A 44,223-nucleotide genomic window follows, 5' to 3' on the forward strand; every position below is an offset into this window, starting at 1 on the left:
GAAAAATCCTGCGCGTTAAGAATTGCTAATCCCCTGCAAAGTCACTGGAAACCACGCATAAGCCAGCCGGAGCAGACCGGGAAGCGGAGACCGACAGGGCTGTGAACTGTAACAAGGAATACGGAAAGGCAGAAACACAGGCAAGGCCATATTGACAAACACAGGTCTTTCCACTTACAATAAAGGAACCAACAGGGAAGAGAGTGGGGCTATGGGCGTAGATAAACGATATGAATTATTTTGTGAACTGTTAAAGACAGTGGATGAAGGCGTCGACGCGATTGATGAATACGATTCTCTGCTCCATGATTATCACGGAACCGTCCTCTACCAGGCAGAGTCTCAGATTATCAAGGCTGTCGGGGATCAGCCGGGAATTACGGCCTCGGAACTGTCCAGGGAGTTTCATAAGACCAACAGCGCCTGCTCCCAGCTGATCCGCAAGCTTAAGAAAAAGGAATGGATCAGGCAGGAGCGGAACGAAAAGAATAACCGGGAGTATAACCTTTATCTGACAGATGAGGGGAAGGTTATCTATAAAAAGCACGAAGATTTTGAAAATGCCTGCTATGAAAGGACGTATCATATGCTGGATGAGATCTCTGAAGAAGAGATGAGGACGTATATCAGAATCCAGAATCAACTGAACCGGGCATTTAAGCTGGACGTGGAGGAAAGCCGGCAGCTGTCGGGAAACGGCAGGGCCGATTAGACAGCCAGTACAGTATTGCGTGACGATGTAGTACTGAGGGCCGCTGCGAAAGAATATTTACTTTCGCAGCGGCCCTTTTGACTCTGTTACGTATGGATTAAGTGCGATGCTTTATCATAGTCCTTTTTTAGAACATAGATTCTGTATTCGGTGCTGGCAGTGATATTCTCGCCAAACTGCTGTATGGCGGGCCCGCGCGCTCCCATATTGCGCATGACTGTTCCCTTGGTATCGATGATATAATCAATTCCTTCTGCGGTTAAGATATCGCGGATCCGTGCCTGCTCGTTTGTGGAATAGGTAATAGCCAGTTCTTTTCGGTTAAATATGGTAATCATATCGGTATGTCCTCCATTCTCTGGTGACGGTTAGAAGGCTTCAAATGAATGGTTCATGCTCTGAATTACATGTATCATACCATGCCTTACCAGCAGATTCAAGCACTGAAAGATTTAGATTCAAACACAGATAGATTCCTGTTGACAAACAGCGGGAGATGTATTAATCTGATGATAGAATAAACGGTTAAGCAGATTAAATATTAATTGGCTTATACGAAGATGAATTAAAAAGGAATCGGAGTAATAAGTGAGTAAATAACAACAGATGACAGGAGGCTGCAATATGAAGTATGATTTTGACACACTGGTAGAAAGAAGAGGCACACACTGCTGCAAGTTCGATACCATACCGGAGGAAGCCGGGAAAAACGCCATTCCGGTATCCATCGCGGATATGGACCTGCCTTGTGCAGAACCCATTATCCGTGCTCTTCATGAGCGGATAGACCAGAGGATTTTCGGTTACACGGTTTATGAAAATGAAGACTGCAAAGAGGCTGTTACCGGCTGGTACCGGAAACGGTTCGGATGGGAGATTGACAAAAATGATATATTCTTCAGTCCGGGTGTCGTTCCTGCGCTGGCATTTTTGATTCAGTTCCTGACAAAAGAAGGGGATGGAGTCATTATTCAGAGGCCGGTTTACCACCCATTTACGGGAAAAGTGGAAGCCAACGGCAGGAAAGTGGTCAATAGTCCTCTGGTTAGAAATGGCAGCACCTATGAGATGGATTTCGATGATCTGGATAGAAAATTCTCCGATGAGAATACGAAGGGAATGATTCTGTGCAGTCCTCATAACCCGGTTGGACGTGTGTGGAGAGAGGATGAATTAAGGAAGATTGTCGATATTGCAAAGAAGTATGATAAATGGATTATTTCCGATGAAATTCACGCGGACTTAACGAGAATCGGAGTCACCCATACGCCGTTATTAAAGCTTGCGCCGGACTACAGTGACAGAATCATCGTCTGCACCGCCCCCAGCAAAACCTTTAATCTGGCCGGAATGCAGTTTTCCAACATTATTATTCCTAATAAGGAGTATCAGAAGCAGTGGACCGATGTGGTCTCTAACCGTTTATCCGTTGGTATGTGCAGTCCTTTCGGTCTGACTGCCATCATCGCGGCTTACACGGAAGGGGAGGAGTGGCTGGATCAGGCCAGAGCCTATATCGATGGAAATATCCGTTACATAGAATCGTTTGTAAAGGAGAATCTGCCCAAGGCAGCGGTAATGGACTGCCAGGGAACTTACCTGGTATGGCTCGATTTAAATGAATACTGCTCCGATCATGAGAAACTGGAGGAGCTGATGGTCAGGAAAGCCGGAATTGTATTCGACGAAGGCTACATTTTCGGACCTGAAGGCAATGGATTCGAGCGGATCAACGCAGCAACCCAGAGAAGTACAGTGGAAGCGTGCATGAATAGAATGAAAGCAGCACTCGATACGCTATAAGGCAGAGATACATGAATACTGCACAGATGTATAAATAAACAGCTATGCCTGGCGTACTGATAACGCCGGGCATAACTCAATTTTTCTGGAAATCCTAATTTCTGAGCAATTCTGCCAGCTGATCTACCGAAGGAATATCTCCTGCATTTTTTCCATAGTGCGCATAGAGAACCTGCATCTCTGAATCAATGATAAATGCCGCGGGCAGCTGCAGCTCGTCACCTTCGTATAATCCATGTTTCAGTCCCAGTTTTTCCGCACTGGCCAGTTTATACAACGCCTGTTTGCCGGCCAGTCCCAGCTTTGATTTCGCAGGCTGGATATCGAAGCGCCTGTACAGCGCCATTTGCGGATCGCAGATAATTTCAAATGGCAGGGCATTGGGCCCGCCGGAAGAGGCTGCGATATTTTCCGGGTCGGACTGAAGAATAACCTTGACCTGCCCGCCTGCAAAGCGTATCTTATCGTAACCTTCTTTGAGCAGGTGGATGTCCAGTTGACACAGGGTACATCCCCAGTATCTCAGGAAGAGGAGGACGGTCCGCGTCCCCTTTGTCTCCTGCTTCAGAGAGACATTAGTCCGGAAAGGCGTGTCATAGAAATTACAGCAGGCGCATAAAAGCGTACTCCGCGCTGTGTTGACAGTTCCCGCCGGATGTTGTAATATAGATTTAATATTGAGAGGGGGAAAACCCATGTATGACAGGATTAAGGCCGTACGTGAAGCGTACAGACTGACGCAGCGGGAGTTTGGGGAAAGGCTGGGAGTCAGCCGTGACGTCATCAGCAATTTAGAATACGAGCGTGTTCAGCCTAAAGATGTGTTTATCCGTCACATTTGTGAGATGTACAATGTCAATGAGCAGTGGCTGAAGACCGGTAATGGTGAGATGTTTCTCAGTGACCCGGAAGAAAAAAGCAGGTTGGATGAAGCGCTGACGATTTTTGGTTCCCTGCAGCCGGAATTTCAGGACTGTGCCCTGGAGCAGATCAGAAAACTGGCTGTGCTTCAGAAGAGGATGGAGAATCGCGGTGAATAAGAGAGGTATCATACCGGGCCGCCGCAGTGACACCGGTTTCCATGCCATGGCAGAAACATAAACGCGTTCTGAGCCCCATTTCTATAACTTCCATTTATAGTACTAATTCCAATCTCATATAGTATTTTGCAGAAAAATCCCGTAATATAGTTGAAAAATCCCTCTAAATGTTCTATGATGAAGAGAAATACATCAGCATGGTACAGTGACAGAACAGAATTATGAAGAGGGAGATAGAAGAATGAATTATAATATAGCAGTAATTCCCGGGGACGGTATTGGACCGGAAATCATCAGAGAAGCTAAAAAAGTCTTAGACAGGGTCGGAAATGTGTACGGCCATGCGTTTTCCTATACCGAGGTTCTGATGGGCGGCGTATCCATCGACGCATACGGTGTCCCTCTTACGGACGAAGCATTGGAGACAGCAAAAAAAAGTGATTCCGTTCTTCTCGGAGCAGTCGGAGGAGACGTGGGAAATTCGAGATGGTACGACGTGGCACCGAACTTGAGACCTGAGGCGGGCCTGCTGGCAATCCGCAAGGGTCTTAATTTATTCGCCAACATCCGACCGGCCTATCTCTACGAGGAGCTGGCTGAGGCGTGCCCCCTAAAGAAAGAAATTATCGGTGACGGTTTCGACATGGTTATTATGAGAGAACTGACCGGCGGCCTGTATTTCGGAGAGCGCAGTACGAAGGAAGTGGACGGCGTCATGACCGCCGTGGACACCCTTACATATAACGAGAATGAGATCAGAAGAATAGCCATTAAGGCATTTGATATTGCCATGAAGCGCAGGAAGAAAGTGATCAGCGTGGATAAGGCCAATGTGCTGGATTCCTCACGGCTGTGGAGAAAGGTCGTGGAAGAGGTTGCCAAAGATTATCCCGAGGTAACGCTGAGCCATATGCTGGTCGATAACTGTGCGATGCAGCTGGTAATGAATCCGGGCCAGTTTGACGTAGTCTTAACCGAGAACATGTTTGGAGATATCTTGTCCGATGAGGCGAGTATGATTACCGGTTCCATCGGAATGCTGTCATCTGCCAGCATGAATGAAGGCAAATTCGGCATGTATGAGCCAAGCCACGGTTCCGCACCGGATATTGCGGGAAGAAATTGCCAATCCGATCGCCACGATTCTGTCAGCGGCCATGATGCTTCGTTTTTCCTTCGATCTTGACCGGGAGGCGGATGCAGTGGAAGCGGCTGTTCAGAAGGTATTGTCCGAGGGCTTCAGAACGGGCGATATCATGTCGGAGGGCTGCAGTAAGGTTTCCACCAGCGAGATGGGAGATTTAATTGCAGAGCGGATTTAAGAACGTACAAAGAAAAGGAGTGACAGATTATGAAGAGTGATTCAGTAAAAAAAGGCATGCAGCAGGCGCCGCACCGTTCCCTGTTCCATGCCCTCGGAATGACGGAAGAAGAGATGGAGCGTCCGCTCGTCGGTATCGTCAGTTCCTATAATGAGATCGTACCGGGCCACATGAATCTGGATAAGATCGTGCAGGCAGTTAAGATGGGAGTCGCCATGGCAGGCGGAACTCCGGTTATGGTTCCGGCTATTGCCGTCTGTGACGGAATCGCCATGGGCCATATCGGCATGAAGTATTCCCTGGTTACGAGAGATTTGATCGCAGATTCCACAGAATGTCTGGCGAAGGCACATGCATTTGACGCTCTCGTCATGGTTCCCAACTGTGACAAGAATGTACCCGGACTTTTAATGGCAGCAGCACGCATTAATGTACCCACAGTGTTCGTCAGTGGCGGACCAATGTTGGCGGGCCATGTGCAGGGCCACAAGACCAGCCTTTCCAGCATGTTCGAGGCGGTAGGCGCCTATACGGCCGGCACCATGACGGAAGAAGAAGTCAGGGAGTATGAGTGTAAAGCTTGTCCGACCTGCGGCTCCTGTTCCGGTATGTATACGGCCAACAGTATGAACTGCTTAACCGAGGTCCTGGGCATGGGCTTACAGGGCAACGGGACGATTCCGGCGGTTTACTCCGACCGACTGAAGCTGGCAAAACACGCGGGCATGCAGGTCATGGAGATGTACCGCAGAAATATAAAACCGAGCGATATTATGACAGAGGCGGCCTTCCGGAACGCGCTCACCATGGATATGGCGCTTGGCTGCAGCACCAACAGCATGCTTCATCTGCCGGCGATCGCACACGAGGCCGGAGTGGAGTTAAACGTAGATATTGCCAATGAACTGAGCGCAAAGACTCCGAACCTGTGCCACTTAGCACCGGCGGGGCCTACTTACATAGAAGATTTGAATGAGGCAGGCGGTATTTACGCCGTTATGAAGGAGATCAGCAAGCTGGGACTCTTAAACCTGGACTGCATGACCGTAACCGGCAGGACAGTCGGCGAGAACATTAAAAACAGTGTCAACTTAAATCCGGAGGTGATCCGTCCGGTAGAAAATCCATACAGCAAGACCGGCGGTATCGCCATCTTAAAGGGCAATTTAGCCCCTGATTCCGCAGTGGTGAAGCGATCCGCAGTGGCTCCTGAGATGTTAAAGCACGAAGGGCCGGCGAGAGTCTTCGACTGTGAAGAAGACGCGGTGGCGGCGATCAAAGGCGGAAAGATCGTGGCGGGCGACGTGGTCGTGATCCGTTACGAGGGACCGAAAGGCGGTCCTGGCATGAGAGAGATGCTTAACCCGACCTCAGTCATCGCAGGTATGGGACTTGGCTCGGAAGTGGCTCTGATCACAGACGGCCGTTTCTCCGGCGCGTCGAGAGGTGCATCCATCGGCCATGTGTGTCCGGAAGCTGCGACAGGCGGTCCGATCGCACTTGTCGAGGAAGGGGATATAATTCTCATTGATATCAACAACAACCGTCTCGACGTGAAGGTCTCCGATGAGGAGATGGCGGCGAGAAAGGCGAAATGGCGGCCAAGAGTTCCGGAAGTAACGACAGGATACTTAGCGCGTTATGCGGCTATGGCAGCACCGGCAAGCAAGGGGGCTATCCTGGAGGTACCGGGGAAATAAGGGCATTCTCAAAGTTTTCGAGAGCGCTCAATAAGAGAAAGGGAGCAAGGCGTATGAATAAATTGACAGGAGCAGAGATCGTAATTGAGTGCCTGAAAGAACAGGGTGTAGACACGGTATTCGGATATCCGGGAGGAACGATTCTCAACATTTACGATGCACTTTATAAACACCAGGATGAAATTACCCATATCCTGACCTCTCACGAGCAGGGCGCGGCTCACGCAGCTGACGGCTATGCGAGAGCTACCGGCAAAGTGGGCGTCTGCATGGCAACATCAGGACCTGGCGCTACCAACCTGGTAACGGGAATTGCGACCGCGTGTATGGATTCCATCCCGGTTGTGGCGATCACCTGCAACGTGGCTGTCAGCCTTCTCGGCCGTGACAGTTTCCAGGAAATCGATATTGCGGGCATTACCATGCCGATTACGAAATATAATTTCATTGTCAAGGATATAACGAAACTGGCGGACACCATAAGGCGTGCCTTCACGATAGCGCAGACCGGAAGACCTGGCCCTGTGTTAATCGATATCACCAAGGACGTTACCGCCAATTCCTGTGATTACGAATACAAGGCTCCGGAGCCGATCGAGCGCCAGAATTCGACAATCACTGAGGAAGACATGGAAAAGGCGCTGTACTTAATCCGCAATGCGAAAAAGCCGTTTATTTTTGCCGGCGGCGGCGCGGTGATTGCGGACGCGGCGGATGAGCTTAAGTCCTTCGCCCATAAGATTCAGGCCCCGGTGGCAGATAGCCTCATGGGAAAAGGCGCGTTTGACGGAACCGATGAGCTCTATACCGGTATGGTAGGGATGCATGGGACAAAGACCTCCAATTTCGGAATCACGGAATGCGACTTGCTGATCGTAGTGGGGGCGCGTTTCAGCGACCGTGTGACGGGCAATGCGGCCAAATTTGCGCCGAATGCGAAGATTCTCCAGTTTGACGTGGACCCGGCTGAGATCGACAAGAACGTGAAGACGTATGCCAGCGTGATCGGAGATGTCAAAACGATTCTGAAGAAGTTAAACGCACGGCTCGATCCAGTCAACCATGACGAGTGGCTGGCTCATATCGACCGTATGAAGGATATGTATCCGCTCCGCTACGACAAGAACCTCTTAACCGGTCCTTATGTGGTGGAACAGATCTACGAACTGACCCAGGGCGACGCGGTTATCACGACCGAGGTAGGCCAGCACCAGATGTGGGCCGCCCAGTTCTACAAATACAAACATCCCAGAACCTTTGTAACATCAGGGGGCCTTGGAACCATGGGCTACGGCCTGGGTGCCGCGCTGGGCGCGAAGATGGGATGCAAAGACAAGGTTGTTATCAACATCGCCGGCGACGGCTGCTTCCGTATGAATATGAACGAGATCGCAACCGCGACACGCTATAATATCCCGGTTATTCAGGTGGTATTAAACAATCATGTGCTTGGAATGGTACGTCAGTGGCAGACCCTGTTCTATGGAAAGAGATATTCCCATACAGTATTAAATGATGCGGTTGATTTTGTTAAGGTAGCAGAAGGAATGGGGGCGAAGGCCTACCGGGTAACCAGCAAGGAGGAGTTCATGCCGGTTCTTAAGGAAGCCATCGGGCTTAACATTCCTGTTGTTATAGATTGTCAGATCCATTGTGATGATAAGGTATTCCCGATGGTTTCTCCGGGAGCGCCGATTCAGGATGCGTTCGACGAAAATGATCTGAAGATTTAGAACCCTATCAAAGAGGAGGAAAGAGATATGAGCAGAGTGTACAATTTTTCCGCAGGACCGGCTGTACTGCCGGAAGAAGTCTTAAAGGAAGCGGCCGACGAGATGATGGATTACAGGGGATGCGGCATGTCAGTTATGGAGATGAGCCACCGTTCCAAGATGTTCGAAACCATTATCAATGAGGCGGAAGCCGATTTAAGGGATTTAATGGGCATTCCGGACAACTACAGGGTGCTGTTCTTACAGGGCGGCGCTTCCCAGCAGTTTGCCATGGTTCCGATGAACTTAATGAAGAACCGTGTCGGCGATTACATCATCACAGGACAGTGGGCGAAGAAGGCATATCAGGAGGCACAGCTTTATGGAAAGGCGAACGCCGTTGCATCAAGTGCCGACAAGACCTTCAGTTATATCCCGGATGTTTCCGATCTGCCGATATCAGAGGATGCGGATTACGTTTATATCTGTGAAAACAACACGATCTATGGTACAAAGTACAAAACGCTGCCGAATACAAAAGGAAAAACACTGGTAGCTGATATCTCCTCCTGTTTCTTATCAGAACCTGTTGACGTGGAAAAATACGGTCTGCTCTTCGGCGGTGCCCAGAAGAACGTAGGCCCGGCTGGTGTGGTGATTGCCATTATCCGTGAGGATTTGATCACGGAAGACGTCCTTCCCGGAACACCAACCATGCTGCGCTACAAGACCCATGCGGACGCGGCGTCCTTATACAATACTCCGCCGGCATACGGCATCTACATCTGCGGCAAGGTCTTCAAATGGTTAAAGAACCGCGGCGGCCTGGCAGCGATGAAGGAGTACAATGAGAAGAAGGCGAATCTTCTGTATGATTTCCTGGATAACAGCAAGATGTTTAAGGGCACGGTAGAGAAGAAAGACCGCTCCTTAATGAACGTGCCGTTTGTAACCGGAGACGCCGATTTAGACGCTCTGTTTGTAAAGGAAGCAAAGGCGGCGGGCCTCGAGAATTTAAAGGGCCACAGATCCGTAGGCGGCATGCGTGCAAGCATCTACAATGCAATGCCGATGGAAGGCGTGGAAACGCTGGTTGCCTTTATGAAGGATTTTGAAGCCAGAAATGGTAAATAGGAAAGGGAGAGACGCGGATATGAAGAAGATATATTGCCTGAATGCCATTTCCAGCAAAGGAACGGCTTTGTTAAATGAAGAGTATGAGTTAACCGAGAATATGAAAGAGGCCTCCGGCGTGCTGGTAAGAAGCGCTTCCATGCATGAGATGGAGCTTCCTGATGATCTGCTTGCCGTAGCCCGCGCAGGCGCCGGAGTCAATAATATTCCGCTGGATGCGTGTGCGGACAAAGGAATCGTGGTATTTAATACTCCGGGAGCCAATGCCAACGGCGTAAAGGAACTGGTAATTGCCGGACTGATGCTGGCCTCCCGTGACGTGGCAGGCGGGATCAACTGGGTAAAGGATAATAAAGAAGACGAAAATATCGCCAAATCCGTGGAAAAGGCCAAGAAGGCATTTGCCGGATGCGAGATCAAGGGAAAGAAACTGGGTGTCATCGGACTGGGCGCGATCGGCGCGGAGGTGGCCAACGCGGCTGCGTCCCTCGGCATGGAGGTCTACGGATACGATCCGTTTATCTCGGTCAATGCGGCTTGGATGCTTTCCAGAAATGTCAGGCATATCACCTCCGTGGAGACAATTTACCGCGAATGCGATTATATCACCATCCATGTGCCGCTGTTAGACAGCACCAGAGGAATGATTAAGAGTGAATCCATAGCTCAGATGAAGAACGGCGTGGTGATCTTAAACTTCTCCCGCGATGTGCTGGTGAATGAGGATGACATGGCGGAAGCGTTAAAGGCCAGGAAGGTAAAATGCTACGTGACGGATTTCCCGAACACAAAGTCTGTCAATATGGAAGGCGCCATCGTAATTCCGCATCTTGGAGCGTCCACAGAGGAGTCCGAGGACAACTGTGCAAGAATGGCAGTTGAGGAGATCATGGATTACATAGACAACGGCAATATCCGCAACTCCGTTAATTTCCCGGCGTGTGACATGGGCGTATGCCAGATGGCTAGCCGTGTTGCGGTTATGCATTTGAATATCCCGAACATGATCGGCCAGATAACCGGAACTCTCGCGGCCGGAAATGTCAACATTTCCGATATGACCAACAAGAGCCGTGATAAATACGCGTACACCTTACTGGATCTGGAGTCCACACCGGATGCAATGATGATTCAGAAACTTAATGCAATTAAGGGCGTTTTGCGGGTGCGTGTAATTAAGTAATGAAACAATTAAATGCAGCAGTTCAGACGGGGCATGGAAGGATCCATGGCCCGTTTGGACGCTGGAGTACTTCCGAAAACGCACTCGTACCTGGCTTTGCGGCGGAATTTCCGGGAGTACTCATAGAAGAAAAGGAGAAAAAATGGCTGTAGTAAAACCATTTCCGTGTGTGAGACCGGATAAAAAGTATGCTGCCCGTGTGGCCGCACTCCCTTATGACGTGTATAACCGGAAGGAGGCGAAGGAAGTAACCGCCGCCAATCCGAAATCATTTTTAAATATTGACAGGCCGGAATCCCAGTTCCCGGACGACATGGACATGTATGACGACCGCGTCTACGATAAGGCAAAGGAGATGCTTGAGAGCTGGATCGCAGACGGGACTTTCGTGCAGGATCCCCTGGCGGCCTATTATATCTACGAGCTTACCATGGATGGAAGAAAGCAGACGGGAATCGTGGCGTGTTCCTCCATCGATGATTACGTGAATGGAGTGGTAAAAAAACACGAGAATACCCGTGAAGAGAAGGAACTGGACCGAATCCGGCACGTGGATACTACCGACGCGCAGACCGGCCCGATCTTCCTGGCGTACCGTTCCAATACGATGATCAATAAAGTCGTGAATTTAAAGACAGGCACAGAGCCTCTGTATGACTTTACCGCAGAGGACGGAATCCGTCACCGTGTGTGGGAGATCGACAATGCGGATTCCATCCAGACGGTGGAAGAGGCGTTTGCGGAAATTCCGGCCACGTATATCGCGGATGGCCATCACCGCGCGGCTTCCGCGGTTAAGGTTGGTTTGAAGCGGCGAGAAGAGAATCCGGACTATACGGGGAAAGAGCCGTTTAACTATTTCCTGTCAGTCTTATTCCCTGATGACCAGCTGATGATCATGCCCTACAACCGCGTGGTGAAGGATTTAAACGGCATGACGGAGGAAGAATTCTTAACCCGTGTGGAAGAAGCCGGCTTTTTAGTGGACTCTATGGGGACAGAAGGCTTTGCGCCTGTGGAAAAAGGAACCTTTGGAATGCATTTATGTGGAAAATGGTACCGTCTCACAGCGGCGGAGCGCTTGCTTGACAGCGACCCGGTGAAGGGGCTGGACGTTTCCGTTCTCCAGGATCATCTGCTGGGCCCGGTTCTTGGAATCGGTGATCCGAGAGTCGATCAGAGAATTGATTTTATCGGCGGAATCCGGGGGCTTTCGGAGCTGGAAAAACGGTGCAGAGAGGATATGACAGTGGCATTTTCCATGTATCCGACCTCGATCGAAGAGCTGTTCCATGTGGCCGATGCGGGCCTGTTGATGCGCCAAAGTCCACGTGGTTTGAACCGAAGCTGCGGAGCGGGTTGTTTATACATCTGCTGCGCAGGAGGTAGAGTAAGCAGAAAGAGCAGAAAGTGTGAAAACTTTCCTGCTCTTTTTTGATTAATTGCTAATCCCCTGCAAAGTCACTGGAAACAGCACTTGAGCCAGCCGGGACAGACCGGGAAGCAGAGGCCGGCTGGGCTGTGAACTGTAACAATGTTTACGCCTACACAAAAAATAAAACATTTTGATGATTGAAAAATACAACTGAATATGGTAAAATGGAAACATCGATCAATATCAAAAATACTGTAAATATACTTTCAATAAACTGATCAGAGATACATGAAGTCAAGCCGCGGGAGGGAAAGCTATGAATAATTTTGAATACTGTGTCCCCACAAAAGTGATTTTCGGCAGGGACACGCAGAAGCGTGCAGGAGAAATCATCAGAGAGTACGGTTTCCGAAAGGTTATGATCCACTATGGCGGCGGCAGCGTGAAGAGAAGCGGTCTTTTGGACCAGGTGACGGCATCTTTGGAAGAAGCAGGAATTGAATTCATACTCTTTGGCGGAGTGCAGCCGAATCCGACGCTGTCTAAGGCGCTGGAAGGCATGGAGATCTGCCGCCGTGAGAACGTGGACTTTATTCTGGCGGTAGGAGGCGGCAGTGTGATCGACTCCGCAAAGTGTATTGCGGATGGGACACCGAATCCGGAGATTGACCCATGGAAATACTTCATGAAGGAAGCCGTTCCTCCGAAGGCACTTCCGCATGGCAATATTCTGACGCTGTCCGCCTCGGGAAGCGAGACGAGCCAGTCCTGCGTGATCACCAATGAAGAGAATGGATTGAAACGAGGCTTTAACTGTCCGACCCATCGGCCGCTTTTTGCTGTCTGCAATCCGGAGCTGACCTTTACGGTGAACAGATTCCAGACCGGATGCGGGACTGTGGATATTCTGATGCATACGCTGGAACGGTATTTAGGCGGCACTACAAAGGACACGGCGCTGACAGACCGTATCGCAGAGGGGCTTATGAAGGCTGTCATAGAGGCAGGAGCTGCGGCGGACTTAAACCCTGAAGATTATGAGGCGAGAGCGACCCTGATGTGGGCGGGAAGCCTTTCCCATAATGATTTAACCGGATTGGGACGGGAGGTCATGATGACGGTTCATCAGCTGGAACATGAGCTGTCGGGGAAATATCCGGAGGTGGCTCACGGCGCCGGTCTTTCCGCGCTCTTCTGTTCCTGGGCCAGATACGTCTGCGGTGACGATCCCATGCGGTTCGCCCAGCTGGCTGTCCGTGTCTGGGATGTGGAGATGAATTTCGAGAACCCGCTAAAAACTGCGCTGGATGGCATTCAGCGGATGGAGGATTATTTTAAGAGCCTGAATATGCCGGTTCGGCTGACGGACCTGGAAGCCGACGTGAAGGAAGAGGACTTTGACGAGATGGCTGAAAAGTGTACGAACTTTGGCAGACGGGTGCTTCCGGGAATCAGAGAGCTGGGGAAGCATGAGATGATGGATATCTATCGAATGGCGCTTTAAGGGTGAAATAAGGCAGACGGTAAACGCAGCAAATCAGCGCTTTCCGCCTGCCTTATATACATCCCGGAATGCCTCCACCATACGGTCATATGCAGCCCTTTCAAAACACCAGCCAGGTTCTGCAATCCACTGCCGGTATTCTGCACTGTCACACGGCTCACAGGCGATATTATCGCCGTACTGTTTCCAGTCTTCATCTGTATAGGCCTCCAGGCAAAGAATTCCGGAACGTTTTTCCAGATTGAAGTCTTCGTTCTCATGAGTCAGACGGCCCAGCTTTTCCCAGAAAACGAGATTTTCTGTTTTCCGTATTCTGGCCATGATGACGATGCAGCTTAGATCGCAGTCGTCTTCACAGACCAGAATCGGTACATTGAGCGTTTCCGGCGAGTCGATCATTTCCCAGATGAAGCGGTTGTCTGCCTTCCATATCAGTTCGCCGGTCCAGGCCGGAAGGAGTCCGGTGAGAGAACCGAAGGGCTCTAAATCGGGACAGCCGCCTGCACGAACCCACTCGTCCAGATATGTGACGATCGCCTTGCCGTCGATAATCCAGTAATACTCTTTATAATCATAGGCGGTCCGAATAAGGTCCATGCGAATCGTATTAAGATGAGAACTGCGTACGGCAGTGAGTCTCTTTCCATACATCATTTCCATCAGGGACAGGCCCAGCGGCCCGGTCAGCCTCTTTAAGACGGAAGCACGGAAAAGAGCCGTACCTTGTTCGTACGACTCCAGTAATTCCACAGAGATTCCGGCCTTTTCGGCCAGCTCCTGTTCCGTTAAGTGATTTTCAATTCGCTGCTCTCTGATCAATGCTCCGGTTTTGACTGGATTCATGACTGGATCCCCTTTTTCTGTATGTGTGAATGCGGCCCCTTACTTTAAGCTAATCAGGAATATGCTGTTCCTCCGGCAAAGGGGCGTGGGGCACGAAGTTGTTCGGGATATCCGGGTCCTTCATGTCGTAAATGCGGTCGTACTCTTTGGTTTCCTGATTCTTAAGCGTCTCTGAGCGGTTCATGGACAGGAACTTCGTGAGTTCGTAGCAGTCCACCCAGATCTCGTTGTTTCCTTCTTTCTGAGACTCATCAAAAATAAGCTGAAGGCCGAAATGCAGGTGCGCCTCATCGATATTGTTGGTGTTCTCCGTCCGGCTGTAACCGGTCCTTCCCAGATAGCCGATGACATCGCCGGCTGTGATAATACTTCCCTGCTTGAGGGATTTATGGTAGGGATAATTTTTCCGTAAGTGCGCGTAATAGTAGTATCGTTTTCCGTCAAAGCTGCGGATACCAAGTCTCCAGCCGCCGTACTGGTTCCAGCCGATGGCCTCCACATATCCCGATTCCACTGCGATTATGGGAGTACCGACCTGACCCATCATATCGTGACCCAGATGCTGGCGTTTGTAGCCATAGGAACGGGAGACGCCGAAGTCGTCGTAATCCTGATAAGGAAATCCTTTGGCGATGGGAGAAAACGCTTTTAAACCATATTTTGTGACCCATACGCGGTCCGGGTCCGTGGTCCCGTCGGAGTTCACCGCCGGAGTGGCGAATAAGGGCGCATTTTCCGCGGCGATCTGAATGTCGTACTGACCGACGAGACCGTCTAAAACGGCGCCGTAGGCCTGACGGTAATAGGTGTAATACTTCATATTTGCGGTCAGCTCCTCCAGCGTTTTTCCGGATAAGAGCTGTTCTGCCAGCGTATCTAAGTCCTTGGTGGAGTATTTGGAAAAATCTCCGCCGTACCGTGTCCCTAAATAGGAGAGCAGATCCACCCAGTTGAGATGGGGGCTGGACTGGCAGGTGTTGACATCGTACCGGAACGCCTCCTGCATGGCCTTGGCTGTTACCTTAAAGTCTACCCATTTGATATACTTCTTCGCCTCGGAGGAGGTGGCTTTTCCGTCCTGGTTCGACGCCGGAAACGAGAATTTCCCGCCTGGGGTGATCAGAAAAAGGGATACTAAAAGGAGTGTCAGTACGATGACCTCTATGTAAATAATAATGTGGTGCAGAGTCTCTGGCGATTCTGCGATTCGTTCTTTCCATGTTTTCATAAGAAAATCTCCTCCATCTCATCCTATGCGGAGAGTGGAGAGAATATGAAATTTTATGAAAGAGGGATGATATCCCCGTCACGCGGCACAAAGATACCGCCATGGAACAGTGCTTCCGCTTCTGCCGTATACCGTTCTCTGCGATGTTCCAGATCCGTGTCCTCGGTGTGCCACAGCACGATATTTTCCGCGTTCATGTCTCTGGCGGTTTCGGCCGCGTCTCTGGCGGTGCTGTGGTGCTTTTCATACGGTTTAAAACGGTCCCTGTCTTCATACAGGCAGAAGGCCTCATGAAGCAGCCAGGCGCTGTTTTCCACATAGGGGGCGCAGAGCGGATTCAATGGCTCATCCCCGCAGCAGGTGAGCTTCCGCCCGTCTGAGAGTATGGCGGTAAAGCCGAACTGTTTTGCCTTGGTGGAGTGGATGTCGAAGAAGGTGACGTCCATGTCCAGTATCTGCCGCTGTTCTCCGTCAGAGACGGGAATCAGTACGATGCGGTCCCCGATGAGGCGGCACAGCTTTTCCTGTAGCGTCAGACGGCACAGGGTCTCGATGGCCGGCAATAAGTCCTTGTGGCTGTATAAATGCAGCTGCCCTTCATAGGAGCCGTTTAAAATCTTCGTGCCGATGAAACGTACCATCCAGACGATTCCCAGTATGTGGTCTGTGTGGCTGTGTGTGACGAAGATATGGTGGATGTGGGTCATGTCCACATTCATGTCCTGGAGAACTCTCAGAATGCCGTTGCCGCCGCCTGCGTCCGTCATGAAAAATTCCCCGTCCTTTTCTATGGCAAAGCACGTATTATAACACCGTGTCACGGCGGCGTGACCGGTTCCGAATACATATAACTGTTCCACTTTCTGCCTCCTGATTACTGACAGCCGGATCTGGGCTGTCCTGTGTATTGAATGCCGTATGCGGCAAGATTCCCTGCTCCGGGGCCTTTGCCCCTCTGTAAGTATGTTACTACAACTTAAAAAAACCTGCAAGTCCCACGGGGAAAGGATTTGCAGGCTTATCTGTTTGGAAGGGCCATATGTAGAATTTACGCGGTTTGTGCCGGGGAATGGGGCTTTCAAAAGGCCATATTTTGTGTTACTATTACTTTATTAGAGATGCGGCTGCACGGTATGGAAAGGGAAAGGAGGGACGGTCTGCAAGGACTCAGGCAGCGGCATGATGGGTGAGGAGAGAGGATTATGAGAGACTTAGCTTACTTGAAGCTGATGTCGCGGGAGTATCCGACGATCAAGGCGGCCTCCAGCGAGATCATTAACTTAACGGCGATTCAGGGGCTTCCAAAGGGAACCGAGTACTTTTTCAGTGACCTGCACGGAGAGTATGAGGCGTTTATCCATTTGCTCCGCAGCGCTTCCGGTATTATCCGGGAAAAGATCACGGAGACATTCGGACATATTATTCCGGAAAAAGAAGAGGTGGAACTGGCTAACATGATCTACTATCCCGAGCGGGTGGTGAGCCAGATGCAGCTGAAGGGCCTGGCTACGGACGACTGGCAGAGAGTTGCCATTTACCGTCTGGTCCAGATCTGCAAGGTGGTTTCTTCCAAATACACCCGTTCCAAGGTGAGAAAGAAAATGCCGCCGGAATTTGCCTATGTGATCGATGAACTTCTTCATGTGGATTATAATGACGACAATAAACGGGTATACTACAGCGAGATTATCCGTTCGATCATCGACATCCGGGTCGGAGATAAATTTATTATCGCGCTGTGTGAACTGATTCAGAATCTGACAATCGACAGCCTGCATATTATCGGCGACATTTTTGACAGAGGCCCCAGGGCGGATATTATTATGAAAGAGCTGATGCAGTTCCATGATGTGGATATCCAGTGGGGAAACCATGATATTTCCTGGATGGGAGCGGCAACCGGCAACCTGGCCTGCATCTGCAATGTACTGCGCATTGCGATCAGCTACAACAGCTTCGATGTGCTGGAAGACGGCTACGGAATCAATCTCCGTCCGCTGTCCATGTTCGCGGCCAGGGTTTACCACAATGATCCGTGCGAGCGCTTTGTTCCCCAGATTCTGGATGAGAATATCTACGATGCGGTGGATCCGGGGCTGGCGGCCAAGATGCACAAGGCCATCGCCATCATTCAGTTCAAGGTGCAGGGCCAGATTATCGGGCGCCATCCGGAGTATGAGATGGATGACAGGAGACTTCTGGAGGCCGTCGATTTCGATCGGGGCGTGGTGGTGCTGGAGGGAAGGGAATATCCGATGCTGGATCTGTCATTTCCAACGGTGGACCCTAAGGATCCGCTCCGATTAACGGCAGAGGAGGAAGACCTTCTTCATACGCTTCAGCTGTCATTTAAACACAATGAGCTTTTGCATAAGCATATCCGTTTCCTTTATTCTCATGGAAGTCTTTACAAATGCTATAATTCCAATCTGCTTTACCATGGCTGTATCCCGATGAAGGAGGATGGAAGCTTCGACGAGATCGTGGTGGACGGCATTTCCTATTCGGGACAGGCGCTGATGGACTATGTGGACCGGAAGGTGCAGAACGCGTATTTCATGGCGGAGGAATCGCCGGAAAAGGAAGATGCCATGGACTTCATGTGGTATCTGTGGTGCGGGGCTAAGTCACCGGTTTACGGTAAAGGCAAGATGACGACCTTCGAACACTATTTTATCGAGGACCCGGCCACTCATAAAGAACCGATGAATCCGTATTACCGGCTCAGCGTTAAGGAAGAGACGTGTGACCGGATTCTGGAGGAGTTTGGGCTTCCGAAATCGGGTTCCCATATTATCAACGGCCACGTGCCCGTTAAAATCAAGGAGGGAGAGTCTCCAGTAAAGGCGGGAGGGAAGCTTTTCATCATTGACGGAGGCCTGTCGAAGGCGTACCAGTCCAGGACCGGAATCGCCGGGTATACCCTGATTTATAATTCCAACCACCTGGCCCTGGCCGAGCATAAGCCCTTTGACCCGGAAAAAGAGAGCACGCCCCGGGTATCCATTGTGGAGAATATGCATAAGCGGGTCATGGTGGCGGACACGGACAAGGGTGTGGAGCTGGCGGGGCGCATTGCGGATTTGAAAGAACTGGTAGGCGCTTACAGAGAAGGCATATTAAAGGAAAAAGTAGAATAATTATGAAATTTTAATAATTAATTTACAGAAGATTCCTTTACGTAGCCTGGGGGAAATGGTATACTAGGAAAGGTCAGTTACTTTACTGAAGGAGGCTTCAATGAGCAGACAGGAGTTTTTACAGCGTTTGCGGGACACGCTGACCGGCGAAGTGCCTGGAAATGTGATTGAGGAAAATATAAGATACTACGACGATTATATCAGAACGGAGACGGCGGGCGGCCAGACGGAAGACGAAGTGACCGGCGCGATCGGAGATCCGAGGCTGATCGCTAAGACGATCATGGAGGCCACGGAGAATGCCAGAGAGGGCGGAAGCTACCAGTCTGCGTATGATACGTACCGGAACGAGGGCCAGACAGTATATGAGGAAGAGGCCGGACCGGGCCGCCATTTCCACTTTGTTGATTTGAACAAGTGGTATTGGAAGCTTCTGGCTGTGGTTGTGACAGTGCTGTTCTTCTTTATAGTCGCAAGTATTGTGACCGGTTTATTCAGTCTTCTGATACCTCTCATGGGACCGCTTCTTCTGATTCTTCTGGTGGTCTGGTTAATCCGGGGCCCCAGGCGGTAAAAAGAAAATTATTAAAAACAGATTATAAATATTACAAAAGTGTAACGGCAGTTATACCGGTGTTTTCGGTATGACTGCCGTTTTTGCCTGATTTTTGCTTGACATATGACGATGAGTAGAGTATACTAATTTTTGTAACATTTGTGTAACATATTACATAATGATAAACAAACGAAATAAAAACGTAAGAATCAGGAGTTGGAAAAACATGGGGAACAAAACTTGGAAAGTGCTGGGGGTCATCGGCCTCTATGCGGTTCTGGCCTGGAATTCACCGGTTACCGCAAAAGCGGCAGAGATCGAAGTGGAAACAAGTACAACACTGTATGCGAAGATAGATGCGCCGGACGTCGTGGTACGGAAGGCAAAGAACGCGGGCGGAGAGGCAGTTACAAAAGTCTTACGGGGGCAGACTTATGAAGTTGCCGCACCGGCAGAAGGCGGCTGGGTAAAGATCAGCACTGCGGAAGGCGAGGGGTACATACCGAGCAATCGGGCGACCCTGATCGAGAAGACAAAGGAAAAAGTGGATGAAAGCGTGAAGCTGCGTCAGGACGTGGTGAATTATGCGCTTCAGTTTGTTGGGAACCGTTACGTATATGGCGGGACGGACCCGAATACCGGAGCCGACTGTTCCGGATTCACAAGATATATCATGCAGCACGCGGCAGGCGTTTCCTTGAGCCACAGCTCCAGAGCACAGTCGGGAGAGGGACGCAGCGTCAGCTACAGCGACATTAAACCGGGCGATTTAATTTTCTACGGCGGCAAGGGCTATATCAATCATGTGGCTATGTATATCGGCAACGGACAGATTGTACATGCCTCCACGGAACGGACGGGAATCAAGATATCCAACGCGACGTACCGGACGCCTGTCAAGGTAGTCAGAGTGCTGAACTGATATGGAAAATAATGGAATGTTATCGGAATGAAATAATACTTGACTGAAAAGCAAGATAAATGTATAATAAACGTAATGATTTTAACAATTACGTAATAATTAGAACGAAAAAGTAAAAAACAGGAGCAATGTCCCAATGATAAAGAATACATGGAAAACATTAAGCCTTTTGGCTTTCTGTGGAGCAATTGTACTTGCAAATCCGGCAGATGCCAAAGCGGATGAAGTTTCCGGACCAGGACTCAGTTCAGGTAATTATATCGCAACAGTTGAAGCAGAGACCGTGAATATCAGCACGGATGAGAGCGGCCAGGAAGTATTGATGGCAGCTTCCAGGGGATCATCATTCCAGGTCGTGGAAGACATGGGTGACGGATTCGTGAAAGTGAAGGTTAAGGATACATACGGTTATCTTCCGGTCGACGGAAACGCAACAGTTACCCAGACCGACGAGGCGACGATCGCCGCACTGGAAGCAGCATACGACGCTCCTGCGGAGTTCAGACAGAGTGTTGTCAATTACGCACTGCAGTTTGTGGGCGGACGTTACGCCTATGGCGGCAGTGATCCTCATACCGGAGTGGATTGTTCCGGATTTACGAGATACATCATGCAGCATGCGGCAGGTATTTCTTTAAACCGTTCTTCAGGCGGACAGGCTTCCCAGGGAGTAGCTGTGAGTTCTGACCAGATGAAGCCCGGCGATCTGATTTTTTACGGGAACGGAAGATCGATCAATCACGTAGCCATGTATATCGGCAATGGACAGATCGTACACTCCTCCACCTATAAAACGGGAATCAAGATTTCTCAGTGGAATTACCGGACTCCCGTCAAGATTGTCAATGTCATTGGCGAATAATGGACAAGCGGATAACTGGATTTTCGATAAGGGATATAAGACTCCCGGCACTGGCTGCCGGGAGTCTTTTGCATCCGTCGGGATCAAAAATATGGTCAAAAAAAGGAAGAGCCCGGATAGGGGAGCTATCCGGACTCTTCTGAGGGGAGTATAAATAATTAATAAGGATGAGGAAATCTAATTCCTCACTTTAATTATAATATAGGCAGATGAAAAAAGCAAAGTTATTTTTCATAATTTTTCGTATAATATTTGAGGAATCGGCCATACTAACCGTGTAACAAAAAATCCGACAGGAGGTATCATAAGATGTCTAATAACAACTACAATGATAACTACAACGATTGCAGCAATTCTTCCAAGAACAGCAATCAGAACAACAGCAAGAACAGCAGCAAGAACAACAGCCAGAACAACAGCCAGAACAACAGCCAGAACAGCAGCCGCAACAACAGCCAGAACAACAGCCAGAACAGCAGCCGCAACAACAACCAGAATAACAGCCAGAATAAGTCTGACTATTAATCTGTCTGGTGGTACGAAAATAAGGACTTGCCAATAAGTTCATGATTTCGTCGAAAAGCACAGGGAAACGATGCGAAAGCATATCTCCCTGTGCTTTTTGATTGCAAGGACGCCTTTCCTGCAGCCATGATCAGAAAGATAAACTTTTCACGGGTCGTGAATATAATGGTAATAGAAAGGACAGGTGATTGTATGTTCAAGACAATACCGATTGGTGAAGTCGATTATTATATAGAAAATGAGTACGATATGATGCTGATTGATCTGCGAAACGCCGCATCGTATCAGAGAGCCCATTTAAATGGGGCTGTCAATATTCCGTATGAGGAAATGGAGCAGAGAGTTTCCGAACTTCCAAAGGATAAGCTGCTGGTATTTTACTGTGCGAGAGGCGGACAAAGTATGATGGTTTGCCGTTATCTGGCCCGTATGGGGTATTCTGTGCTGAATGTGGCTAACGGAATCGCCTATTACCGCGGAAAATATCTGGTTCGAGGGTAAATTTATTGACAGATACGCCCTGTAAGACTTAAAATATACCTATTAATGCAAGAAGGAGAATTTACTTATGAAATATATGATTGCGTCCGATATCCACGGTTCCGCGTTCTATTGCAGAAAGCTGCTGGAAGCGTTTGAGGCATCCGGAGCGAATCGCCTTGTTTTACTGGGAGATATTCTTTATCACGGACCGAGAAATGATCTGCCGAAGGAATATGCTCCCAAAGAGGTGCTGGCCATGTTAAATGGCTGTAAAGACAGAATCTACTGTGTCAGGGGAAACTGTGACACGGAGGTGGACCAGATGGTACTGGAATTTCCTGTGATGGCCGACTATGCGCTGCTGGTGATTGATGGAATCACCATCTATGCCACACATGGCCACGTTTATCATGAGAATCACCTTCCACCCATGCAGAAGGGGGATGTGCTGCTTCATGGGCACACCCATGTGCTCCGGGCGGATCAGTGCGGGGATATCACCATCTTAAATCCCGGCTCCGTATCCATACCGAAGGAAGGCAATCCGCCGACATACGCGATTTTGGAGGATGGGGTCTTTCGGATCCTGGATTTCGAGGGCCGCGTGATTAAAGAAAAGAACCTGGGAGAATAAAGTGAAAAAAACATTTGAACTCATTGCGCCGTGTCACTTTGGCATGGAGGCTGTTTTAAAAAGAGAAATTACGGATCTGGGCTATGATATCACACTGGTGGAAGACGGCCGTGTGACATTTATCGGAGATGAAGAGACCATCTGCCGCGCGAATATATTTCTGCGCACGGCAGAGCGTGTCCTGTTGAAAGTGGGAAGCTTTCATGCGGAATCATTTGAAGAGTTATTTCAGAATACGCGGAGTATTCCGTGGGAGGAATATATTCCTCAGGACGGAAAGTTCTGGGTTGCGAAGGCGTCCTCTATCAAGAGCAAGCTGTTCAGCCCTTCCGATATCCAGTCGATCATGAAGAAAGCCATGGTGGAACGGCTGAAGAAGGCGTATGGCCTGGAATGGTTTCCGGAGAGCGGAAGCAGCTATCCGCTCCGTGTATTTTTGTATAAAGATGAGGTGACGGTAGGGATCGATACTTCAGGAGATTCGCTCCATAAAAGAGGCTACCGTACCCTTACCAGCAAGGCGCCTATCACGGAGACCCTGGCCGCGGCTCTGATCATGATGACACCGTGGAACCGGGACCGGATTCTGGTGGATCCCTTCTGCGGAAGCGGTACATTTCCGATTGAAGCAGCCATGATAGCGGCCAATATGGCACCCGGCATGAACCGGTCCTTCCTGGCGGAAGACTGGAAGAACATCATACCGCGGAAGTTCTGGTATGAGGCCATGGATGAGGCTTCGGATCTGCTGGAGACAGAGGTGGAGGTCGATATCCAGGGGTACGATATCGATGGCGATATTGTGAAGGCGGCGAGAGCCAATGCGGAGTCTGCAGGTGTGGATCATATGATTCATTTCCAGCAGAGGCCATTAAGCGCGCTCAGCCATCCGAAGAAGTACGGATTTATCATTACGAATCCGCCTTATGGAGAGAGAATTGAGGAGAAGGAGAGTCTGCCGGCGCTGTATAAGGAGATCGGTGAACGATACCGCGCGCTGGATTCCTGGTCCCTCTATATGATAACCGCTTATGAGGATGCGGAACGGTACGTCGGGCGAAAAGCGGACAAGAACCGGAAGATTTACAATGGTATGATGAAGACGTATTTCTACCAGTTTATGGGACCGAAACCTCCGAAGCGGAAAACAGGAGATTGATTAGTTGAAAGCAGGAAAATGGCTGGGAACGGCGGCAGTTCTGGTGCTCACCGGAACCGCTGTACTCTGGATTAACGGCCGGTGGCCGACAGGCGGCTTCCGAGTGCCGGAATGGGCATTTACGGGTACCGGGGAGAACGGCAGAGATGCCGGTAAGGGCAGTGCAGATCAAAACGATGTGGCCCAGGGCAATGGAAATGCGGAGATGGGCGGCAGAGAATTTAACAGACCGCTGGAGTCGGAGACGGGGAGAGACGCCGGAACTGATGGGGTGGGAGATGCCGCGAATCCGGTGCCGGAGGTGCTTCCTGTGGCCTATGACGGCCGTACAACAGGCAGGGCGCCTTCGATAAAGAACCAGGGATCTCTGGGAACCTGCTGGGCCTTTGCCTCTCTGATGGCGCTGGAAGCGCGTCTGCTTCCTAATGAGGTATACGACTTTTCGGAGGATCATATGTCCCTGAATAATGGTTTTTGCATTCCGCAGAGCGACGGAGGGGAGTATACGATGTCTATGGCGTATCTCCTGTCCTGGAAGGGGCCGGTCCTGGAAGCGGATGATCCCTATGGAGATGGTGTCTCTCCCGCAGGCCTGAAGGCGGTCAAACATGTCCAGGGAGTCGAACTGGTACCGGGAAAAGATTATGAAAAGATTAAGAGGGCCATTCTGCAGTACGGAGGCGTACAAAGCTCCCTTTACACTTCCATGACGGACGAGGAAAGCCAGTCCGTTCATTATAATGAGGAGAAATACACCTACTGCTATATTGGGTCTCAGCCGCCGAACCATGATTCCGTGATCATTGGCTGGGATGACGAGTATCCGCGGGAGAATTTTAACATGGAAGTCAATGGCGATGGAGCGTTTATCTGCATGAACAGCTGGGGAGACGGCTTTGGCGATGACGGATATTTTTATGTGTCATATTACGACTCCAATATCGGGCTGAATAATATTATTTACACGGATGTGGAAGATCCGGATCATTACGATCATAACTACCAGACAGATTTAAGGGGCTGGGTGGGGCAGCTGGGGTATGGTTCCGATACGGTATGGTTCTCCAATGTCTATGAGGCGCAGGGGAAGGAGACTCTGGAGGCGGCTGGATTCTATGCCACAGACAGACATTCTTCCTATGAAGTCTATGTTGTGAAAAATATCGGGGACGAGGAGTCCATAAAGGCCGGAGAAGGTTTCAAAAACCGGAAGCTGGCGGCGTCAGGAAGTCTCGACTATGCCGGATTCTATACCATCCCTCTGAACGCAGATACAGGGGCTGGGCTGGATCTTGAACCGGGGGAGCGGTTTGCCGTGCTGGTGAAGCTGACGACTCCGGACAGCGTCCATCCGGCCGCAATCGAATACGATGCAGGGGATGGAAAGACGGTCGTGGACATCAGTGACGGTGAGGGGTACATCAGTCCCGATGGGGTGAATTTTACCAGGGTCGAGGAGGAGCAGAAATGCAACCTCTGCCTGAAGGCCTATACCACGGACAGGAAGTGAATCCGTTTTATGAAGGAGAATATACAGATGAGTAATAACAGGATCGTATTTGCCACTGGCAATGAGGGAAAGATGAAGGAGATCCGGCTGATTCTGGCCGATTTGGGAATGGAGATTTTATCCATGAAAGAGGCCGGGGCCGATCCGGAGATCGTCGAGGATGGGAAAACGTTTGGTGAGAACGCGGAGATCAAGGCGAAAGCGGTGTGGGCTGAGACCGGAGGAATTGTCCTTGCGGACGATTCCGGCCTGGTGGTGGACTGTCTAAATGGAGAGCCGGGTATCTATTCAGCCAGATATATGGGCGAGGATACTTCCTATGAGATCAAGAACCAGACCATTATCTCCAGGGTCAATGAGGCGGCCGGTGACGACAGAAGCGCCCGGTTTGTGTGCAATATTGCGGCCGTGCTGCCGGATGGAAGTGTTGTCCATACGGAAGAGACCATGGAGGGAATCATTGCAGAAAAAGCGGCGGGAAATGGCGGCTTTGGATACGATCCGATCCTCTTCCTGCCGGAGTTCGGAGTGACCAGCGCGGAGATTACCATGGAGCAGAAAAACCGGATCAGCCACCGCGGGAAAGCGCTTGAGGCGATGAAGCGGAAGCTGGAAGAGATTTATAAGGGGGACGTGCGATGAAGATATTGATTGTGAGCGATACACACAGAAAAGACGATAATCTGAAAAAAGTGATTGAGAAGACATCGCCGCTCGATATGCTTATTCATCTTGGCGATGCGGAAGGCAGCGAAACGAAAATCGCCGGCTGGGTTGGAGAAGACTGTGACCTGGAAATGGTGCTGGGAAACAACGACTTTTTTTCCAATTTAGACCGGGAGAAGGAATTAAAGATTGGAGAGTACCGCGTCCTTCTGACTCACGGTCACTATTATAATGTATCTTTGGGCGTGGAGCGCTTAGAGCAGGAAGCGAGAGACCGCCGTCTGGATATCGTCATGTACGGACATACCCACAGACCTTTCTATGAGGTGCGGGGCGGTGTGACTATCTTGAATCCCGGAAGTCTGTCTTATCCCAGACAGGATGGAAGGAAACCGTCGTTTATGATTATGGAACTGGATGATCAGGGGAAGGCGCATTTTACTTTAAACTTTCTGGAGCCGCAGTATAATTAGTGGGTGGAGAATTAAGAAAAAGAGATTGAGGAAGAAGTGCCTGTAGTGAAATTAGTGGGAAGAAATGTGTAAAGGTGTTTAAGTGGATTTGGGATGTTACAGAAAAATGGAAGGTTAGAATATGAAGGTCTGGTAGTCCGTACTACCAGATACCTGTTTGTTTATAAAAACGCTCCCGCAACGATATGCCGGAGCGTTTTTCATTTCAGGGGTTATAGGGGCGATAGGGCAGACTCCAGTCTGCAGACCCGGAAGTCGAGCTTATTCAGATAGGAATAAATGATGCCGAAATCATTGTCTTTCGATCTCAGCGAGGATACGTCCTTCTGGAGCTGCTTCAGCTTTTTGGAGTTTTCCCATACCTGCATGTGGATGCGCTCAATTTCATCGAGAAGCATGGCTTTGCTCCTGGCAATACGGCTGTCTATTTCTGACAGCAGGTATGCGGTGGTTGATTCGAAACGGAAGTCGAGTTTTGCGTCGTAGTCGTCGAAACGTGAATCAAGTTTGGCGTCGTACTCTACGAAACGTGAATCGAGCTTAGCGTCGTAGTCGTCGAAACGTGAATCAAGTTTTGCGTCGTACTCTACGAAACGTGAATCAAGTTTTGCGTCGTACTCTACGAAACGTGAATCGAGCTTAGCGTCGTAGTCGGCGAATTGTGAAACGAGTTTAGCGTCGTAGTCAGCAAAGCGAGCGTCCAGTTTCGCATCATATTCAGCAAAGCGAACGTCCAGTTTCGCATCATACTCAGCAAAGCGAGCATCCAGCTTCACGTCCAACCTCGCATCATACTCAGCAAAACGAGCATCCAGTTTCGCATCCAACCTCGCGTCATACTCAGTAAAGCAAGTCTCCAATTTTTCGCCAACCATACATCCGATCGCCTGTAATAATTCCTGGTTCTGTGTATTTAACATGATCTTACCTCCTTTCCGTGAGAGTAACTACATTATACTACGAAAAGGAGTAAAAAACCACGATTATTGTTGTGAAAATTCATTAAAAATTATTATAAAACCGGCTTCTATTATCTCCTGGCCGCTTGTCGCTGTATACGTTACCTGGCGGCAGTGAAAAGACTCTGATGCAGCCTTGCCTCCAGCGCCAGCACCTTTTTATAGTCCTCCGGCGTGTCCATATCTATGATGCAGGTCTCATCCTCCGCTGAAAAATACTCCGCTTCGCTGTTAAATGGTGTCAGTGCTCCTTTTAGTCCCGCATCGCCCTGATAAGACAGTATATCCGGAATGCAGTCGGCCGAGATCACAGGAGGATGGCCTTTCCGCATTGAAAAAGAGGGATACAGGACGGGAGTGTCCGAGCGGTGGAATTCATCTATCAGATCTTCTATCAGCGACCGTGTTACCAGCGGGTAGTCTACCGGCAGAATCAAAAATGCCGAAACCTCCTGGTCCAGAGCCAGAATCCCGGCCTTTACCGAGGTAAACATACCCTCCGCAAAGGCCTGATTTCTGACCGTTGTTACGCGGCTCCCGGATAAATGTGCTTCCACTTCATCTCCACGGTAACCGGTCACCACGATGGTCCGGTCGGTCAGGCCGTCAAGGACTTCGGCCTGCCTGCGGATCACCGTGGTCCCTCCTATGGGCAGAAGAGGTTTCAAACGCCCCATCCTGGAAGAATAACCCGCGGCTAAAAGTATTGCTTCAATTCTGCCCATAAGCTTCCCTCCTATATCATTAAATAGTACATCAGGTCATTAACTGCGCGTCAGCGCCACTGTCCTCACTCCGCTGTGGAGTTCTGGCATTTAACAAGGAGTTCCGAACCAGAGTCCTGGCAATCTGTACTTTATAGCCATTTTTGGAAAGCGGAAGCGCTCCCTGAAGGGCGATCTCAGCCGCTTCCGCTGCCAGTTCCCCAGTGACTGCTTTTCCGGTGATATAAGCTTCCGCCTCCTTGGCGCGCAGCGGAATCGGGGCGACGGCACCCAATACAATTCTTGCATCTGTTACGACGCCATCCTGTACCTTGTAGGCGGAGGCGACGCTGACTACGGCGAAATCATGGGAATCCCTGACACGGAATTTGTCATAGCCGATCCGGTAGTCCCTGGCGGAAGCCGGAATTCGTATTTCCGTTACAATTTCATCCTCTTCCACCAGCCGGCAGTGGGATTTCTTCATCATTTCTCCGATCGGTTCTCTGCGTTTGCTGGTTACGATCTCCGCATCCATCGCGGTAAGGACGGTTGCCACATCGGAGGGGTTCACGGCGAGACAGCCGCAGTTAAAGCAGCGTTTTGCCTCTTCCTGCACCTGTTCCCACGTAAGTCCATAGGAATCCTCCAGATGAAGTCCACGCTCCTCCTTCGGGCGTTCCGGCAGCCTGGCGGCTTTTGAGTGACCGGTACAGGAGGCGTCAAAGGTAATCAGCCCGCCTAGCGGGTGTCTCGCGTCCCCTTCCGTCTCGCCGGTCATAAAGCAGTGGACTGCGACAGAAGCTTTTTTGCCGTCTGCAATGGCGTCCACCACCGTTTTCGGTCCGGTCGTGACGTCGCCGACTGCAAAGACTTTATATACACTGGTTTTCATAGTCGCAGGGTCTACGGATATCAGCCCGCGGCTGACCTCCAGCTCCAGCGCCTCACCCAGGAAGGAGAGGTCGGTTTTCTGGCCTACCGCCATGAGGATGGAACTGCCGTGAAGTGTGGTAGTTTCATTTTCATGGTAAGATGGGGCAAAATGGCCCAGCTCATTGAAGACGGCGGTACAGCGTTTTAAGACGAGCCCTACGATTTCCCCATTGTCGCGGAGAATCTCCTTTGGCCCCCAGGAGGGGAGGATCGTGATGCCTTCTTCTCTGGCGCGGTTCAATTCCTCTTCGCTTGCAGGCATCTGATTTTCCGGTTCCAGACACGCCATAACCACGTTTGCAGCGCCCAGACGTTTGGCTGTGATTGCTACGTCCACCGCCACGTTTCCGCCGCCGACAACGATGATATCTTTGCCGATCTTGCTTTCCATCCATTTATTGACTTCAATCAGGAAATCCAGGCCGAAGGTGGTGAGCTCTTCCCCATCGAGCCCGATCAGAGGCCGTTTCCAGGCGCCCGTGTTTAGAAAGACGCTGTCATACTGTTCCACCAGATCATTCACCGGGATGTCTTTTCCGATCTCAACGCCTGTCAGGAATTCGATCCCCATGTGTTCCAGAGCCGAGATTAAGTTTCTGACGATCTCCTTTGGCAGACGGTATTCCGGAATTGCATAGCGGAGAAGTCCGCCGGCTTCCTCCATTTTATCGTACACCCGGACGCTGTGTCCGCGGCTCCTTAAATAGAATGCCGCAGTCAAACCGGCGGGGCCGGAGCCTACGATGGCAACGCGCTTGCCGCTGTCGGTCTTTGGGGGTACCATAAACCGGTCGCTGTGTTCCAGGATATAGTCACCCACGTACCGCTCCATGCCTCCAATGTTGACATTGTCATCGTACTCCTTCCGCTTGCAGTTCATCTGGCAGAAATGGGTACAGACACGGGAGGTGACGGCCGGAATCGGGTTAGCCTCCAGCAGGATCGATGCCGCGCCATCCATATCGCCGGCGCGCAGCTTTGCAAGGTATTCCGGGATGTCCACATGGGCGGGACAGTTGGAAGAACAGCCGCTTAAGTTTACCTTCCTGGCTCCGAAAATGGAGTGGTTCTTATTTTCTCCGGTCATGGCGTTGCAGGTGTCGCCCCCCTTGCGGAGGCACTGGATTCTGCCGCCGATTTCATCGGGATAGCGGTAGTACCAGCAACGGACTTCCTGACAGAGATTGCCGCCGATGGTGGCAAGGTTGCGGATTAAGGGAGTCGCCACACTTCTCGCGGCGTCGGCCAGCGCACCGTATTCCTGCTGAATCAGAGGTGAGGACGCAATATCACAGAGTTTGGCGGTCGCACCAATCTTCAGGCCGTCTTCGTCCTCCACGATGTGGTCCAGTCCTTCAATGGATTTAATATTCACAATTGTTTCCGGGTAATCCGGTTCTAATTTATGTTTTAAGACACTGAGCAGATCCGTCCCGCCTGCGATAATTCGGGCATTTTGCTGTTCTTCCTTTAAAATGCCGGCGGCCTGGCTTAAGCTCTCTGCATCCGTATGGTTAAAATTTTTCATTTGGTGTTCACCTCGCCTTTCCTAACGCCTTAAGGATCTGATCCGGTGTCAGAGGATAATCCATAAGCTGAATGCCGATTGCATTGGAAACCGCCATCATGATAGCGCCCGGTAACGGAGCACCGGATATCTCACCGACTCCGATTCCTCCAAATGCGCTTAAATCGTTGGGGGTCTCTTCAATATGGGTTTCAAAGGTCGGAAGATCCGGGAAGACTCTCCACTTAAAATCAACCAGATTGTTAGTCAGGAATTTTCCGGTCTTTTCGTCCAGAATCATCTCCTCGTTAATGGCGCTGTCGCTTCCGCAGCTTCCCAGGCCGCCCTCCAACTGCATCTTTAAGGAATACGGATCAATAACCTGACCGACGTCGGTTCCCTCTACTATGCGCACAATTCTTACGTCTCCGGTATCGGTATCCACTTCCACCTCGACGAATGCGATCATGAAGCATGGCTTGGAGTGATCCATTTCGAAGACGCCATGGCCTGTAATGGTGTTCATGGGCCCTAACACGGCAATCCATGGAAGCGCGACTTCCGGGTTGTCTTTCATGAAAATGATTCCGTCACGCGTATCCAGCATTTCGGCAGGGCAGTGAAGAATAGCGGCTGCGCCCTCCAGCAGCTGTGTTCTGGCGTTTCGGGCCGCGTCGCCTACCATGCGCCCGTATACAAGGGTTCCTCTCGATCCGGCCAGTCCCCAGTCCCATGGGTTATCCTGGCTGTCAGGCGTCGAGATCGTTACTTTATCCAACGGCAGGTTTAGAATTTCGGCAGCCATCTTTACAACGGAGGATCGCTGTCCCATGCCGGATTCGGCAATACAGACGTTGATATTGGCTGTCCCCCAACCGTCCAGTTTGACGAAGGCCTCGCCGTGAAGCATACCGCAGTCTGCGCTTCCGTGGACACAGCAGCCTACGCCGTACTGCTTGCTTCCTTCGGTCTTATACGGTGTCAGCCAGCCCTGGAACTTATCTTTCCAGCCGAAGTGTTCTGCCGCGTGATCCATGACATCATTGTAGCTTAAGAAATGGTTTTCCCACCAGTGCCCCTCAACCCAGTAATAGCCGCCGTTGATGTCACACATATTTTTCTTGAAAAATTCAACCGGATCTAAATTCATTTTTGCCATAGCCATGGACAGGACCGGAACGAGTGATGCATAGGATTCCTGCCCGCCGAATCCGCGGATACCGCCGGAACGGCAGCGGTTGGTGGCGACCAGATGGGGCTGGTAATTCCAGTGTTTGCATTTGTTGAGCAGCAGCATGGCGCGCCCTAAGCCGTTGGCGATCTGGCCCTGGCCAAAGTCGGAGTGAACGCCTGAGCCGACCAGCCAGGTTCCCTCGTAGGCGTGAAACCGTACCGTCGGGGAGGAGTCCCACCTTTGCGGTCAGACGGCTGCCTAAACGGAGCATATAGGTGGCTAAATGAGCTTCCTTGGAGATGATCAGCTTCACCGGTTTTCCCGTTGCTTTCGCCAGTGCGGCGCAGTAGAGACCTTCCATGGGAACCGTATTCTTGCTTCCGAAGCTTCCGCCTACATTGGCGGAAATGACACGGACGTTGACATTTGACATGGCGAGCTGCATAATCATTTTCTGAATGTTGGGGCTCTGGAAACTTCCCTTCATGTTGCACTGGTTCGGCCCATCCCACCAGGCGACGAGGCCCGGGCTCTCAGCGGGCAGCGGATTGGAGATCGTCTCATACCTGGAGGTTCCCTCTACGACGACAGCACATTCCTCAAAGCCTTTTTCGATATCACCGATGACCAGCTCCTGCAGGGCCTTGGGGCCGAAGGGCGGGCAGCCGCGCTCAATGATATTGTTAGGAAACTGCTCGTATAACTGCGGGGCTCCGTCGGCAATGGCTTCGTCCAAATCGTGGACAGCCGGGAGAACCTCATATTCCACCTCGATTAAATCGGCCGCCTCCTCGGCAATGCGGTTTGACGTGGCCGCAATCAGCGCTACCGGGTCACCGACAAAACGTACATGGCGGTCCAGAAGCCGCTTCTGTGCAGGCATTCCGGTAATCCAGTCAAATGCATTTTCATAGGTCATGATCGTTCTGACTCCGGGGAGTTCCATGGCCCTGCTCACATCTATTTTTTTAATCATCGCGTGAGGATGGGGACTCATTTTAATACGGCCATACAGCATTCCATGCATATGTATATCGTTTGCGTACTCGGCTGACCCTGTTACAATGGCCTTGCCGTCTATTCGGGGAGTCGGCTTACCCACATATCTGAATTCCTTACCCATATCATTCACTCCCTTCTTTGGCGGCCTGCTTCACGGCCTCCAGCACCTGGTAATGGCTGATGCATCTGCAGTAATTTCCGGCCAGAGCTTCCTTGATTTCTTCCTCATCCGGATGCGGATTTTCCGCCAGCAGTGCCTCGGTCGTCATGATGATTCCCGGTGTGCAGTATCCGCACTGAAATGCGGAGTGGTCGACAAATGCCTGCTGTACCTTATCCAGTTCGCCTGTATTCGGGTCCTGGAGTCCCTCGATGGTACGGATGTCGGCGCCGTCGCACTCGATGGTCAGCACCGTACAGGACGGTATGGCCTTCCCGTTCATGATGACGGTACAGCAGCCACAGGCGCCGTCATCGCAGGAAATCTTGGTTCCTGTCAGCAGAAGGCGCTCACGCAGCGTTTCTGCCAGTGTGTCCGCAGGAGCAATCTCACCCACTGCATTCCCCACACCCAGCTGGTACACATCACCGTTTACGGTGATTGTGACCAATTTTTTGTTTTCGCCCATAATTTTTGTAACCTCCTTACAATGGTATTTATCAAACGGATCATCGAATCTCCGTCTTGCTGCCTCTGGGGCGTGTCTGATAATCATTTTCGGCAATTGACCAAAAAAGTGAAACGTTATTGACAAAAATATATCATTATGCCTAAAATAACTATAACACAGGTGTAAGACAGGTAATCTACAAAAAGTGAGCCATGTTTTTGTAGGGAAAGGAGCTTCGCCGGAAATGAAATTAAAATTAGAGTATCTGGCCGGATGCGGGACTTTTTCAGAGTGCCGCTTTCGGACACCGTTTTATGAGAAAGAGGTTAGCGGCCTGGCTTTTATTTGCAGGTCCGGGCCGGCAGTGTGGGAGCCGCAGAGTCTGCTTCTGGTATGCGGCGGCCTGATTCCCAGTGGGAGAGAGCCGCTGGCCTTGTGGCTGGATGAGCGAAAGGGCTGTGGGGCGGCCGGATTTCTCGCGGATTTATCCGGGGAGGAAGAGGAGCGGATTGATGCGCTGGCAAAGGCATGCCGCGAGCGGGAACTGGTCTTCGGGACTGTGGCAGCGGAACGTTTTGTATCGCTGATAAATGAGTATTCTCATCTGATTGCGTCCAGGACGGATGGAACTGTAAGAGCTTATGACAGGGTACTGGAGGACCTTCAGCACCGGTTTTACATCAGCGGAACGGATTCTCTCTTAGACGGCCTGAGTTACTGGACCGGCTGCCAGGCCGCACTGATCGTGGGGCAGGATACCTTTGTGAAACCGCCGGTTCCCGTGCTGAATGAGGCTGTTTTCTATCCGGCCTACTGGCGGAAGGAGCCGCAGAAGTCCCCGTTATCCCATGTAAGCCTCTATTCCTCATCGTATTCGGAGAAAATGCTGCTGCAGGCGGAGCTGTTTAAAAACCGCCTGCCATTTGGTGTGCTCTGCCTGATTGGAGAAGAGGGCAGATTCGAGCCATCGGATTACATACTTTTAAACTACGCCTCCATTCTCTGTACCGGTATCGACGATTACAAACGGCGTTCCCGCCGGATTGAGGCCGCGATGGAAATGATCTGCGGCGGACAGATGCCGGATTCCTCAGTGACAAACCTGTTTCCGGAATCAGGATATGCGCTGGTGCTTCGGGAGCAGGAGACAGACGGTGCGGCGGATGGAAAAAAGGAGTATTTGTCCTATCTGATCCATCATTATTTTCCGCAGCAGCTCTGTTACAGCTTTTCGGCGGAAGGGAGTCTGCGGCTGTTTGTATCGACGGAAGATGTGGACCATTTTGGCCGCCGTCTGCTGGATATTTTAGACGGCGCCGGCAAACGGTGCAGGGCGGGAGTGAGCCGGTATTACACCATTTCCCAGGCGGTTACCGCGTTCTTTGAGGCGGAAAGCGCGGCCCATATCGCCGGACTTCTGGAGTACGGCGAGCGGATCTGCTATTACCATGATTTAGGTATCTACCGGCTGCTCAACTACCCGGAGAATTCATGGCCCATTAACCAGATGCTGGGGGAAATGGACGAGCTTCTGAATCAGATGGATGAGGAAAAACGGGATGTCCTGGCGATGACTGTAAGGGTCTTTGTCAAATGTAAGTTCAATTACCAGAAGACGGCGGATAAATTGTATACACACGTTAATACTGTCCGCTACCGGATTAAGTTGATTGAGGATTTGTGGGATGCGGACCTCTCCAGCGATGAGGGGCGGCTTCTGTTCAGCGTGCTGGCGAAGCTGCTTCCGCTGTGGATGAAGAGCGGGTGTTATAGTGGGACGTTGCCAAAGGAGGGGGAGTGAGTACGCCTCAGAGCTTGTGGAGAGCGGGAGGGAGGGTACTGGCTTTGTAAGGAGGTAAAACGTAGGTTTTTGGCATGTGGGGGGGAATTAGATTAGATTAGCTTAGATTAGATTAGCCTGGAATAAATGGTGGATGGAAAAAGGGTGCTCCGGCCTGAAGGTGACAAGGCGGGGTACCCTTTTTATAAAAAAGTGTTTGGTTTTAGTTTTCTTTCCAGCCGTCTGGCAGGTAGTTTAGAGTGTTGGAAATCATGTCGTTTACCAGAGTTTTTACTTCTTCCTCTGATGCGCGTCCTTTGACAAGCGGGTCGGCCAGGAAGGCTTCGCAGACGAGGGCGCGGTCGTATGTAAGTGCAGCTTTTAAGATTCTTTCATGATTTTCTACATGAGGAACGATTAAGGTCTTTACCTGCTCCGGTATGGTGCCGGCGACGATGGGCTGGATGCTGTCTAAGCTGAATACGGCGTTGGTTTCTACCACGGCGTCTGCCGGGAGATTGGCAATCTGAAGGGCGGTATTCGGGATGTTGACGTTGCTGATGGAGCGTTCCAGGCCGCATAAGGACTTGATTAACAGGATTCCTTCCTCTCCTGACGGTTCAAGCTTGATCTCTTCCTCACCGGATACGAGGCGGTGGCTGCGGTCGAGGCGCTTCTGCAAATCAGCCTTTCTCCAGTCTACTGTGGTCAGGCCGAATTTCCAAAAAGATACGGTCTCGGGATCTTTTAAATACTCACCGCCTGGCATGAACTCTGCCAGATGACGGTCGCCTGCGGCGGCGATGAGGCCATAGCGGCGGAATAAATCAAATTTAACACGGTGGGCGCAGTCAAAGGTGCTGTTGGCCCAGTTTTTGTCTGGCTCGTTATAGCCTTCTTCATAGTGGCTGTCGATGTAATCACGGTAAACAGGGAACAGATCGATTCCTTTATAGGAAGCCTTGTCGAGCCATGTAAAATGGTTGATTCCCAGCACGTTGATGTTGATGTCACGGCGGTCAATCCCGGTCAGGCCAAGGGTTTCCTCGCAGATGCCCTTTAATACCTTCTGCGTGCCAAATACTTCATGGCAGCATCCGAATGCCTTGATCTGCGGGAACACATGGTACAGAGTCTTCACACATAAGGTCATGGGGTTGGTGTAGTTGATGACCCATGCTTCCGGAGCGTACTCTTTGATGGCCTCCGCGATTTCTACAAACATGGGAATGGTGCGCAGGGCGCGGATCATTCCGCCAGGGCCTGCGGTGTCGCCGACAGACTGGTAGATTCCGAGGCGTTCCGGCAGATGAACGTCACTTGCCATTTCATCAAAAGTGCCGGGCAGTATGGAGATTACGACGAAGTCACAGCCGGTCAGCGCTTCTCCGATGGTGCTGCAGGTAACGTAATCCCATTTTCCAGTGGTATCCTCTCTGGCAGTCAGCTTATTTCCGATGATTTCATTATTTTTGGCCGCAGCCTCATCGATGTCGTAAAGACGGATGGTTCCGCTTAAGGAATCGTCCATGGATAAGTCGGTCATGAAGGTCCAGGCCCAGCCTCTGGAGCCGCCGCCGATATAAGCGATGTTCAAATCACGGACTTTGTTGTTTTCGTATTTCATGGTAAAATCCTCCTTCTATGCATTTCCTGCTTTCGTGTCTCATTTCTTTCTATTGCTAATTATACAGCAGTATAGTATTATAAAGCTTATAGAATCGATGCTTTTTCTGGTATTTTCGTACTTTTGGCTACTGATTTTTAAAATGCAGAAAGCGTGAGGCAGAGGATGGAACAAACGGTATTTTCAGAGAAAATGGCGGGGCTCACCATTGATGAGGTGATCCGCGACTACGAATTTACGATGCAGACCAAACATTTTCATGACAGCTTTGAACTGTATTTTCTGCTGGAGGGAGAGAGGTACTACTTTATTGACCGGGAGACCTACCATGTAAAAAAGGGAATGGTGGTTCTGGTCAACCGTCAGCAGATTCATAAGACCAGTCTGGCTGGGAAATCGTATCACGACAGGATCCTTCTGCAGATCAGCCAGGAAGGCTTCAGCCCATTGCTGGAGCAGGCGGGGCTGGTTCCATTAACCAGGATGTTTGAGGAGAATTATGGCGTAACCGAGCTTCCGGAAAAGGTGTGGGAGCAGGTGAAGCTCCTGCTGTTTGAGATTCAGGATGAGTTAAGGGAAAAACAGGGGAAATACGATGGGATGGTAAAGCTGAAGCTGGCGGAGATTCTTCTGCTTATTTACCGCTGCCGCAGGAACCGGGTATTTTATAAGCAGGGCGGGGAGATTTCCACAGTGCAGACAGCCAGACACCAGAAGGTCCATGAGGTGGCCGACTATCTGCTCCACCATTATGACACGGATGAATCGCTGGAGGACCTGGCGGAACGGTTCTTCATCAGCAAGTCGTATTTGAGCCGGATTTTTCGGGAGGTGACTGGTTTCTCCGTCAATGAGTACCGGAATATTACCCGGATCCGGAAGGCCAAGGAGCTGCTGGCGGGCAGTGAGTATTCGGTGACGGAGATTTCGGAGCTGTTGGGATTTGAGAGTGTGACGTATTTTGAACGGGTGTTTAAGAAATTGACGGATAAGACTCCGCTTAAATATAGAAGGATTTGCAGCGGGGATATGGAGGAGTAGCAGTAAGATTCATTGGAGTAAGGCAGGCAGGGGGGGATTTCATTTCCCCGCCTCCCTGCCGTGATCCTGTAACCTCAGTTATTCATGATCTCCAGTCTTATAATCATCTCTGGCCCAGTTAGGTGCATGGATAGGGCCGGCTTTTGCATTGCCGTTTTTAGCAGCGCCCTGAATTTCGGGTACCTGGGCCTGCTTATTCTCAGGACGATTCATTTTATGATGATTTTCGGTTCCGTGATTATCCGCATCATAAGGATTGGGCCTTCTCATTCCTGCTTTTGCCATGATCATACCTCCTGTCTGCAGTAGTTTTTGTATCATTGGAAGAAAATATGCAGGGAACTTTTGCTGACAGAGGAATGGACCGGGAAAAGCCGTTTGGAAAGGCGGGCAGGAGAAGAGGAAAATAGAAAGCACCGGGAATCCCAGTAAATATAAGGAATCCCGGTGCTTTTTAACATCTTTTAATACTGCGGGTAACAGGACTTGAACCTGCACGGTCTCCCACCAGAACCTAAATCTGGCGCGTCTGCCAATTCCGCCATACCCGCTGACACCAATGGATGATACCATCTGAGGGCGGAAATGTCAAGAATTTATAATTAAGCTTTGTGAGCATATATAAACCAAATATGATAATGTCCTAAGTAACCACAAATGAAAATGTCCTCAAATTGTATTATAATAACCTCACAGCTTATAACGCAGGAGGTTCAGGACAATTAAGGAGATTAAACTTCGGATGAAGGAACAGGAAAAATACGAGATTATTAAGAAACTTGTGGAAACCAGCGGGAATAAGGATAACGCCGCTCTGAAACTGTCTGTTTCCAGACGGCAGATTAACCGTATGATGAAAGGATATAAAGAACAGGGAAAAGCTTTCTTTGTTCATGGCAACAGGGGGCGCAAACCAGCCACAGCTCTCTCTGAGGATATCAGAAAACGTATCGTCTCTCTTTATCAGGAACAATACTTTGATGCCAATTTTACTCATTTTACGCAGCTGCTTGCGGAGCGGGAAGGCATTCTTGTTTCTACAACCACAATTCAATCGATATTGGAAGAACATTACATCTTATCCCCTATGGTTACAAAAGCAAAGCAGAAACGTATTTCTGCTCATTTAAAGGCGGTACAAAAGACGGCTTCCCACAAAGAAGCCGTCGAAATCCAAAAAAATCTCGTTGCTGTGGAAGATGCACATACACGAAAACCACGGAAGGCTTTCTTTGGCGAACAGGAACAGATGGATGCTTCTCCTCATGAATGGTTCGGTGGTTCTGTCACACATCTCCACATCGCTGTAGATGACTGCACCGGCCGGATTACAGCTGCGTATTTTGATACACAGGAAACCCTGAATGCCTACTACCACCTGTTTCATCAGATACTCACTGCGTATGGCATTCCTTATGGCTTTTTCACAGACCGCAGAACCGTTTTTGAATACAGGCAGAAGAACCGTACCGAACTGGCAGAGGATACCTACACGCAGTTTGCTTATTCCTGTAAGCAATTCGGTGTAGAGCTGGAATGCAGCAGTATTCCACAGGCAAAATCGCGTGTGGAGCGTATGTTTAAGACCTTACAATCAAGACTGCCAGTCGAGTTACGACTGGCAGGCATTACAGAGATCAACGCAGCTAACGAATTTCTTCGTTCCTATATCGCCAAATATAACGCTGAGTTTGCTCTTCCCCTTAATGGTATCAAATCTGTCTTTGAAAAGCAACCCGATCAGGAAAAAATCAACCTGACCCTTGCCATTCTCACCGAACGGGTGGTGGATGCCGGCCATTGCATTCAAAAGGATAAAACCCATTATCGTATGTTAGATAAAAGTGGAAGGCAGGTACATTACCTGAAAGGGACAAAGGTTATGGTAATCCAGGCATTTGATGGGCAGCTGTTCTGCATTGTCAACGAGAATACCGTGCTGGTGCTGGAAGAAGTCCCCGAGTACGAGAAAACCTCCCGGGCATTTGCACCTGAAATCCCCAGGGAAAAACCAAAGAAACGCTATATTCCCCCTATGAGCCATCCATGGAGACGCAGCACGTTTATAAGGTTTGCTCAAAAACAGCCACATCGGATCGAAATGGAGCTCTCTGCCAATCGCTATTAAAACAGAAAAAAGCACCGGCGGCGCCGGTGCTAATAATGCACTTTTTTCAGGACATTTTCATTTTTGCTTTACAGAATTTATAATTAAGCTTTGTGAGCACCTTTGCGGATAATCGGATAGATTTCCAATGCCAGCAGTGAGAATACTACGATATATGCCAAATATGTCATATGTAACACCTCTCTTTCTTTGATACCATTATTATATACACGGGGAGGGAAAAGGGCAATCCGCATAGTATCTAAAAAATATTTAGGAAAATACCAGATTGAATACAGAATATACAAAAACTTTTAGGAGACCTAAAAGTTTTTTAGATGCCGCATATTGCGTTACATAGAGTGATAAAATAATGTCAATTAAGGACGTAAAAAGTGGAAGCTTTACCCCACAAAAAAAAGTCGTACTCGACGACTTTTTTGATGGTCTTTACATACCATATCATTACTGAGACACCGGGGACTCGAACCCCGGACAACTTGATTAAAAGTTATATCTAAGTTGAATAATATGGGATTGTCTTGCATGTCTGGGCGGTCAAGTTGATGTAATTCCCAGCTTTTCCTTGTTTTCCTACATATCTGTTTGGGACGAAATAACTGTGATCGGCAAGTGGGGGCATCGCTGGGGGGCCCGCTTGCACGGTGATAGCGTTTTGGGACGTATATATATTTTTGTCTTAATCCACTTTATCATTTTTTAGATAGTTGCTACGTTCTTGAATTTCCATGCTTGAATCTTCATCTAAGAATGGAGTTTCGACAAGGATATCTTCATCTAATTTACCGTTAGAATTTTTTAATTCCGTTATTTTTACATATTGTAATACGTCTCCTGGTTGACATTGTAAGGCCTCGCAAATCTTTTCTATTGTATCCATTTTTACAGGCTCATTTTTTGCAAGTCTTGCCATTATAGACGCTGTTATATTTGCTTTCTTCTGCAATTCTCCCTTTTTAATTCCCCTATCAATAAGTATGTGAAATAACTTGTTGTATATAATCGGCATGATTACTCTCCTTTTTTTGTTTTAAGAATAACATAAAAATGGCATAAAAGCAATATATCTCATGTTTATGTTATATTTCTATTGACAAACTAACTTTTATTCGTTATATTTATCTTGTATTTATTATAAATATAGCTTTATCGTTACTTTTATTTTTAAAACAATGCATATGGAGGGTGATTTAATGATTAGATATTATAAACTTTTTGATATGTTAAATCGTAAGGGGTTAAAAAAAACGGATTTATTAAATGTCTTGACTTCTGGAACGCTGGCAAAATTGGGCAAAGGTAATAATATTCGCATGGATATGCTTGATAAGATATGTTCATTTTTAGATTGTCAACCGGGCGATATTATGGAATATGTGGAAGAAGAGGAGAAATTGAAAGTATGAATGTTGTTTATAAGTTTGTCCCAGAGTATGAAACAGCAGAGGAAAAGTTAAAAAAAGACATTGTTTCGTATGCTGGTAAGCTTCTTGAAATTGTCGGTTCTCGTACTTTGATTGTTGGTGTTGATGATGATGATAAACCATTTGTTATGTGTTGTGATTCTCGATTGCGGAATGCTCTTGATTTCTCTTTGATTGAATATTGATATGTGGATATGTTTAAGTTTGATTGTTCTGTTTGTTTGGCTTATTGGTTGTGTGTCTGTATGGTAAATAGCTATGGTTCGAGCGGTTGCGCCAGCGGCGCAACGCTGAACCATTACTTGACAGTATAAACATTTAAGCGTACTTTTTGGAAAAAAGGGGGTAAAATTTGGAGCCGTATAATGTGAAAGTAATTACGTATCCGGATTTAACAAAACAGTTCAGGGTGTATCATCAAGATGTTTTTTACAGGGGATATTTTCCAAAAGATCGGATTAAAAATCCATTTGACGATCAATGGACAAGGGATATAGAAACAGATATTGGTAAGCATTTTGAACATTTGTTGGTTGGGATAGTGTTTCTGAGATAGATAAAATTAATGTTTGATTTTATAGGAGTTGATTTTATGTTTTTGTTGCATATGGTTGCTGTTCGTTTGTTAGATTGGCTTGATAGTGTGTTTTTGTTTGTTAGTTGGAATTTGTAATTTTTTTTGTTGATGATTGCCGGAAAGTCCCGGCTTACCCCCGACCAGTAATACGGGGGTAGAAAAACCAGAGAGGAGACAAACAAGCTTATGTTTATTGGTGATTGTGAGACACTGGCTAATGGCCTGTATTTATCGGTCGACTGGATTTCTTTTACTATTAAAGAAAGCATGTCGTATCTTGATGTAGTATCATACTTTGGGTTGCGTATGGAAGATTTTCAAACGGGCTTAAATGGCCGCTATGGCTATAAGTCCCGTATTCAACATAGTATAGTTCCCATTCATATTTTATATGATGGTAACGATGATATGGGGGTTCACGTTGATATTTCCGGTTCTGCTGTCGGTTATTTTCTGAATGCTTATAAAGAAAAGAAAACTTGTGAGATGACCCCTTTCGGTGAACTGTCTTATTCTGTTGAATCTTTTGATTCTACGGTTCTTACTGATCTTTTAAAGGATATCATGGATAAAGGCCAGTTGACGCGGTTAGATTTGGCTGTTGACGACTTGGGCTGTCGTTATTATTCTTTAGATGAACTGACTGATATTTTTAATTCTGGTTTGTATGTTTCAAAATTCAAAAAGTGGAAGTTGAATATTGAAAAATGCAATGGAGAAACGACAGGGCATACCATTTATTTAGGCAGTCGCACCAGTGAAATCATGTTTCGTATCTATGATAAAAAGTTAGAACAAAATTCAAAAAGTGATTGTGATACCATTGACAATCCTTGGGTAAGATGGGAAATAGAATTGCATAAGGATAGGGCTTGTGCGGTTGCTTTGTATCTCATATCCGGAAATAACCTTTCGAATGCAGTAATTGGTATTTTGGCTAATTATTTACGTCTGATCGAGCGTGATAATGAGAGGAATTCCCGTTGCTCCACCTCTGATAAATGGAATGATTTTATATGTGGTATTTCTAAACTTAGTTTGTATCAGAGATCTCCAGAAAAAACACTGGAGGAAAAAAAAGAGTGGCTTATAAAACAGGTTGCCCCCACAATTTCGGCTATTTACCGTATTGATGGTGATTTAAGTTTTATCTATGATCTGATTGAGAATGGTTCTTCCCGTATTTCTGCTGAATTGCGTCATTTGATTCAAAATGCTTTAGAGGGTGTAAGCTATGATGTTGAATCGTGCATTTGATAAATTTATATTGGAGAAGCGTATTTCTGGATTAAAAGAGGTTAGTATAAGCGATTATAGGAATACCTTAACGCGGTTTCTTCGCTCTTTTGGTAATACAGAAATTAGTCAATTGGCATATGATGATGTGGGGTCCTATATACTGGGTCTTTATAAAAGCGGTCTTTCAAGGGCTACTGTGTCGACGTATGTTCGTAACGCTAGAATCTTCCTCTGTTGGGTATCGGCAGAGTATGGACTCTCCTTTGATGCTACAAAAGTTAAAATACCAAAGTCGCCGAAAAAGGTAGTACATATTTATACAGATGATGAAATCAGGGATATTTTTAAATCTATCGAATCTGCTATTCCATGGATTACGGCCAGAAACCGGGCTGTTGTTTCCTTAATGCTTGATAGTGGTATCCGCCAGTGCGAGGTATGTGATCTTCTGCGCACTGATATTGATCGTAAGCGTAATATTATGAAAGTGAGTGGCAAAGGAAGTAAGGATCGTATGGTTCCGATTGGTAGGGTATCTCTGTATTTAATAGACAGATATTTGCTACAATGTCCATATGAAAGCAGCTATGTATTTATGGGCAGAACTGGCAAGCCTATGAGCCGTAATGCTGTGAAGCTTTTTACCTATCGCTTACAGAAGGAACTTCCCTATAGTTTTTCTTCTCACCGGTTACGGCATAATTTTGCTACGAATTATTGTATCGATCATGTGCGTAAAAATGGCCAGTCCGATGTTTATGATTTAAGTATTTTGATGGGTCATGAGAGTGTAGAAACGACTAAAAAATATGAACATTTTGCACATGAAATTATAGCCGCTGAAAATAGTATATCTCATTTAGATGGTGTCTGGGAAATTGAAAAAATGACAGAATTTTGAGTAATAAAAAAAGTGCCAAAAACCTCGTATTTATAAGGATTCTGCCACTTTCGTGAGATACCGGGGACTCGAACCCCGGACAACTTGATTAAAAGTCAAGTGCTCTACCACCTGAGCTAGTATCCCA

At 48.9% G+C, this 44,223-nt stretch carries 40 protein-coding genes, 2 tRNA genes and 3 pseudogenes; 29 read left to right on the forward strand and 16 right to left on the reverse strand.

From position 1 onward, the window contains the following. The first annotated feature begins 211 nt into the window (after nt 1-211). Nucleotides 212-712, forward strand: a complete 501-nt coding sequence (locus tag ACLTD4_RS16240; RefSeq protein ID WP_117622437.1) for a MarR family winged helix-turn-helix transcriptional regulator — start codon at nt 212-214, stop codon at nt 710-712. 86 nt (nt 713-798) lie between these two features. Here the strand turns inward: ACLTD4_RS16240 and ACLTD4_RS16245 are convergent, their stop codons facing one another. Continuing rightward, a complete protein-coding gene (locus ACLTD4_RS16245) occupies nt 799-1,050 on the reverse strand; it encodes a hypothetical protein (protein ID WP_055660668.1) in 252 nt (83 codons plus the stop codon). 286 nt (nt 1,051-1,336) lie between these two features. Between ACLTD4_RS16245 and ACLTD4_RS16250 the strand changes: the two genes are divergently transcribed. Then, nucleotides 1,337-2,515: a MalY/PatB family protein gene (locus tag ACLTD4_RS16250; protein ID WP_055660669.1), complete on the forward strand. Its 1,179-nt coding sequence runs from the start codon at nt 1,337-1,339 to the stop codon at nt 2,513-2,515. Nucleotides 2,516-2,609: 94 nt separating this feature from the next. On the opposite strand, the gene ACLTD4_RS16255 is transcribed toward ACLTD4_RS16250, so the two are convergent. Next, nucleotides 2,610-3,299, reverse strand: coding sequence for a peroxiredoxin-like family protein (locus ACLTD4_RS16255; protein WP_320995648.1), 690 nt, complete (start codon nt 3,297-3,299; stop codon nt 2,610-2,612). Between ACLTD4_RS16255 and ACLTD4_RS16260 the strand changes: the two genes are divergently transcribed. The 8 genes and pseudogenes from ACLTD4_RS16260 (at nt 3,211) to ACLTD4_RS16295 (ending at nt 13,485) form a co-directional block, all read left to right on the forward strand. After that, complete coding sequence (locus tag ACLTD4_RS16260) at nt 3,211-3,555, forward strand: helix-turn-helix domain-containing protein (RefSeq protein ID WP_055660671.1); 345 nt, start codon at nt 3,211-3,213, stop codon at nt 3,553-3,555. The two genes, ACLTD4_RS16255 and ACLTD4_RS16260, sit on opposite strands and share 89 nt — an antisense overlap. A 241-nt stretch (nt 3,556-3,796) precedes the next feature. Further along, a pseudogene (leuB, locus tag ACLTD4_RS16265) lies at nt 3,797-4,877 on the forward strand (3-isopropylmalate dehydrogenase). A gap of 29 nt (nt 4,878-4,906) precedes the next feature. Next, nucleotides 4,907-6,577 carry a dihydroxy-acid dehydratase gene (gene ilvD / locus ACLTD4_RS16270; RefSeq protein ID WP_117622440.1) on the forward strand — a complete coding sequence of 557 codons (1,671 nt, stop codon included), beginning with the start codon at nt 4,907-4,909 and terminating at the stop codon, nt 6,575-6,577. 53 nt (nt 6,578-6,630) lie between these two features. Continuing rightward, complete coding sequence (ilvB, locus tag ACLTD4_RS16275) at nt 6,631-8,310, forward strand: biosynthetic-type acetolactate synthase large subunit (protein WP_055660676.1); 1,680 nt, start codon at nt 6,631-6,633, stop codon at nt 8,308-8,310. A gap of 27 nt (nt 8,311-8,337) precedes the next feature. Beyond that, the gene (gene serC, locus ACLTD4_RS16280) at nt 8,338-9,423 is read left to right on the forward strand and encodes a 3-phosphoserine/phosphohydroxythreonine transaminase (RefSeq protein ID WP_055660678.1); all 1,086 of its coding nucleotides are present in this window, start codon (nt 8,338-8,340) and stop codon (nt 9,421-9,423) included. 19 nt (nt 9,424-9,442) lie between these two features. After that, entirely contained in the window at nt 9,443-10,606 is a 1,164-nt protein-coding gene (locus tag ACLTD4_RS16285) for a phosphoglycerate dehydrogenase (protein WP_055660680.1), read from the forward strand. 142 nt (nt 10,607-10,748) lie between these two features. Beyond that, nucleotides 10,749-11,995 (forward strand): annotated as a pseudogene (locus tag ACLTD4_RS16290) (DUF1015 domain-containing protein). 302 nt (nt 11,996-12,297) lie between these two features. Continuing rightward, nucleotides 12,298-13,485, forward strand: a complete 1,188-nt coding sequence (locus ACLTD4_RS16295) for an iron-containing alcohol dehydrogenase (RefSeq protein WP_055660682.1) — start codon at nt 12,298-12,300, stop codon at nt 13,483-13,485. 33 nt (nt 13,486-13,518) lie between these two features. Here the strand turns inward: ACLTD4_RS16295 and ACLTD4_RS16300 are convergent, their stop codons facing one another. The 3 genes from ACLTD4_RS16300 to ACLTD4_RS16310 are packed head-to-tail and all read right to left on the reverse strand — an operon-like array spanning nt 13,519 to nt 16,416. Next, nucleotides 13,519-14,328 carry a helix-turn-helix domain-containing protein gene (locus tag ACLTD4_RS16300; RefSeq protein ID WP_081034402.1) on the reverse strand — a complete coding sequence of 270 codons (810 nt, stop codon included), beginning with the start codon at nt 14,326-14,328 and terminating at the stop codon, nt 13,519-13,521. Between the two features lie 49 nt (nt 14,329-14,377). Then, nucleotides 14,378-15,556, reverse strand: a complete 1,179-nt coding sequence (locus ACLTD4_RS16305; RefSeq protein WP_055660684.1) for a M23 family metallopeptidase — start codon at nt 15,554-15,556, stop codon at nt 14,378-14,380. 53 nt (nt 15,557-15,609) lie between these two features. Next, nucleotides 15,610-16,416 carry an MBL fold metallo-hydrolase gene (locus tag ACLTD4_RS16310; RefSeq protein ID WP_117622442.1) on the reverse strand — a complete coding sequence of 269 codons (807 nt, stop codon included), beginning with the start codon at nt 16,414-16,416 and terminating at the stop codon, nt 15,610-15,612. Between the two features lie 342 nt (nt 16,417-16,758). Between ACLTD4_RS16310 and ACLTD4_RS16315 the strand changes: the two genes are divergently transcribed. The 11 genes from ACLTD4_RS16315 (at nt 16,759) to ACLTD4_RS16365 (ending at nt 26,486) form a co-directional block, all read left to right on the forward strand. Next, nucleotides 16,759-18,696: a fructose-1,6-bisphosphatase gene (locus ACLTD4_RS16315; RefSeq protein ID WP_055660688.1), complete on the forward strand. Its 1,938-nt coding sequence runs from the start codon at nt 16,759-16,761 to the stop codon at nt 18,694-18,696. Nucleotides 18,697-18,796: 100 nt separating this feature from the next. Further along, nucleotides 18,797-19,270 (forward strand): DUF1700 domain-containing protein, encoded by a 474-nt coding sequence (locus ACLTD4_RS16320; RefSeq protein ID WP_002604611.1) that lies wholly within the window; start codon nt 18,797-18,799, stop codon nt 19,268-19,270. Nucleotides 19,271-19,478: 208 nt separating this feature from the next. Beyond that, nucleotides 19,479-20,174 (forward strand): C40 family peptidase, encoded by a 696-nt coding sequence (locus ACLTD4_RS16325; RefSeq protein WP_055660692.1) that lies wholly within the window; start codon nt 19,479-19,481, stop codon nt 20,172-20,174. Nucleotides 20,175-20,310: 136 nt separating this feature from the next. Beyond that, nucleotides 20,311-21,036 carry a C40 family peptidase gene (locus tag ACLTD4_RS16330; RefSeq protein WP_002604609.1) on the forward strand — a complete coding sequence of 242 codons (726 nt, stop codon included), beginning with the start codon at nt 20,311-20,313 and terminating at the stop codon, nt 21,034-21,036. Between the two features lie 309 nt (nt 21,037-21,345). Next, nucleotides 21,346-21,561: a hypothetical protein gene (locus tag ACLTD4_RS16335; protein ID WP_117624444.1), complete on the forward strand. Its 216-nt coding sequence runs from the start codon at nt 21,346-21,348 to the stop codon at nt 21,559-21,561. Between the two features lie 192 nt (nt 21,562-21,753). Then, on the forward strand, nt 21,754-22,062 hold the full coding sequence (locus ACLTD4_RS16340) for a rhodanese-like domain-containing protein (RefSeq protein ID WP_002604607.1): 309 nt from the start codon (nt 21,754-21,756) through the stop codon (nt 22,060-22,062). A gap of 67 nt (nt 22,063-22,129) precedes the next feature. Continuing rightward, a complete protein-coding gene (gene yfcE / locus ACLTD4_RS16345) occupies nt 22,130-22,678 on the forward strand; it encodes a phosphodiesterase (protein ID WP_117624445.1) in 549 nt (182 codons plus the stop codon). 1 nt (nt 22,679) lies between these two features. Further along, nucleotides 22,680-23,837 carry a THUMP domain-containing class I SAM-dependent RNA methyltransferase gene (locus ACLTD4_RS16350; protein WP_412331422.1) on the forward strand — a complete coding sequence of 386 codons (1,158 nt, stop codon included), beginning with the start codon at nt 22,680-22,682 and terminating at the stop codon, nt 23,835-23,837. Nucleotides 23,838-23,841: 4 nt separating this feature from the next. Continuing rightward, nucleotides 23,842-25,347, forward strand: a complete 1,506-nt coding sequence (locus tag ACLTD4_RS16355) for a lectin like domain-containing protein (protein ID WP_117624446.1) — start codon at nt 23,842-23,844, stop codon at nt 25,345-25,347. 27 nt (nt 25,348-25,374) lie between these two features. After that, on the forward strand, nt 25,375-25,989 hold the full coding sequence (rdgB, locus tag ACLTD4_RS16360) for an RdgB/HAM1 family non-canonical purine NTP pyrophosphatase (RefSeq protein WP_055660717.1): 615 nt from the start codon (nt 25,375-25,377) through the stop codon (nt 25,987-25,989). Further along, nucleotides 25,986-26,486 (forward strand): metallophosphoesterase family protein, encoded by a 501-nt coding sequence (locus ACLTD4_RS16365; protein ID WP_055660695.1) that lies wholly within the window; start codon nt 25,986-25,988, stop codon nt 26,484-26,486. The genes rdgB and ACLTD4_RS16365 overlap by 4 nt, the downstream gene beginning before the upstream one ends. Nucleotides 26,487-26,698: 212 nt before the next feature. Here the strand turns inward: ACLTD4_RS16365 and ACLTD4_RS16370 are convergent, their stop codons facing one another. The 6 genes and pseudogenes from ACLTD4_RS16370 to ACLTD4_RS16395 form a co-directional block, all read right to left on the reverse strand. Then, nucleotides 26,699-27,406, reverse strand: coding sequence for a hypothetical protein (locus tag ACLTD4_RS16370; protein ID WP_118519194.1), 708 nt, complete (start codon nt 27,404-27,406; stop codon nt 26,699-26,701). 140 nt (nt 27,407-27,546) lie between these two features. After that, nucleotides 27,547-28,170, reverse strand: a complete 624-nt coding sequence (locus ACLTD4_RS16375; RefSeq protein WP_117624449.1) for an NTP transferase domain-containing protein — start codon at nt 28,168-28,170, stop codon at nt 27,547-27,549. Nucleotides 28,171-28,201: 31 nt separating this feature from the next. Further along, the gene (locus tag ACLTD4_RS16380; RefSeq protein WP_117624450.1) at nt 28,202-30,613 is read right to left on the reverse strand and encodes an FAD-dependent oxidoreductase; all 2,412 of its coding nucleotides are present in this window, start codon (nt 30,611-30,613) and stop codon (nt 28,202-28,204) included. Between the two features lie 7 nt (nt 30,614-30,620). After that, the gene (locus ACLTD4_RS16385) at nt 30,621-31,955 is read right to left on the reverse strand and encodes a xanthine dehydrogenase family protein molybdopterin-binding subunit (protein WP_412331425.1); all 1,335 of its coding nucleotides are present in this window, start codon (nt 31,953-31,955) and stop codon (nt 30,621-30,623) included. Nucleotides 31,956-32,019: 64 nt separating this feature from the next. Beyond that, nucleotides 32,020-32,889 (reverse strand): annotated as a pseudogene (locus ACLTD4_RS16390) (xanthine dehydrogenase family protein molybdopterin-binding subunit); the annotation flags it as partial. Nucleotide 32,890: 1 nt separating this feature from the next. Then, nucleotides 32,891-33,397: a (2Fe-2S)-binding protein gene (locus ACLTD4_RS16395; protein ID WP_029467346.1), complete on the reverse strand. Its 507-nt coding sequence runs from the start codon at nt 33,395-33,397 to the stop codon at nt 32,891-32,893. A 226-nt stretch (nt 33,398-33,623) separates the two neighbouring features. Here ACLTD4_RS16395 and ACLTD4_RS16400 point away from each other — a divergent pair, with 226 nt between their 5' ends. Next, nucleotides 33,624-35,180 (forward strand): PucR family transcriptional regulator, encoded by a 1,557-nt coding sequence (locus ACLTD4_RS16400; RefSeq protein WP_117624452.1) that lies wholly within the window; start codon nt 33,624-33,626, stop codon nt 35,178-35,180. A gap of 202 nt (nt 35,181-35,382) precedes the next feature. Here ACLTD4_RS16400 and ACLTD4_RS16405 read toward each other — a convergent pair whose 3' ends face one another. After that, complete coding sequence (locus tag ACLTD4_RS16405) at nt 35,383-36,786, reverse strand: alpha-glucosidase/alpha-galactosidase (RefSeq protein WP_117624453.1); 1,404 nt, start codon at nt 36,784-36,786, stop codon at nt 35,383-35,385. 165 nt (nt 36,787-36,951) lie between these two features. On the opposite strand from ACLTD4_RS16405, the gene ACLTD4_RS16410 reads away from it, so the two are divergent. Next, nucleotides 36,952-37,827, forward strand: coding sequence for a helix-turn-helix domain-containing protein (locus tag ACLTD4_RS16410; protein WP_117624454.1), 876 nt, complete (start codon nt 36,952-36,954; stop codon nt 37,825-37,827). A gap of 78 nt (nt 37,828-37,905) precedes the next feature. On the opposite strand, the gene ACLTD4_RS16415 is transcribed toward ACLTD4_RS16410, so the two are convergent. Then, entirely contained in the window at nt 37,906-38,112 is a 207-nt protein-coding gene (locus tag ACLTD4_RS16415; protein ID WP_055660711.1) for a hypothetical protein, read from the reverse strand. A 186-nt stretch (nt 38,113-38,298) separates the two neighbouring features. Then, nucleotides 38,299-38,378: transfer RNA gene (locus tag ACLTD4_RS16420), tRNA-Leu, on the reverse strand. A 191-nt stretch (nt 38,379-38,569) separates the two neighbouring features. Here ACLTD4_RS16420 and ACLTD4_RS16425 point away from each other — a divergent pair. Beyond that, nucleotides 38,570-39,955, forward strand: coding sequence for an ISNCY family transposase (locus ACLTD4_RS16425; RefSeq protein ID WP_055657671.1), 1,386 nt, complete (start codon nt 38,570-38,572; stop codon nt 39,953-39,955). Between the two features lie 679 nt (nt 39,956-40,634). Here ACLTD4_RS16425 and ACLTD4_RS16430 read toward each other — a convergent pair. Beyond that, on the reverse strand, nt 40,635-40,964 hold the full coding sequence (locus ACLTD4_RS16430; protein ID WP_117633756.1) for a helix-turn-helix domain-containing protein: 330 nt from the start codon (nt 40,962-40,964) through the stop codon (nt 40,635-40,637). Nucleotides 40,965-41,148: 184 nt separating this feature from the next. Here ACLTD4_RS16430 and ACLTD4_RS16435 point away from each other — a divergent pair, with 184 nt between their 5' ends. The 5 genes from ACLTD4_RS16435 (at nt 41,149) to ACLTD4_RS16455 (ending at nt 44,096) form a co-directional block, all read left to right on the forward strand. After that, complete coding sequence (locus ACLTD4_RS16435) at nt 41,149-41,361, forward strand: helix-turn-helix domain-containing protein (RefSeq protein WP_117633755.1); 213 nt, start codon at nt 41,149-41,151, stop codon at nt 41,359-41,361. Then, a complete protein-coding gene (locus ACLTD4_RS16440; protein ID WP_117633754.1) occupies nt 41,358-41,564 on the forward strand; it encodes a hypothetical protein in 207 nt (68 codons plus the stop codon). The genes ACLTD4_RS16435 and ACLTD4_RS16440 overlap by 4 nt, the downstream gene beginning before the upstream one ends. Nucleotides 41,565-41,746: 182 nt before the next feature. Beyond that, nucleotides 41,747-41,935, forward strand: coding sequence for a hypothetical protein (locus ACLTD4_RS16445; protein WP_412331423.1), 189 nt, complete (start codon nt 41,747-41,749; stop codon nt 41,933-41,935). Between the two features lie 207 nt (nt 41,936-42,142). Beyond that, on the forward strand, nt 42,143-43,213 hold the full coding sequence (locus ACLTD4_RS16450; RefSeq protein WP_117633752.1) for a replication initiation factor domain-containing protein: 1,071 nt from the start codon (nt 42,143-42,145) through the stop codon (nt 43,211-43,213). Beyond that, nucleotides 43,191-44,096 carry a tyrosine-type recombinase/integrase gene (locus ACLTD4_RS16455; RefSeq protein WP_412331424.1) on the forward strand — a complete coding sequence of 302 codons (906 nt, stop codon included), beginning with the start codon at nt 43,191-43,193 and terminating at the stop codon, nt 44,094-44,096. The genes ACLTD4_RS16450 and ACLTD4_RS16455 overlap by 23 nt, the downstream gene beginning before the upstream one ends. A gap of 53 nt (nt 44,097-44,149) precedes the next feature. Here ACLTD4_RS16455 and ACLTD4_RS16460 read toward each other — a convergent pair. Then, nucleotides 44,150-44,222 (reverse strand) — tRNA-Lys (locus ACLTD4_RS16460). Between the last annotated feature and the right edge of the window lies 1 nt (nt 44,223).

Source organism: Hungatella sp. (assembly GCF_046966825.1).

Excerpts from the sequence above, each read along its gene's own strand:
- ACLTD4_RS16375 (WP_117624449.1), bottom strand. The coding sequence starts at position 28,170 with ATGGGCAGAATTGAAGCAATACTTTTAGCCGCGGGTTATTCTTCCAGG.
- ACLTD4_RS16410 (WP_117624454.1), top strand. The coding sequence starts at position 36,952 with ATGGAACAAACGGTATTTTCAGAGAAAATGGCGGGGCTCACCATTGAT.
- ACLTD4_RS16380 (WP_117624450.1), bottom strand. The coding sequence starts at position 30,613 with ATGAAAAATTTTAACCATACGGATGCAGAGAGCTTAAGCCAGGCCGCC.
- ACLTD4_RS16440 (WP_117633754.1), top strand. The coding sequence starts at position 41,358 with ATGAATGTTGTTTATAAGTTTGTCCCAGAGTATGAAACAGCAGAGGAA.
- ACLTD4_RS16245 (WP_055660668.1), bottom strand. The coding sequence starts at position 1,050 with ATGATTACCATATTTAACCGAAAAGAACTGGCTATTACCTATTCCACA.
- ACLTD4_RS16455 (WP_412331424.1), top strand. The coding sequence starts at position 43,191 with ATGATGTTGAATCGTGCATTTGATAAATTTATATTGGAGAAGCGTATT.
- ACLTD4_RS16405 (WP_117624453.1), bottom strand. The coding sequence starts at position 36,786 with ATGAAATACGAAAACAACAAAGTCCGTGATTTGAACATCGCTTATATC.
- ACLTD4_RS16365 (WP_055660695.1), top strand. The coding sequence starts at position 25,986 with ATGAAGATATTGATTGTGAGCGATACACACAGAAAAGACGATAATCTG.
- ACLTD4_RS16285 (WP_055660680.1), top strand. The coding sequence starts at position 9,443 with ATGAAGAAGATATATTGCCTGAATGCCATTTCCAGCAAAGGAACGGCT.
- ACLTD4_RS16250 (WP_055660669.1), top strand. The coding sequence starts at position 1,337 with ATGAAGTATGATTTTGACACACTGGTAGAAAGAAGAGGCACACACTGC.
- rdgB (WP_055660717.1), top strand. The coding sequence starts at position 25,375 with ATGAGTAATAACAGGATCGTATTTGCCACTGGCAATGAGGGAAAGATG.
- ACLTD4_RS16370 (WP_118519194.1), bottom strand. The coding sequence starts at position 27,406 with ATGTTAAATACACAGAACCAGGAATTATTACAGGCGATCGGATGTATG.
- ACLTD4_RS16415 (WP_055660711.1), bottom strand. The coding sequence starts at position 38,112 with ATGGCAAAAGCAGGAATGAGAAGGCCCAATCCTTATGATGCGGATAAT.
- ACLTD4_RS16260 (WP_055660671.1), top strand. The coding sequence starts at position 3,211 with ATGTATGACAGGATTAAGGCCGTACGTGAAGCGTACAGACTGACGCAG.
- ACLTD4_RS16300 (WP_081034402.1), bottom strand. The coding sequence starts at position 14,328 with ATGAATCCAGTCAAAACCGGAGCATTGATCAGAGAGCAGCGAATTGAA.
- ACLTD4_RS16400 (WP_117624452.1), top strand. The coding sequence starts at position 33,624 with ATGAAATTAAAATTAGAGTATCTGGCCGGATGCGGGACTTTTTCAGAG.
- ACLTD4_RS16435 (WP_117633755.1), top strand. The coding sequence starts at position 41,149 with ATGATTAGATATTATAAACTTTTTGATATGTTAAATCGTAAGGGGTTA.
- yfcE (WP_117624445.1), top strand. The coding sequence starts at position 22,130 with ATGAAATATATGATTGCGTCCGATATCCACGGTTCCGCGTTCTATTGC.
- ACLTD4_RS16295 (WP_055660682.1), top strand. The coding sequence starts at position 12,298 with ATGAATAATTTTGAATACTGTGTCCCCACAAAAGTGATTTTCGGCAGG.
- ACLTD4_RS16330 (WP_002604609.1), top strand. The coding sequence starts at position 20,311 with ATGATAAAGAATACATGGAAAACATTAAGCCTTTTGGCTTTCTGTGGA.
- ACLTD4_RS16325 (WP_055660692.1), top strand. The coding sequence starts at position 19,479 with ATGGGGAACAAAACTTGGAAAGTGCTGGGGGTCATCGGCCTCTATGCG.
- ACLTD4_RS16240 (WP_117622437.1), top strand. The coding sequence starts at position 212 with ATGGGCGTAGATAAACGATATGAATTATTTTGTGAACTGTTAAAGACA.
- ACLTD4_RS16315 (WP_055660688.1), top strand. The coding sequence starts at position 16,759 with ATGAGAGACTTAGCTTACTTGAAGCTGATGTCGCGGGAGTATCCGACG.
- ACLTD4_RS16320 (WP_002604611.1), top strand. The coding sequence starts at position 18,797 with ATGAGCAGACAGGAGTTTTTACAGCGTTTGCGGGACACGCTGACCGGC.
- ACLTD4_RS16255 (WP_320995648.1), bottom strand. The coding sequence starts at position 3,299 with ATGACGTCACGGCTGACTCCCAGCCTTTCCCCAAACTCCCGCTGCGTC.
- ACLTD4_RS16430 (WP_117633756.1), bottom strand. The coding sequence starts at position 40,964 with ATGCCGATTATATACAACAAGTTATTTCACATACTTATTGATAGGGGA.
- ACLTD4_RS16425 (WP_055657671.1), top strand. The coding sequence starts at position 38,570 with ATGAAGGAACAGGAAAAATACGAGATTATTAAGAAACTTGTGGAAACC.
- ACLTD4_RS16305 (WP_055660684.1), bottom strand. The coding sequence starts at position 15,556 with ATGAAAACATGGAAAGAACGAATCGCAGAATCGCCAGAGACTCTGCAC.
- ilvD (WP_117622440.1), top strand. The coding sequence starts at position 4,907 with ATGAAGAGTGATTCAGTAAAAAAAGGCATGCAGCAGGCGCCGCACCGT.
- ACLTD4_RS16450 (WP_117633752.1), top strand. The coding sequence starts at position 42,143 with ATGTTTATTGGTGATTGTGAGACACTGGCTAATGGCCTGTATTTATCG.
- ACLTD4_RS16335 (WP_117624444.1), top strand. The coding sequence starts at position 21,346 with ATGTCTAATAACAACTACAATGATAACTACAACGATTGCAGCAATTCT.
- ACLTD4_RS16340 (WP_002604607.1), top strand. The coding sequence starts at position 21,754 with ATGTTCAAGACAATACCGATTGGTGAAGTCGATTATTATATAGAAAAT.
- ACLTD4_RS16395 (WP_029467346.1), bottom strand. The coding sequence starts at position 33,397 with ATGGGCGAAAACAAAAAATTGGTCACAATCACCGTAAACGGTGATGTG.
- ilvB (WP_055660676.1), top strand. The coding sequence starts at position 6,631 with ATGAATAAATTGACAGGAGCAGAGATCGTAATTGAGTGCCTGAAAGAA.
- serC (WP_055660678.1), top strand. The coding sequence starts at position 8,338 with ATGAGCAGAGTGTACAATTTTTCCGCAGGACCGGCTGTACTGCCGGAA.